Below are 56901 nucleotides of genomic sequence, written 5' to 3'. Positions count from 1 at the left end.
CGCTCGGTTGTGCCGCAGAGGCGATGTTGCCGCTGACCCACCGCGACCATTCCAGCGCGGTCAGCTTCGTCGCGGGCCAGTGCAAAGGTCTTAGCGAGCAGAACTGGGCCGGGCTTGCCGGCCAGGGCCGTACGCTGGTCATCTACATGGGCATCGCGTCCGCGACCGAGATCGCCGACAAACTGATGACCGATGGCGTCGCACCCGACATGCCCGTGGCGGTGCTGGAACGCGGGACGCTTCAGGGCAGCCGCGCGATCCGTACGCTGCTCGCCGATCTGGGCGCGATGGTCTTGCGCGAGGCGGTCAAGAGCCCGGCGATCATCGTCGTCGGCGAGGTCGTCGAACTGTCGGATGCCGAAGACAAACTCGCCCGCTGGGCTCGCGTAGCAGAGGACGCCGCCGCATGAAGCTGTTGACCGGAAACGATCTTCCCACCGGCGATGTCGTCTGGTGGACCGGCAACGGCTGGTCGCGCCACATCGAGGACGCGGTCGACGTCGGCGTTGCGGGTGAGTCCATCCTCCAGGCCGAGGAAGGCGCACGTCGCGTCAACGTGCCCTATCTGATCGAGGCGACGCAGACCGACGATGGTCCCCGCCCCGCCCACATCAAGGATCGTATCCGCGCCTTGGGCCCGACGATGCGACCCGACCTGACCCTCAAACCCGCCGACCCGAGTGCCGGCAGCTGGGTAATCTGACATGTATAAATACGACGAATACGACCAGGCGATCGTCGACAGCCGCGTCGACGAGTTTCGCGATCAGGTCCGCCGCCGCCTGTCGGGCGAGCTGACCGAGGACCAGTTCAAGCCGCTGCGGCTGATGAACGGGCTGTACCTTCAGCTGCATGCGTACATGCTGCGCGTCGCGGTGCCGTACGGGACGCTCGATGGGCGCCAGATGCGGATGCTCGGCCACATCGCGCGCAAGTATGACCGCGGCTACGGGCACTTCACCACGCGGCAGAACATCCAGTTCAACTGGATCCAGCTCGACCAGACTCCGGACATCCTCCAGGAGCTGGCGACGGTCGAAATGCATGCGATCCAGACCAGCGGCAACTGCATCCGCAACATCAGCTCCGACCAGTTCGCCGGCGCCGCCGCGGACGAGGTCGCCGATCCGCGCCCCTGGGCCGAGCTGATTCGCCAATGGTCGACGTTCCACCCGGAATTCACCTACCTCCCGCGGAAATTCAAGATCTGCGTGATCGCGGCGGACGAGGATCGCGCGGCGATGCGGCTGCACGATATCGGCATCGGGCTGCACGTCCGCGACGGCGAACTCGGCGCAAAGATCTTCGTCGGCGGCGGCATGGGGCGCACGCCGATGATCAGCCACGAGATTCGCGACTTCGTGCGCGCCGACGACCTGATGAGCTATCTCGAGGCGTGCCTGCGCGTCTACAATCGCTACGGCCGGCGCGACAACATCTACAAGGCGCGGATCAAGATCCTGCTCCACGAGATCGGGCCCGACGAATATCGCCGCCAGGTCGAGGAGGAATTCGCTGCAGTGAAGGGCCTCGGCCTCGATCCCCCGCGTGCGGAACTCGAGCGCATCACCAACTTCTTCGGCGCGCCCGATTTCGAAGCGGGCGCCTCGACCGACATCGACCGCAGCGACCCCGACTTCGCAGTCTGGCTCGACCAGAACGTGAAGGCGCACAAGCAGTCGGGTTATGCGATCGTCAACATCAGCCTGAAGCCGGTCGGCGGCATCCCCGGCGACGCGTCGGCGGACCAGATCGACGTGATGGCCGACCTCGGCACGCGCTACAGCTTCGACGAGCTTCGCGTCACACATGCGCAGAACATCGTCCTGCCGCACGTCCGCATCGCCGATCTGCACGCGGTGTGGTTGGCGCTAAACGAGGCGGGTCTCGCCGAGGCCAATCTCGACCTGATCAGCGACATCATCGCCTGCCCCGGTCTCGATTATTGCAGCCTCGCCAACGCGCGCTCGATCCCGCTCGCGCAGAAGATCGCGACGCGCTTCGGCAGCCTCGATCGCCAGCGTGATCTCGGCGAATTGAAGCTCAAGATCAGCGGCTGCATCAACGCGTGCGGGCACCACCATGCCGGCCACATCGGCATCCTCGGCGTCGACAAGAAGGGCACCGAGAATTACCAGCTCTCGCTCGGCGGCTCGGGCGCGGAGGACGTGAGCCTCGCGAAGATCACCGGGCCTGGTTTCTCCGAGGACGGCGTGGTCGACGCGATCGAGCGCGTCACCGACCGGTATCTGCAGGTCCGCGATCCCGGCGAACGCTTTCTCGACACCTACCGTCGCGTCGGCTTCGAGACGTTCAAGGAGGCGATCTATGGTTGAGTATCCGGACCAGACGCTGCTTCGCTTCCGCGACGACGAGCCGCATGACGAGCCGGCCGTGACGCTCGATTCGTTCATCGGCCAGAGCAACGCTGCCGCCGTGCGCCTGGAAGCCGGCGACGACGCGCGCGCGCTGTTGCCGCAGATCGACCAGCTTGCGCTGATCGAGGTGAGCTTTCCCGGCTACCGCGACGGGCGCGGATATTCGGCGGCGCGGATCCTTCGCGAGGCTGGTTATACCGGCGAACTGCGCGCGCAGGGCGACGTGCTGGTCGACCAGATCCCGCTGATGCGCCGCTGCGGGTTCGACAGCTTCGCCCCGCAGGCACCGATCGACATCGACGTGCTGCGCACGAGTCTCGAACGCTACGACACGCCCTACCAGAAAGCTGCCGACGGGGCCGTCCCCGTGTGGAAGCTGCGCCATGGGTGAGCCAGCCCGCAAGCTCGACATGATCGACCTGACTCCGGCATTCACGCGCGCCGATGCGCTGGCGATGCAGGACCGGTTCGACGGCGTCTCCGCGCAGGAGATGCTGTTCGAACTGCTGGTCGGCGAGTTGCGCGGGCGGATCGCTGCGGTGTCGTCGTTCGGGGCCGAGTCGGCGGTGTTGCTGCACATGGTCGCGCAGGTCGATGTCGACGTGCCGGTCGTGTTCACCAACACGCAGAAGATGTTCGGCGAGACGCTGGCGTATCGCGACGAGCTTTCCGAGAAGCTTGGATTGACCGACCTGCGTGTGTTTCGGCCCGATCCGCGGTTGCTCGCGATCAAGGACAAGACGGGGTTGCGCTGGTCCTACGATCCGGACGGGTGTTGCGATCTGCGCAAGGTCGAGCCGTTGCGGCGGGCGTTGGCGCCGTTCGATGCGTGGATTTCGGGGCGGAAGGGATTCCAGTCGGGGACCCGTACTGCGTTGCCGCGGTTCGAGGAGGATGAGGGGCGGTTGAAGATCAACCCGCTTGCCGATTGGGACAAGGCCAAGCTCGACGCGTATTTTGAAGAGCACGAACTGCCGCGGCATCCGCTGGAGGCGCAGGGGTATCTCTCGATCGGGTGCGCGCCCTGCACCACCAAGGTCGCGCCGGGCGAAGACCCGCGGGCGGGCCGGTGGCGGAGCTTCGACAAGGTCGAGTGCGGCATCCACGCCCCGACCGACTACGACCCTATGATTTGATCTCCTGTCCCTCGCCCCTTCGGGGAGAGGGAGGGAGGAGCCGTAGGCGACGGAAGGGTGAGGGGTAGTTGGGATGAACCGTCGCGAGCCTCATTCCCCTCTCCCTTCCCACCGCAAGTGCGGCGGGCCCCTTCCCTCTCCCCGGAGGGGAGAGGGAGTGGCGTCGGCGCTTCTACCGAAACGGTCCAATGATCCGACGTTTCGGTCCCTCGCCCTTCCGGGGAGAGGGAGGGAGGAGCCCGTGGGCGACGGAAGGGTGAGGGGCGGTTGGGATCCATGTCCCGAGCCTCACTCCCCTCTCCCTTCCCACCGCAAGTGCGGCGGGCTCCTTCCCTCTCCCCGGAGGGGAGAGGGAGACGATAGGATCAATAATCCGCTAGATCTGAGAACTTCGTGATCGTCGGATCGAACTTCATCCGGACCTTACCCGTCGCGCCGTGACGCTGCTTGGCGATGATCAGCTCCGCTAGGCCGTAGACCCGCTCCATCTCCGCCGCCCACGACGCGTGGTCCTCGAAAATTTTCGAGCTATCCCCTTCCGCCGGCCGCTTGGGCTCCTTCGACGCTACGTAATAATCCTCGCGGTAGACGAACCAGACCATGTCGGCGTCTTGCTCGATCGATCCCGACTCACGCAAATCCGACAGCATCGGCGTCTTGTCCTCGCGTGATTCCACCGCACGCGACAGCTGCGACAGCGCCAGCACCGGGACGTTCAGGTCCTTCGCCAGCGTCTTGAGCCCGCGCGAAATCTCGGAGATTTCCTGGACGCGGTTGCCGTCCTTGCTCTTGCCCGACCCCGACAGCAGCTGGAGGTAGTCGACCACCACCAACCCGATCTCGTTGTTATGCCGGCGCTGCAACCGGCGCACGCGCGTATGCAGCGCGCCGATCGACAGGCCGCCAGTGTCGTCGATGAACAGCGGCAAATTCTCCAGCTCGGCAGCCGCAGCCGCGAGCTGCGCGAATTCGGTGCGGCTGATCTTGCCCATGCGGAGCGATTCGGAACTGATCTGCGATTGCTCGGCGAGAATACGCGTCGCCAGCTGATCCGCGGACATTTCCAGCGAGAAGAACGCGACCTTCGCGCCGACCGAATCCTTCGGGGCGATCCCGTCGGCCATGTCGCGCATCCAGCGTCGCGCTGCGTTGAACGCGATGTTGGTCGCGAGCGACGTCTTGCCCATGCCCGGACGACCGGCGAGGATCATGAGATCGCTGTGGTGCATGCCGCCGATCTTCGCGTTGATCGAATCGATGCCGGTCGTGACACCCGACAGGTTGCCGCCCGAGTTCAGCGCGCGCTCGGCCATCTTGACCGCAGCGGTGGTCGCCTGCGCGAACGACTTCACCGTGTTCTCGGAGCCGCCATCCGCGGCAACCTTGAACAGCTCTTCCTCGGCCAGTTCGATCTGCGCGCGCGGATTGACCTCTTCCGAGGTGTCCATCGCGCGATCGACGAGCGTCCGCCCGACCGACACCAGCGCACGCAGCATGGCGAGGTCGTAGATCTGCTGCGCGAACTGGCGCGCGCCGATCAGCCCGGCACCGCTGCCGGTCAGCCCCGCCAGATACGCCGGCCCGCCGAGCTCGCGCATGCCCTCGTCCGCATCGAACATCGGCCGCAGCGTGACCGGCGTCACCAGCATGTCGTTGCCGCGCAGCGTCTTGATCGCGGCGAAGATGCGGCCGTGGACGGGTTCGAAGAAATGTCCGGGCTCGAGCTTGTCGACCAGATCGTCGGCCAGCCGGTTGTCGATCATCATCGCGCCGAGCATCGCGGCCTCGGCTTCGACGTTGCGGGGAAGCTGCTGCGGCTCGGCCGCGGCGGGTACGGGGAATGCGAGAGTTGCCATGCACCGCACCTACGCGATGCTGAGCGTCCGGTCCAAGCGGACTGCGACGGAATGTTGGGATAAGTCGTCTCTGCTTCTCCCCTCCCTGGAAGGGAGGGGTTGGGGGTGGGTCGGTCTCCGGATCACGGAACGGTTGCGGCAAAAGCCGGCCTACCCACCCCCAGCCCCTCCCTTTCAGGGAGGGGAGCGCGGTTCGCTGTTGGCTAGGGTGGCGTTCGTATCAGTGACAGGTCGAATGCGCCCCGCTATCGAACCTGGATGGCCGACCCGCGGATCATCGATGTGCAACTCGACGAGACCAGTCTCGGCTGGCGCTCGCCCGACGTCGAACAGGAGCGGCGGATCGCCATCTTCGACCTGATCGAGGGTAATCACTTCGCCCCGCAGCGCGCCTATGCCGATGGCTATGCCGGCCCCTACCGGGTCAAGCTCCAGTCGGAGGAAGGACGCCTCGGCATCCATATCCACCGCGAGGACGACACGCATCTCGAGACGCTCGTGCTTGCGCTGGGTCGCTTCCGCCGGCCGATCAAAGATTATTTCGCGATCTGCGACAGCTATTACCAGGCGATCCGGCAATCCTCGCCGGCGCAGATCGAGACGGTCGACATGGCGCGGCGCGGCATCCACAACGAAGCCGCCGAGCTGCTGAAAGAGCGCCTCGACGGCAAGATCGAGGTCGATTTCGACACCGCGCGGCGGCTGTTCACGCTGATCTGCGTTCTTCACATCCGCAACTAGAAGACACATGGCTCACGGACTTTTGAAATTCGCGGCCGCGCTGGCCGCGACCGGCTTCGTCGGCATCTGCGGCTGGACCGCCGCGACCGGCTGGCACCCCGACGTCAAGCAATACCCGTTGCAGGGCATCGACCTCGCCGAGAATGCCGGCCCGGTCGAATGGGGCACGGTGCGCGCAAGCGGCGCCGACTTCGCCTATATCGTCGCCACGTCGGGCACCGACCGCCGCGATCCGGGTTTCGAGGCGAACTGGGCGGCCTTGCCCGAGGCGGGGCTGCGACGCGGTGCGGTGCACGTCTATTCGCTGTGTCAGCGGGCCGACGAGCAGGCCAACGCCTTCAACACCTTCGTGCCGCGTGTCGCCGATTCGCTGCCGACTGCGGTCGATATCGACTTTCACGACGACTGCACCGCGCGCCCGGATCGCGCGACGCTGGTCGCCGACATCGGCACGTTCGTGACGATGGTCGAGACGCATACCGCGCAACCCGTGATGCTGCGGATCAGCAAGGCGGTCGACGCGAAATACACCCTGTCGGGCGCCGTACCGCGACCGTTATGGGCGGTGGCGAACGTCCTCAAGCCCGACTACACCGCGCGACCGTGGCGCATGTGGCGGGCGAGCGATTTCCGTCGCATCGATGGGATCGAAGGACCGGTGAACTGGGACGTAGTGGCATCATGACCGAACACGCACTCCACCTCGTCGCGGCCGCGCGCGATGCCGCGCGCAACGCGCACGCCCCCTATTCGCGGTTCGCGGTCGGTGCCGCGGTGTTGCTCGACGACGGCACGGTCATTACCGGCGCCAACTTCGAGAATGCGAGCTACGGCCTGTCGCTGTGCGCCGAAACGGTCGCGATCGCCACCGCCAGCGCAGCGGGCCGCCTGCGCGACATCGTCGCGATCGGCGTCATCGGCGGCGCGATGGATGCGGACGGTCTTGCGACCGGTACCTCCCCCGTCAGCCCGTGCGGCCGCTGCCGCCAGGTGATCAACGAGGCCGCACAAATGAGCCGTCGCGATCTCCCCGTGTATTGCGGCGCGGCGGAAGGCGACGCGGTCCGCACCTATACGGTGTCGGAGTTGCTACCCGATGCCTTCGGGCCGGCCGATCTCGGCATATCCTGAGCACGATATCGCGCTGGATCTGCCGATCGCTCTTCCGAGATCGATGACGGTGACCGCACCGTCCTAGTCGCGAGCCTCGGCGTGAGCCACGATCGCCTCGCAGAGCCGATGCGTTTCGAGGATGTCGTGCGCAGCGGTCGACCGGCCCTCCTTCACGCCCGCGAGGAAATCCGCGCACATGGCGTCGAACCCACGCTGCCGCGCAACGGGTGTCCAATCGCCGCGCCGATGCCGCGTCACCGCACCATCGTGATCGAAACGCTCCGCGAGGTCGACGACGGCGTGTTTGCGGCCTTCGCCGATCAGGTCGATCCGTTCTTCGTCCAGCCCCGAATTGCGCTGCATCGTCCCCACCGCCTGATGACCGCTGCCGCCCAACATCAGCGTCACGCCGGACAGCAGGCCGTTATCCATCAGCGTTTCGATCGTGACCCGCGTGCTGGGCGCCTTCGTCAGGAAAAGCAGCGTATCGACGACATGGATGAAATCGTCGAACACCACCCGTCGCGGCAGGTCCGGCTGGGCGCGGCGATGCTTCTGCATCAGGATGAAGGGGTAGTGTTCGGGACGTAGCGCGGCGTAGTCCGGCGCAAAGCGGCGATTGAAGCCGACCGTCAGCAAGCATGACCGGGCCTCCGCGAGCTGAACCAACCGCTCCGCCTCGCCCAAATTGTCCGCCAGCGGCTTGTCGACGAAGGTCGGAATGCGCCGATCGAGCAACCGCTCGACGATCTCGGGATGCGCCGTCGTCGCGCTGTGGACGAACGCCGCGTCGAACGTCGTCGTCGCGAGCGCGGCGTCGAGGCTAAAGTGGAGATGCTTCAGGCGATACGCGGCTCCCAGTTCCGCCAGGACTTCGGGGTTGCGCGTCGTCAGATGAAGCTCGAGTCCCGGCATGGTCGCCAGGACGGGCAGATACGCCTTGCGCGCGATATCGCCGAGGCCGCACATCAGAACCCGCATCGCCGCATCTCCCGCTCAGGCTACCCGCCCTCCAGCCCGACCCTCTAGCGCGAAAATGCAGGCTGTCGACGAATACGGCGTCATCGCCCTATTGCGGTCGCCAACCATCCGCGCGATGGCGCAGCGCAAAGGGGAATGCGTCTATGTCCGTCATGTCCGACCGCTGGATCCGCGAACGCGCGCTGGGTGATGCGATGATCGAGCCGTTTCACGAGGCGCAACGCCGCGACGGCTGCATCTCGTACGGGCTGTCGTCCTACGGCTACGACGCGCGCGTTGCCGACGAGTTCAAGATCTTCACCAACGTCGACAGTGCGATCGTCGATCCGAAGGATTTCGCGGCGAACAGCTTCGTCGACCGCAAGACCGACGTCTGCATCATTCCCCCCAACAGCTTCGCGCTTGCCCGCACCGTCGAGTATTTTCGCGTGCCGCGCGACGTGCTGGTCATCTGTCTCGGCAAGTCGACCTATGCGCGGTGCGGAATCATCGTCAACGTCACGCCGCTGGAGCCCGAATGGGAGGGGCATGTGACGCTGGAGTTCTCGAACACCACGCCGCTGCCGGCGAAGATCTACGCCAACGAGGGGGCGTGTCAGTTCCTGTTCCTCAAGGGGAACGAGCCGTGCGAGGTGAGTTACGCCGACCGCGCCGGCAAATATATGGGGCAGCGCGGGGTGACACTACCGCGGCTTTGATGCTGGCTTTGCCAGTTTGCAGAGCGAAGCGTCGGGAACGGTTCCTTAGTGGTGAAGTCTCTCATCATGGCAACCCAGCCATCCTGGCTTTGACTGCACCGATAGGGCATTACGAGGGTGGCATCCGAACCTGCACCGGTCTCCGCGCAGGCGCAGTACGGTCAGCGTAGGATCGGTCTAAGTTTGCACCTGCGTCAGACGACTTGCCCGCTAGCGATGTCGCCGAGGTGGGTGAGAGGCGCCCGATGGGACCAGACGTACTCGTGCCTCAAGGCCAACGTGACCGCTTAGGCGATGTCTGGATCATCTCCGTGCTTCAGGGATGAGAGGCGAGCCCAGCCTGTCTAGGCCCGCCCCGGTTGATCAGCGCGTCGCGATCTGTTGCGCGGACCGGGCCAGCCCGCGGCTCGCCAGATCGTGCGACGAACTCACCGCACCCGACGGCAGGTCCATCGCGATCGCCGGCCGCTCCAGCACCGCCGCATACAGCGCGCGCGCTTCCGACTCGCGGCCCGTGCGGCGATACACCGACGCCAGATTGAGCATCAATTCGGGACGCCGGGGAAAGATTTTCCGCTCGGCAACGATACGCTGCTCCGCCGCAGCCAGGTCACCAGCGGCGATCGAGGTATAGCCGGTACGATCGACGGGCCCGGACTGGTCTGCCAATGCGGGGGTCGCGGCACCCAGGGTTGCGAGCACGAACAGTAATGTCTTGCGCATCATCCATCTCCATGACCTTCCCGGATCGGAAGGTTTCATTTTTGTGACACCTGCGTGTCACTTCGATGACTGCCGCACAAGAACATTGATCAAGTTCGCCCCCACGCGTGCAGACCCTGCTGCAGTCGGACGATACGCGTCGTTCAGTCTCAAAACCCGCCCCCAACGAACCCACGGCGCACAACGAAAAAAGGGCGGCCCCGGAGGACCGCCCTTTGGCATCTCAGTAGTATTCGCTTCGATACCGTACGCAGCGCGACTTAGAAGTCGTTGCGGTACTGCTCGTTGCCGATGAAGCCGAGCTTGGTGATCGCCGACCGCTTGATCACGGCCAACGTGCGATCGACCACTTCATACCGCGCCTGCGGATCAGGCTGGAAGTGAAGTTCGGGCTCGGGCGTCATGCCGGCGGACTGATCCAGATACTGGCGCAGCGTGACTTCATCGACCGGCGAACCGTTCCACGAGGTAACACCGGCGGCATCGATCGAGATCTTGTTCTTCTCGGGATTGACCGGGTTCTGCGGCTGGTTCGGGCTGTTGACCGGAAGGTCGACCTTGACCGCGTGCGTCTGGATGGGGATCGTGATGATGAACATGATGAGGAGAACGAGCAGGACGTCGATCAACGGCGTCATGTTCATTTCCATCATCGGCGCGCCATCTTCTTTGCCGCCGCTCATTGCCATTCTATACTACTCCTAAATACGTCCGAGCGATCATCAGCGTTCAGTGGTGCCGCCGGGAGGCGGCTCGGAGATGAAGCCGACGCGGGCGAAGCCGGCGCGCTGCATCGTATAGATCGTGCCGCCGATGCACTTGTACGGTGCGTTCACGTCGCCGCGGATATGCGCCTCGGGCAATTCCAGGTCGGCAGCGTTCGCGCCACCCTGGCGATCGATCTCGGCCTTCAGCTTGACCACGGCCTTGTCGAGCAGCTCCGTCGAGGTGACCGGGCTCATGCCCCAGAACACCGCACAGCTGCCGTCGGGCTTGGTCGTCACCGACAGCGAGACGTTCTCGGGCTTGGTCATCGTCGGATCGAAGCGGACCTCCGGAAGCTTTAGCTGCACTGCCTGGACCGCGACGGTCGTCGTCACCAAGAAGATGATCAGGAGCACGAGCATGACGTCGACCAGCGGCGTCGTATTGATGTCCGATATCGAACTCTCGGTGGAATCGCCACCAACACTCATCGCCATGTGCGAACTATCCTATCCATATTATCGCCACCGGAACCGCCGGTGGAAAGGAAGCGGGGCGGCTGCCGACAGCAGCCCCGCCCTTTTCGCGTCTTAGTTGGCGCGCGGTACGCCACCGGTCTGACCGGCGGTCGTGGTCGTCGTGGCAGGCTTGGCCGGAACCGGCTTGGCGCCCGATGCGATCGACGGGCGCACGGCACCGTTCGAAGCAAGGAAGCCCAGCACGTCGTTCGAGAAGGCCGACAGGTCCTCAGCGATCGACTTGTTGCGGCGCTGCAGCCAGTTGTACGACAGCACGGCAGGAACCGCGACGACCAGACCCAGTGCGGTCATGATCAGTGCTTCACCGACCGGCCCTGCGACCTTGTCGATCGACGCCTGACCCGATGCACCGATCTTCACGAGTGCGCGGTAGATGCCGATAACGGTACCGAACAGACCGATGAACGGCGAAACCGAACCCACCGTCGCGAGGAAGGCGAGACCGCCACCCAGCTTCGAGTTGATCGCGGCTTCCGAGCGGGCCAGCGAACCGTGCAGCCAGTCATGCGCCTCGACCGGATCGGTCAGCTTCGAATGCTGCTCCTGAGCGGCCAAGCCGTCATCGACGATCTGCTTGTAGGCCGAGTTCTTCTCGAGCTTGGCCGAACCTTCGCGAAGGCTGTTCGACGACCAGAAGGCCTGACGGACGCGCTTGCCCTGGCCGATGATCTTCTGCTGCTCGAACAGCTTCGAGAACAGGATGTAGAACGACACGACCGACATCAGCACCAGGATGCCGAATACGGTCTGCGAGATCAGGCCGCCTTCGCGGAGTGCGGCTTCGAGGCCGTACGGGTTGGCGTCAGGTGCGGCGGCCCCGGCCGCAGCAAGAATGGTGGTGATCATGATCGGTTAGTCCTCTGACTATCTAGGTCTATGTCTGAAACGAAAACTGCAGCGCGGTGATGGCACCGATTACTGGGGCGGAATCTTCCACGTCACGCGACGCGACGAACTCGACCGGATCGGGTTGCCCGCCGTGTCCACTGCCGGCGAATACCGACCACGCCGTGTGATCGCGGCGCAAGCGGCCCGATCCAGCGCGGACGATCCGCTCGACGACGTCACGCGGCAATTTTCGACGCGACCCTGGGTGTTGATGTCCCACGCGATCCCGACCGTGCCTTCTTCCTCGGCGCGAAGCGAGCTCGGCGGATAATCGTCGGTCGACACCCACTGTGCGGGATCACCCTTTGCACCGGCCGCCTTGCTGACGACTGGTGGTGCCGGCGCAGCTGGCGGAGCCGGCGGCGCGGGAGGCGCTGGCGGAGCCGTCGGCTGGAACCGAGGGATGATGCTCGACGTGGTCAGCGCGGGCGCTGGCTGCGGCGTCACGATCACCGGCGGCGGCGTCACGACCGTGGTCGGTGGCGGCGGCAGGTTTGGCTGGTCGGGTGGCGGCGGCGGGGGCTCGTCGGGTGGAGGCGGCGGCGGTGGCGGCTCCACGTCGAACGTCGTCATCTTTTCCTGGGCCTTTTTCACGTACTGAAACGCGAGGCCCGTGACGAAAGCGTAGCCCAAGGCCGCATGAATCAGCGCGACGATCACAATCGCGACGATTTTGCCTCCGGACATCTTCTGGTCAGTATAGGCCATTCAGAAACGACACTCCCTTAATCTGCCTGCTCCGTACGCACATGTCCGCACTAAGTGCGCGACGCATACGTCTGCCGTTGGCCGGAATAACCACGGGGCAGTACCCGAGTCCTATCGCCACGTTCTTCGACACGCAAACGCTTTGTCGGACGCAACAAACGTACAACCTCAGCATGGCAGAATTATTTCTGTATCGTTCTGTTCGAATGGCGTAGCTCAAAACGATGAAAATTGTCCTTCACGTTACGGCTTCCGTCGCCATCATCGCTTTGGCGGCGGGACCTTCGACAGCGTCGCAAGCCGCAGTTTCCCCCGGTTATACGACAAATGACGCATCCGCCGCCGGCTCACCGCTGCGCTATTCGGACCTCGCCGATCTGGTCCTGTCCGCACCGGTCATTGCCGATGCGACCGTGCGATCGACGTCGAAGATAAAGCCGTCGGAAGCGCCGGGTCTCGTTTCGGGACAGGTGAGACTGTACGTCGAAGTCGACGTCATAACACTGATCCGGGGCGCAAACGGACTGCCGCCGCGAATCGGCTATCTGCTCGATGTCACCCCCGATGCGAAGGGCCGCATCCCGAAGTTGAAGAAGACCCGCGTGCTGTTGTTCGCCCGCCCGGTCGCCGGCGCCGTGAACCAGATCCAGCTTGTCGCGCCGGATGCGCAGATCGACTGGACACCGGCGGCGCAGGCCATGGTCCGCCAGATCGCGGCAGCGGCGCTCGCGGCCGATGCCCCGCCCGTCATCACCGGTGTCGGCAATGCGTTCCACGTCGCCGGCGCGCTTCCCGGCGAAGGCGAGACGCAGATCTTCCTGACGACGGCCGATCAACGCCCCGTGTCGCTGTCGATCCTGCGCAGGCCCGGCGAACAGCCACGCTGGGCGGTTGCGCTGAGCGAGATCGTCGACGAATCGGCTGCACCGCCCAAACCCGAGACGTTGTTGTGGTATCGCCTGACCTGCGCGTTGCCGGCGACGCTCCCGGATCGAAGCACAGCCTCCCTCGAGGCGGCCGATGCGGTCATCGCGCGCGAGGATTACGCGTTCGTCCTGAACGCACTGGGCCCCTGCGGCCGGACGCGGAAACTCTAGGTCCGCGTCACCGCGCGGACATCGATGATCTGACCGGTGGTCGATCGGGCCTGATCGAGAAAGTCCGCCGCGGCGTCGATGTCGGCCTGACGGGCGCCATCCTCGAAGAACACCGCGTTGACCCGGCAATGCGGCGCACGCTCGATGGCGAGTGGCCCGATCGCGGCGCGTGCGGACGCCGTCCACAACGCGCTTGTGGACGGGCTTGCAACGACGACGATCGAGTCGGCTTCAGCACCGCGGACGCGCGAAACGACGTCGCCATCGACCTCCAGCGTGAGCCGCATGACCCTGCCCGGCCGATCAGCGACGATGACGGACGAGCGTCATGCCGATCGATTCATCTGCCTCGGCGATCGCGAGCTTCACGATCTTCACCTGGACGCGCAGCACCCGTGCATCCTGCAGGAACAGCGTTTCGCAGATGTGATCCGCCACCCCTTCGATCAGCGTGAAGTGGACGCCGCTCGGCAGCGCCGTCGTCGCCGCGTTCTTCAGGTCGAGATAATTCTTCGACGCGGACAACGGCGTGTCGGGCGCGAACCGCTTGGGGCACACCATATCGACGGTGAGCGAAATCCGCAGCGGTTGCGGCAGGTGCGTCTCCTCCGAATAGATGCCGGTCAGGACCTGCACTTCGAGATCGTGGACTTCGAGTTGAAGACTGTCTTCCATCGCCGCGCCTCTAGCAGACGCACGCCGAGATGAAAGTCGGCTCTTCGCCACGGGCCCGGCAGTCCCCGGCAAAAGGCGACGCGACGTTCGGCCGGCCTAATTCTTCCCCGGTTATCCTTGCGTTCAGCACCGCCAAGGCTAAAGCGCGCTGCCCCATTGTCCACGCATCGACGTCACGCGCTGCGTTCGGGGCAGGAGATGCCGGTGATGACGCTCGTCCCCCTCGATGCCATCAATCCGACCGCGGTCGAGATGCTGCTCGATGCCGCCTTCGGTCCGGATCGGTTCACGCGGACCGCCTATCTGATTCGCGGCACCGGCAGGCCGATCGCCGCGCTCAGCTTTGCGGCGGTCGAGGACGGCACGCTGGTCGGCTCGATCCAGTGCTGGCCGGTCGCGCTGACCGACGACGAGGGGCAGCATCCGCTCGTCATGGTCGGCCCGGTCGCCGTCGCTCCGACGCGGCAGGGCGACGGCATCGGCCGCAGCCTGATCACGCAGGTGCTCGAGGCGGCCGCCGCGAGCGGGCTCGACGATGCCCTCATGCTGATCGGCGACCCCGACTATTATGGCCGCTTCTTCGACTTCTCGGCCGAGCGCACCGCCCGCTGGAACACCCCCGGCCCGGTCGAACGCCACCGCCTGCTCGCGCGTGGTGAGGCTGTGCCGGACATCGCCGGTATGCTGGGCCCGCTCATGCCCGAGACCATGCCGGTCGTCGCATCCGCGTAAGGCGCCGCTTTACCTCCGCCCCCTGCCCGCCTAGTCCGCCGCCATGCCCATGGATCCCATTCCCGATATCGCATCGCTGAGCCTCGCCGAGATCGCCAAGCTCGTCGAAGAGGCGAAATTGCCGCCGGTCGAAAAATGGAATCCGACGCATTGCGGCGACAGTGAAATGCGGATCGCGCGCGACGGCACCTGGTATCATCAGGGCTCGCCGATCGGGCGGCCGGCGATGGTCCGGTTATTCTCGACGATCCTGCGACGCGAGCCCGATGGCAGCCACGTCCTCGTCACCCCGGTCGAGAAGCTCGACATCGAGGTCGAGGACGCGCCGTTCGTCGCGGTCGAGATGAAAACCGAAGGGACTGGCCGCGATGCGAAACTCGCCTTCCGGCTCAACACCGGCGATCTCGTCACGGCGGGCTCCGACTTTCCGCTGCGGTTCGTAACCGACCCCACCAGCGAAGACGACGCCCCCCGCCCCTATCTGACGGTGCGCGGCGGCATGGAGGCGCTGGTCGCGCGTCCGGTCTATTACGACCTCGTCGAGCGCGCGATCGCGGGTGGCGATACGCCGCTCGGCATCTGGAGCGACGGCGCATTCTTCGCGTTGGAGCCGGCTTCGGAAATGCCCGCATGAGCTTGACGGAACGGCTGAGGGCGGCGCTGGCGACCGGCGCCGGGTCTCACCTGGTGCTGCTCACCGGCGACCAGCGCGACGGCGATCTTACGCCGGCCGAAACGCTGCTGCCGGCCGCCGTCCTGATCGCGGTGACCGAGCGCGCCGATCCCGGCGTGATCCTCACCCAACGCGCCGACACGCTGAGCCGTCACCCCGGCCAGATCGCATTTCCCGGCGGCCGGATCGATCCCGGCGAGGACGTCGTCACCGCGGCATTGCGCGAAGCGGAAGAAGAGATCGCGCTTCCCAGGAATCAGGTTACCGTGATCGGCGAGGCGGACAGCTATCGCACCGTGACGGGCTTCCAGGTGACGCCGGTGATCGGCATCATTCCCCCCGACCTCGTCTTCACGCCGAGCGAGGCGGAGGTCGCCCACGTCTTCGAAGTCCCCCTCGCCTTCCTGCTCGACGAGGCGAACCATGTCGAGGCGACGCTCGAATGGCAGGGTCACGACCGCCATTATTACGAGATCACCTGGAACGATCACCGCATCTGGGGCGCCACCGCGGCGATGATCGTCAACCTCGCGCGCCGACTCCGCTGGTCGTGAGCGGCGGCACCATGACGAGCGTGACGCTGCCGGATACCGCGTGGCGGCACGGCGAAGGCCTGGACGCGCTGACCCTTGCGCTGGGTGCAGGCGACGGCGACGGCGACTCGCGCTATGTCGGCGGCGCGGTCCGCGACAGCTTGCTGGGTATCGATGTCAGCGATGTCGACATCGCCACGCGCCTGCCCCCGCAGGAGGTGATCGCGCGGCTCCAGGATGCGCGGATCAAGGCTGTTCCCACCGGCCTCGCGCACGGTACCGTCACCGCCGTCATTCCGGCCGGCCCCGTCGAGGTCACGACGCTGCGCCGCGACGTGTCGACCGACGGTCGTCACGCGGTCGTCGCCTATACCGACGACTGGCGCGAAGACGCCGCCCGACGCGATTTCACGATCAACGCGCTGTACGCCGATCCGTCGACCGGCGAGATATTCGATTATTTCGGTGGTCTCGACGACCTTGCGGCGCGGCGTGTCCGCTTCATCGGCGACCCCCTGCAGCGCATCGCCGAGGATCACCTGCGTATCCTGCGCTTCTTCCGGTTTCACGCCAGGTTCGGTCCGAGCGACCAGAGCCTGATCAATGCCGAAGGGCTGGACGCCTGCACGGCGCGCGCCAACGACCTCATGGCATTGTCGCGCGAGCGGGTCGCCGTCGAAGTCCTGAAGCTGCTGGTCGCCGCGAACGCCGTTCCCGTCGTCGCGCTGATGGTCGAGCGCGGCCTGTTCCGTGCGGTGCTGCCCGAGATCGACGCGGGCGGCGCCGAACGCCTAGCCCTTCTTGCCGAACGCGAGATCGCAGCGGGTATCGCACCGGATGCGATCAGACGGCTCGCCGTGACGATCGCCCCTGCCGCGGCCGAAGCAGTCGGCGCCAGGCTTAAACTTTCCAACACCGATCGCAAACGGCTGATCGCGGCAACCGCCGGGCCGGGCAGCGAAGGACCGCAGGCGCTGGCCTATCGCGCCGGGCTTCCCGGCGCGATCGACCGACTTTTGGTCGCGGGCGAGGACGTTTCGGCGATACGCGACTGGTCGCCGCCTGCTTTCCCATTCTCCGGCGGGGCGCTCGTCGAACGCGGCCTGCGCAAGGGTCCGGACGTCGCGGCGATGCTGCGTCAGGTGGAAACGCGGTGGATAGTCGAGGGCTTCCCGAGCGCCGAGCGCATCGCATCGATCGCCGACGAACTGGTCGCCGAAGCAGCGGACTAAACCGGCGATACTGCGCTGCCGGACCGCAGACCCTGCGAACTCAGCCGAGGTCGGGCGATGCCGTCGTCGGAGCGATCATCGCATACGCCGCATCGGCCTCGAGTGGTCGCGCATAGAAATAGCCCTGACCGTAGGTGCATCCCAGCGCCGTCAACGTCTGCGAGAGTTCGAACGTCTCGACGCCCTCCGCCGTCGTCTTCATCCCCAGGGCCTGCGCCAAACTCAGGATGGCGCGGACGATCGAAACCTTGTCGCGGTCCGCCAGCATTCCCGTGACGAAGCTGCGATCGATCTTCAGGACGTCGATCGGCAGCTTCTGCAGATAGGCGAGGTTCGAATATCCCGTGCCGAAATCGTCCATCGCCAGCGTCGTACCGAGCGCCTTCAAGGCGTGCATCGTTTCGGCGATACGGTCGGGATCGGTGACGATCGCGCTTTCGGTCAACTCCAGCGTAAACCGGTCGCCGGCCAGACCGGTCGAGGCCAGTGCAGCCTCGACCACCGGTGCGATCGCGTCGCGCTGGAGCTGGATCGCGGACAGGTTCACCGCCAGCCTGACACCGCAATCCGAACCATGCCGCGCATCCCAGCCCGCCAGTGTCCGCGCCGCCTCGTCGATCGCCCATCGCCCCAGCGGAACGATCAGCCCGGACTCCTCGGCGACCGGGATGAACGTGGTCGGGCAATGGATCTGACCGCTCGCGTCGGTCCACCGCGCCAACGCCTCGAACGACACGATCCGGCCGGTGGAGAGATCACATATGGGCTGATACGCAAGCCGCAGCTCGCGGTTCTCGATCGCCCGCCGCAATGCCGTTTCCATGCTGAACTGCGCACGCGCGATCGCGAAATCCTGCGGCAGATAGCTTTCCGCCAGGCCGCTCGACTTGGCGCGTTTCACCGCGAACTGTGCGTGACGGATCAACTCGGCGACCTCGCTCGCCTCGTCGCCGCCATAGGCGATGCCGACCGAGCACTCGACGCTGATCTCATAGTCGGTCAGCCGGAATGGCGTCGTCAACGTACGCTGGATGCGGTCGGCAAGCGCATGGGCTTCCGCGCGATCGTCGTCGACCGTCATCAGGATCCCGAACTGGTCTCCGCCGATCCGCGCCAGCGTGTCCCGTCCGCGCAACGCACCCTTGATGCGGCGCGCGACCGTGATCAGCAACTCGTCGCCCGCCAGCGAGCCGAGGCATGAATTAAGCCGGCCGAACCGATCCAGGTCGATCGCCAGCACCGCGCTAGCGCTGCGATCGCCGACGGCCTCGATCAGTTCCTCGAAGCCCTCGCGATTGGGTAGCCCGGTCAGGCTGTCGGTCGTCATCTCGCGACGAAGGCTGCGTTCGGTCTGGATCTGCGAAGTCTGATCGATGAAACTGACCGTACACCGATCGTGCATCCACGAGAACGTCCGCGCCATCGTCACCCGGTAATAGCGACAATCGACCGCATCCCCCAACGTCCAGTCTGCGTCCGACCGCAGGTGCTGGCTTTCGAGAAACGCCAGGATGCGCGGCCCCAGGTCCGCGATCATCGGTGATCGTTCTGCGACGACACCCAGCCCGGCAAGCCGATACGCACGGTTCATCGCGAAGAGATCGAACTTGCCGTCGATGACGTGAATGTTGACGGCCGGGATCGGTATGAGTTCGAGCGCCCGCGAAACCAGGTCGGTCGCGGTCGTTGGTTGCGCAGTCGCATCCGGAGCTGTCGATGCCATGGCGGTTGCCTAGCCCAGCTTCGTTAAGACGAACTGAAGGAACCGGAACGGTTCATTCCGTAACAGCGCGTTAAGTCTTTGGTTTACGGCAAACTAGCCAAAGCGATTATCGCGCGGGAATCCGGTCGGCGGCATTCTGCCTGCCGCACCGCGCGCCGCGCGCCACGGCCCGAGGTCCGATTCGGTCCGCGTGCGCCCGGTACCGCCGCCCATCGCCCAACTCAGCCCCTCGGCGAAGACGAACGTGATCGCGTCGGCCAGCCCACCATCGCGGTAGCGTTGCAACTGGAGCCCCTGCCCACGAGTCATCTCGACCAGTTCGGCAAGCGGGAACACCAGCATCTTTCGATTGTCGCCGATCGCCGCGACGTAATCGTCGTTGGGCCCGATCGGCCGGACGATCTTCAACTGCGCACCCGGTCGCGGCGTCATCACGGTCTTGCCCTTGCGGGTCTCGGCAACGACTTCCGCCGAGTTCACCGAGAAACCGCGCCCGTCGGTCGCGACCACCAGCAGTTTCGGATGCTTGCTCGCCGGCAACAGCGCAATGATCCCGATGCTGCCGTCGAGATCGATCATCGCGCGCACCGGCTCGCCAAAGCCCCGCCCGCCCGGCAGCTTGTCCGCCGCCAGCGTGTAGAACCGCCCGTTCTCGGCCGCGAGCAACAGCTTGTCGGTCGTCTGCGCGTGGAACGCGAACGCCGGGCCGTCGCCCTCCTTGAACTTCAACGCCTCCGGGCTCGCCAGGTCGTTATGGCCGCGCATCGCCCGGATCCACCCGCGCTGCGACAGGATGACGGTGATCGGTTCGCGCTCGATCATCGCCTCCAGCGGGATGTCGCGGGTCGGCGCGTGCTCCTCGATCGTCGTGCGTCGTTTGCCGAGTGGAGTCTCCAGCCCATAGCGATCGCGGATCTTCGCCATGTCGCGCTTCATCCGCGTACGCTGCTTCTTCGGGTCGGCCAGGAGTGCGGCCAACGTCGCCTGCTCCTTGTCGAGCTTGTCGCGCTCGGTCTTGATCTCGAACTCTTCCAGGCGCCGCAACGAGCGCAGCCGCATGTTAAGGATCGCCTCGGCCTGGCGATCGGTCAGCGCGAATTCGGCGATCATCACCTTCTTCGGCTCGTCCTCGGTGCGGATGATCTCGATCACCCGGTCGAGGTTGAGATACGCGATGAGATAACCGTCGAGCAGTTCGACCCGGTCGGCGATCTTCGCCAGCCGGTGCTCGGTCCGCCGGCGCAACACGACGAACTGGTGGTCGACCCACGCCGCCAGTGCCTCGCGCAGGGACATCACCCGCGGCGTGCGATCCTTGTCGAGCACGTTGAGGTTGAGGCTGATCCGCGTCTCGAGATCGGTCAGCCGGAACAGCCCGTCCATCAGGATCTGCGGATCGACCGTGCGGCTGCGCGGTTCGAGCACGATGCGGATCTCGGTATCCGACTCGTCGCGGACGTCGGCCAGGATCGGCAGGCGCTTGGCGTTGATCAGATCGGCGATCTGCTCGATCAGCTTGCCTTTCTGGATGCCGTACGGGATCTCGGTAACGATCAGCTGCCAGCTGCCGCCCTTCTCCCGCTCCGTTTCCCAGCGCGCACGGACGCGAAACCCGCCGCGCCCGGTCGCATAGGATTCGCGGATCACCGCAGGCGGATCGACGACCAGCCCGCCGGTCGGGAAATCGGGACCCTTGACGTGCTCCAGGATCGCCGCGTCGTCTGCGTCCGGCGTGTCGATCAGGACGATCGCCGCCTCCAGCAACTCGGCCGCGTTGTGCGGCGGGATGCTCGTCGCCATGCCGACCGCTATCCCGCTCGCACCGTTCGCCAGCAGGTTCGGGAACAGCCCCGGGAACAGCTCGGGCTCGTGATCCTCGCCATTATAGGTCGGGCGATACGCGACCGCGTCCTCGTCGAGCCCATCCATCAGGTCGATCGCGACCTGCGTCAGCCGCGCCTCGGTGTAGCGATAGGCGGCGGCGTTATCGCCGTCGATGTTGCCGAAATTGCCCTGCCCGTCGACCAGCGGATACCGCATCGCGAACGACTGGGCGAGGCGCACCATCGCGTCGTAGACCGACTGGTCGCCATGCGGATGGTATTTGCCGATGACGTCGCCGACGACGCGCGCGCACTTCTTGTACCCTTGCGCCGGATCGAGCTTCAGCAGCCGCATCGCCCAGAGCAGACGCCGATGCACCGGCTTCATGCCGTCGCGCACGTCGGGAAGCGACCGCGCGGTGATCGTCGACAAGGCATAGACGAGGTACCGCTCGGACAGCGCGCTGTCGAAGGGGGCGTCGACGATGGAGTCGAACGGATCTTTGAAATCGGTGGCCATTGCACGCAGCGATAGCAGTCGGAACCGCAACGATCAAAGCATGAACGCACCAAGCCTTCCGCCTTGCCGATACGAGAGGTTTGCCGCACGGGAGGAGTATTGCGGAAAAACTTTAGAGACCGAAAGCCGGCGCTGCTTACACATACTGGCAACCGTTCGTCGTGCGCTGAGCACGCTTGACGGGAATTCCTAGCCCATCGATAGTGTATGGATCGGTTACGGGAGACTGGCCATGAAATGGGTTGTGAGTGGCGCCATCGCATTGTGCTTGGGCGGGTGCAGCAAGGCTCCCGAAAGTAGCGCCGGGGAACCTGATATCGCCGGCAGTTCGGTTGCCGGGGTGGCATTCAACTATAGCTATGACCTGGCACTTCCGTCGTCTCGGATCTCGGATCTTCAGGAGGAGCATGCCCGTTCCTGCGAACGGCTTGGTGCAACACGCTGCCGTATAACCGGATTGCGCTACACGGTCGGCCAACAAGGCAACGTCAGCGCAAGCCTGTCGGTAAAGATCGCCGCCCCGCTCGCGCGCGCCTTTGGCCGAGCCGGTGTCAAGCACGCGGAGAGCGTCGGCGCGACGTTGACGGGCGCAGATATCAACGGAACCGATGTCGCGACGGCCGCCGCGGCGACCGCAACCGAGCGGACCGACGTCGCGATCGAGCGCGCCCGGATCGACCGAGAATTGGCACGCGTCGATCTGTCCCCTCGCGAACGTGCCGAACTCCGCCAGCAACAGGCGGCCGCGCTGAGCCAAGCCACGGCCGCCGCCGGGGTCGCATCCGAACAGCGCGAAAGTCTCGCCAACACGCCTATGTCGTTCGACTATACGACCGGACGGGGGACCGGCCTGGTCGACCGCCTTCAAGACGCCGGCGACACCGCGATGGGCTCGATCGGCTTGACCGTCACGGCGCTGCTCTGGGTATTGGCGGCACTCGGTCCGCCGCTGTTGGCGATTTTGCTCGTTGTCATGGTTTGGCGGCGCTGGATCCAGCGTTGGTGGACCGAGCTGATGCTGCGCATCGATCGCCGGACCGCCCTATAGCTGGCGACTACCCAGGACACGTCGCCGCCATCCGAGCGACGACGTAGGGCAGTTTTCCAAGGGCAGCGGTGCGCCGCGATTGCACGCCCCGTACCCTTCGCCTATAGGCGCGGCCTATTCCGGCCTCGGCTTCGCGGTGCATATCGCGTAGGCTGGGGCCGCTCGATTTTCACCGCTTGATTTCCAGGGGACCGCGCATGGCTCGCCGCCGCCAGATCTACGAAGGCAAGGCCAAGATCCTCTACGAGGGTCCCGAGCCGGGCACGCTGATCCAGTATTTCAAGGACGACGCGACCGCGTTCAATGCCCAGAAAAAGGGCACGATCAACGGCAAGGGCGTGCTCAACAACCGGATTTCCGAGCACATCTTCACGCTGCTCGATCATATCGGCGTGCCGACGCACTTCATCCGCCGGCTTAACATGCGCGAGCAGCTGATCCGTCAGGTCGAGATCGTCCCGATCGAAGTCGTCGTGCGCAACGTCGCCGCGGGCTCGATCTCGACGCGCCTCGGGATCGAGGAGGGCACCAAGCTGCCCCGCACGATCATCGAATATTACTACAAGGACGATGCGCTCGGCGATCCGATGATCTCCGACGAACACATCGCCGCGTTCGGCTGGGCGAGCCAGGAGGAGATGCACGACATCGCCGACCTCGCGATCCGCGTGAACGATTTCCTGTGCGGTCTGTTCGCCGGCGTGGGCATCCGCCTGGTGGACTTCAAACTCGAATTCGGCCGCATCTTCGACAACGACTTCGGTCGCATCATCCTCGCCGACGAGATCAGCCCCGATGGCTGCCGTCTGTGGGACATGGAAACCAACGAGAAGATGGACAAGGATCGCTTCCGTCGCGATCTCGGTGGTGAAGTCGAAGCGTATCAAGAGGTTGCACGCCGTCTCGGCCTGCTGCCCGAGGGTGCCGACAACGCCGTCCTCGACCTCGAAAAGCATCGCAAGAACCGGGGCAAGTGAGATGAAACTCAAGGTTTTCGTGACATTGAAGCCGGGCGTGCTCGATCCGCAGGGCCGCGCGATCCATCACGCACTCGGCAGCCTCGGCTTCGACGGCGTGCAGGACGTGCGCCAGGGCAAGCTGATCGAGTTGGAAGTCGCCGACGGCACGGACGACGCGACCATCGACGGCATGTGCCGCAAGCTGCTCGCCAACACGGTGATCGAGAATTACCGGGTCGAGCGGGCATGAAGACCGCTGTCATCGTCTTTCCGGGCTCCAACTGCGACCGTGACATCGCTGTCGCGCTGGAGGCGGTGACCGGCGTCAAGCCGCTGATGGTCTGGCACGGCGATGCGGACCTGCCGACCGATATCGGCTTGGTCGCGGTGCCCGGCGGGTTTTCGTACGGCGACTACCTGCGCTCGGGTGCGATCGCGGCGCGGTCGCCGATCATGCGCGCGGTCGTCGAGCAGGCGGGCAAGGGCCTCCCCGTGCTCGGCATCTGCAACGGTTTTCAGGTGTTGACTGAAGCAGGGCTCCTCCCCGGTGCGTTGATGCGCAACGAAGGGCTGAACTTCGTCTGCCGCGATGTCGCACTGACCGTCGAGACGGCAAGCTCGACGTTTACGTCGGGCTATACCGCCGGTGAACGCGTATCCTTCCCGGTCGCGCATCACGACGGCAATTACTTCGCCGATACCGAGACGCTCGACCGTCTCGAAGGCGATGGCCGCGTGGCGTTCCGCTACGCCGAGAGCGTCAATGGTTCGGCCCGGAATATCGCTGGATTGCTGAACGACAAGGGCAACGTGCTTGGCATGATGCCACACCCGGAGCGCCGTATCGAAGCGGCACACGGTGGCACCGACGGACGGCGCTTGTTCGAGGGCCTGCTCGAAGCCGTCAGCGCCTAAACCACTCCATCACCACCCCCATCCGTTCGCCCTGAGCGAAGTCGAAGGGCCTGAGACTCAGGTGCTTCGACTTCGCTCAGCACGAACGGAGGGGGGGTGACGTAGAGACTTCGGACGCTCAAACCCGCGTGCGGAACGGCGAGAAATCCGTACCTCTGTCGTACACGTCCACGCCCTCACGGCGCTTGAGCCACCCGACCGCGACATAGGTCAGCGGCGTCAGCAACACCTCCCATGACACTTTCAGCAGAAACTGGCTGACCATCACCATCAGCATCGCGTTCACGGGCCAGTCCGGCGCACCGTAGAAGGCGAGCGGGTAGAAGATCAGGCTGTCGAACGCCTGCCCGACCACCGTGCTGCCGATCGTCCGCGTCCATAGCATGCGCCCACCCGTCCAGATCTTCATCCGCGCGAGCACGAAGCTGTTGGCGAACTCGCCCACCCAGAAGGCGCAGATCGACGCGAACACGATTCGCGGCACTTGTCCGAATACTGATTCATATGCCGCCTGCCCGGTCCACCCGGCGTCGGGCGGCAACGCGACGACGACCGCCGACATGAACACCATGAACAGCATCGCGCCGAACCCTGCCCAGATACAGCGTCGCGCGCGCGCGTAGCCATAGACTTCGGTGAGGACGTCGCCGATTACGTAGCTGACCGGGAAGAACAATATCCCCGCGCCGAACGGCCAAGCGCCGATGAACGGCAGGTCGATGACCGCACGCTTTCCCGCACCGATGACGTTCGACAGCAGCAATATCGTCACGAACGCCGCCATCACGAAATCATAATAGCGGAACTCCCCGCCCGACACGTCGCTTGCGACGACCGCCGTGGCGGCCGGCGCCGCCTCCCTGTCGTGATCGATATCCATGGAGCGCGTTATGATGACGGTTCCAAGCGCGCGCAATCCACGCTAATCGAGCCCCAGCGCGCGCCCGTAGCTCAGTTGGATAGAGCAAGGAGCTTCTACCTCCTCGGTCGGGGGTTCGACTCCCTCCGGGCGCGCCAATCATCGTCGCAGGTACGGGCAACCGTGAAGCATACGCGTCCCTAAGCCGTGGCAGGTCGTCGCGCGTATCAGGGCATCCGGCCCGCAAGCGCAGCGATGGTATCGTTACCGCTGCTTGCGATGTTTGGCCGCTGTCTGCCAGCCGGTAGCGCCGCCGCAGTCGCGCATATGCAAATAAGATTGCAAAAATCGCGGTTGCGCAGTCCAGGCGAGCGATTGCATAGGGTCGGACGCAAGTACCGGGGCTTGACGACCCTGCCGAGCAGCATACGGTAACGCTAACAATTCTGGAGGGGATGACATCGTGGACATCGCATTCGCATCAGCGCGGGCGTTGCCTGCCGACTGGGAACAGGCGGCTTTGCTGGGCCGGATCGATCTGGGCGAAGGACCGACACCGGTGATCGTCCGTGGCGGTCGCGTGTATGACATGTCGTATGTCGCGCCGACCGTGGCGGATCTGATCGAACGCGGTACGTTCGATACGGCCGCCGGCACCGATCTCGGCCATCTCGACGACCTGTCGCTGTCGGTCGATGCGGCCGCGACACCGCGACTGCTGAGCCCGATCGACCTGCACTGCGTCAAGGCCTCCGGCGTGACGTTCGCGGTCTCCGCCCTGGAGCGCGTCATCGAGGAGCGCGCACGCGGCGATGCCGCCGCAGCGGCGTCGGTCCGGACCCGTCTCGAAGAGCGCGTCGGCGGCAGCATCCGCTCGGTCGTCCCCGGATCGCCCGAAGCCGCGGCGCTGAAGGCGGCGCTGATCGAAGACGGCATGTGGTCGCAATATCTCGAGGTCGCGATCGGCCCGGATGCGGAGATCTTCACCAAGAGCCCGACCCTGTCCACGATCGGCTGGGGCGGCGAAGTCGGCATCCGCTCCGACTCGACCTGGAACAATCCCGAGCCCGAAGTCGTGCTGGTCGTCGACCGCAACGGCAAGACGATCGGGGCGACGCTCGGCAACGACGTCAACCTGCGCGATTTCGAAGGCCGCAGTGCGCTGCTGCTCGGCAAGGCCAAGGACAATAACGCGTCCTGCTCGCTCGGGCCGTTCATCCGCCTGTTCGACGACAGCTTCGGGATGGACGACGTGCGCGCGTCGGAGATCGCGCTGACGATCGACGGGGCCGACGGCTATCGCCTCGAAGGCAGCAGTTCGATGGATCAGATCAGCCGCGATCCCGAGGACCTCGTCCGCCAAGCGATGAGCGAGCACCAGTATCCCGACGGCTTCGTGCTGTTCCTCGGTACGTTGTTCGCGCCCACCCAGGACCGCGACGAGCCGGGCCGCGGCTTCACCCACGCGGTCGGCGACGTCGTCACGATCTCGAACCCGAAGCTCGGCGCGCTGGTCAATCCGGTGACGACGTCGAAGGACGCCGCGCCGTGGAACTACGGGATCGGCGACCTCATGCGCAATCTGGCGGGTCGTGGCCTGCTCGCGCAAACCAAGAACCAGGGAGCGTAACCCCGTGCTGCAAAAGACCAAAGCCGCCGACCAGACGGCGATCTATCCCAGCCTCAAGGGCAAACGCGTCCTGATCACCGGTGGCGCGTCGGGGATCGGCGCGGGGCTGGTCGAGGCGTTCGCGCGGCAGGGCGCGCATGTCGCGTTCGTCGACATGGCCAAGGATGCCGCGCAATCGCTGATCGAGACGCTGACGCCCGACGTGGCGGTCGCGCCGATCTTCGCATCGCTCGACCTGCGCGATATCGATGCGCTAAAGTCCGCGGTGGCGACGATCGAGAGCCAGCTCGGCGGGATCGACATCCTCATCAACAACGCCGCCAACGACGATCGCCACACGATCGACGAGATCACGCCCGAATATTGGGACGAACGCATGGCGACCAACCTGCGCCATCTGTTCTTCGCAGGCCAGGCGGTGGTGCCATCGATGAAGCGCGCGGGCGGCGGCGTCATCCTGAATTTTGGATCGATTTCCTGGCACCTCGCGCTGCCCGAACTGCTGATCTACCAGACCGCCAAGGCCGGTATCGAAGGCATGACGCGGGCGATGGCGCGCGATCTGGGTGGCGACGGCATCCGCGTGAACACGATCGTCCCCGGCAATGTCGAAACGCCGCGCCAGCTGAAATGGTACACGCCCGAGGGCGAGGCGGAGATCATCGCCGCACAGTGCCTGAAGACGCGCGTGCAGCCCGCGGATGTCGCCGCGCTGGTGCTGTTCCTGGCTTCCGACGATGCCCGGATGTGCACCGGTCACGACTATTTCGTCGACGCGGGTTGGCGCTGAGATGGCCAACGACACGATTGCCGACACAGTCACTGCGACGAGCGTCTGCGACGTCGGGGCGACGCTGGGCGAAGGCCCTATCTGGGTCGCTCGCGACAGCGCGCTGTGGTTCGTCGATATCAAGGCGCCGCGCATCCATCGCTTCGATCCCGAGACAGCATCGCTGGAATCATGGGATGCGCCCGATCAGGTCGGTTGGGTGATTCCGGAAGCCGGGGGCGGTTTCCTGGCCGGCGTCCGTGGCGGTCTGCACCGGTTCGACCCGGTGACGGGCGCGTTCGAGTTGCTTGCCCCGGTACACGTCGACACACCGGGCAACCGCCTCAACGACGCAGCGCGCGCACCCGATGGTCGTGTCTGGTTCGGCACCATGGACAATGCCGAGGCCGAAAAGTCGGGCCATGTCTATCATTGGCATGCCGGCACCGTCACCCAGACCGACATACCGCCCGTCGCGATCACCAACGGTCCGGCGATCTCGCCCGATGGCCGCACGCTCTACACGGTCGACACGCTCGGCAAGAGGATCGATGCGTGGTCGCTCGGTTCCGACGGCGCGCTCGACGGTCCGCGCCCCTTCCTCGTCGTGGACCCTGATGATGGCCATCCCGACGGCGCGATCTGCGATTCGGAAGGCGGCGTCTGGGTCGGCTTCTTCGGCGGCTGGGCCGCGCGCCGGTATTCACCCGAGGGTATCTGCACCGATATCGTCCGCTTCCCCGTCGCGAACATCACGAAGATCGCGCTCGGTGGCGCAGACGGCCGCACGGCCTATGCGACCACCGCCGCCAAGGGCCTCGATGCCGCCGCGCTTGCGGAACAACCGCTGGCTGGCAACCTGTTCACCTTCCGCGTCGCGATCCCTGGCGTGCCGGTGGAGCCGATCACCCTTTAATCCGGGGTCCGCGTCGTTCCGGCAGCTCGGAACGACGCGGACTCTCCCTCAATGATTATGCCGCGGCGTCCTCGCCGAAATACCACGATACTTGACTGCGAAGTCGAGCACGCCGCCCTCGGCGAGCTGCCCGGTCTTCTCGCGGTACAGTTCCTCCCACGGCGTATGGCTTTCCGGCACGGGTGGCAGGCTCTCGCCGCGGCGCCGTGCGATCTCGTCGGCCTCGACCAGCGCATCGCACGTACCGGCAACCAGATCGATCCGGATCACGTCCCCGGTGCGCAGCCACGACAGCCCGCCGCCGACCGCGCTCTCGGGCGACACGTTCAGGATCGACGGACTGTCCGACGTCCCCGACTGACGCCCGTCGCCGAGCGTCGGCAAGGCCAGCACGCCACGCTGGATCAGCGCGTCGGGCGGCTGCATGTTCACGACCTCCGCCGAGCCCGGCCAGCCGATCGGCCCCGCGCCGCGGATCACCAGGATGCAGCCCTCGTCGATCTCCAGCGCGGGATCGTTGATCCGGTGGTGGTAATCGTCCGATCCCTCGAACACGATCGCCCGCGCCTCGAACCGGTCTTCGGCGCCCGGCGTCGACAGATAGCGCGCGCGGAACGCGGGCGAGATCACCGATGTCTTCATGATGCCGAAATCAAACAGATTGCCCTTCAGCACCAGGAACCCTGCCCGCTCCATCATCGGCGCGTCGAACGGCTTGATCATCTCGCGGTCGCGCGTCTCGCGGCCGGCGATGTTCTCGCCGATCGATCGCCCCGTCACCGTCAGGCACGTCGTGTCGAACTTCCCGCCTGTAATCAGCTCGTGCAGCACCGCCGGTACGCCGCCGGCACGGTGGAAACGCTCGCCGAGATACTTGCCCGCCGGCTGCATGTTGACGAGCAACGGCAGGTCATAGCCATGATCCGACCAGTCCTCCGGGTACAGCGTGACGCCGGCATGCTGCGCCATCGCCATGATATGCGGCTGCGCATTGCTCGACCCGCCGATCGCGCTGACCACCCGGATCGCGTTGAGGAAACTGTCGCGCGTGAGAATTTTCGACGGGCGCAGATCCTCATACGCCATCTCGACGATGCGGCGGCCGGTCTCGTACGCCATCTGACCGCGCTCGCGATATGGCGCAGGGATCGCCGCGCAGCCGGTCAGCGACAAGCCCAGAGCCTCGGCGACCGCGTTCATCGTCGACGCGGTGCCCATCGTGTTGCAATGCCCCGCGGACGGCGCGCTGTCAGTGGCGCGATTGAGGAACTCCTCCTCGTCGATCTCGCCCGCGGCCAGCTTGCGCCGGCTGCGCCAGATGACCGTGCCCGAGCCGACCAGTTCGCCATCGTGCCAGCCGTCCAGCATCGGTCCGCCCGACAGCACGATCGCCGGGATATCCACGGTCGATGCGGCCATGATTCCCGATGGCGTCGTCTTGTCGCAACCGGTGGTCAGGACGACGGCATCGATCGGATAGCCGTACAGCGTCTCGACGAGGCCGAGATAGGCCAGATTGCGATCGAGCGCCGCGGTCGGCCGGCGGCAATTCTCGAAGATCGGATGAACCGGAAACTCCATCGCGATCCCGCCTGCGTCTCGGATGCCGTCGCGCGTCCGCTTGGCGAGTTCCAGATGGATGCGGTTGCACGGAGACAGGTCGCTGCCCGACTGCGCGATGCCGATGATCGGCCGACCCGACCGGAGCTCGGCCGGCGTCAGGCCGTAATTCATGAAGCGTTCGAGATAGAGTGCGGTCATGTCGGAGCGCGCGGGATCGGCGAACCAGTCGCGCGATCGGAACGGCCTTACCGGTACACGGTCCACTGCAAACTCTCCTGAACGCTGTTCTTCGATGGGAGCGCTACCGCGGCCGTCGCCATTCGGTCAAGCGCAGACGCATGCGGCAAGACACCGTCCTGGTGCCGCAACCGATTGATGGCATACCAGACTTTAGTCCGACATGACATCATGATGCGGACCGCCATCACGTAGGATCGTTCGAAAACGACGGTTCACCGCGGCGCGGCGTTTTGCTGTCGTCGATCGCCGGCTTGCCTCGGACCGCTGCGTTCGCGCCCCGCTCCCCGACTCAGTTCGTGACGAGCGGACGCGCCGGAACTCGGTATTCAAACACGGACCGAACGGTCGATCGCGACGGAGATTCGTCCGGCGTTCCGGATAACCCAGCGGCCCGTCGCTTGCGTGTTATCGCTCACACCCTTATTTCCCCCTCGACACCGAGCGATACCTACACGTCGCGACACCGCCCACGCACGTCGCGACCGACCTGGAGAATTGATATGGACGGCACCTTCCCGATCGGCGCCCGCGCCGTGAGCAGCGACGATACCTTCCTCGCAATCGATCCGTCGACCGATGCCAGGATCGAACCCGCCTTCGCGATCTCGAGCGAGGCGGATGTCGCCGAGGCCTGCAAGCTCGCCGAGGCCGCGTTCGATACGTTCCGCGAGACCGATCCGGAAGCGCGTGCGGTGTTCCTCGAGACGATCGCGGACGAGATCGAGGCGATCCACGAGCCGCTCGTCGCGCGTGCGATCCAGGAAAGCGGCCTGCCCCGGCCGCGTCTCGAGGGTGAGCGCGGTCGCACCACCGGCCAGCTTCGCCTGTTCGCCAAGCATCTGCGCGCCGGCACCTGGGCCTCGGTCGTGATCGACCAGGCGCAGCCCGATCGCAAGCCGATGCCACGCTCCGACCTGCGCCAGCGTCGCATCGCGGTCGGTCCGGTCGCGGTGTTCGGTGCGTCGAACTTCCCGCTCGCCTTCTCGGTCGCGGGCGGCGACACCGCGTCCGCTCTCGCTGCCGGTTGCCCGGTCGTCGTCAAGGGCCACCCCGCGCATCCCGGTACCTCGGTGATGGTCGGCAAGGCGATCCAGGCTGCGGTCGCCAAGTGCGGCCTGCCCGAGGGCGTGTTCTCGCTGGTCCAGAGTCCCGCGAACGAACTCGGCGCGGCGCTCGTGAAAGACGCGCGGATCAAGGCCGTCGGCTTCACCGGTTCGCGCGGCGGTGGCCTTGCGCTGGTGGCGCTCGCCGCAGCCCGTCCCGAGCCGATCCCGGTCTATGCCGAGATGAGCAGCATCAACCCGGTGATCCTGTTCCCAGCGGCACTCGCTGCACGCGGTGAAGCGCTCGGCAAGGCGTATGTCGGTTCGCTGACGATGGGTTCGGGGCAGTTCTGCACCAATCCCGGCATCGTCGTCGCGGTCGACGGTCCCGACCTCGACACCTTCGTCACCGCCGCCGCCGCTGCACTGGGCGAGGCGGCACCACAGGTGATGCTGACCCCCGGCATCCATGCCAGCTACGAGCAGGGTGTGTCCGCACTTGCCGGCCATGACGCGGTCGAGACGCTCGCGCGCGGCACCGATGCCGAGGGCGCGAACCGTGGTCGTGCGGCATTGTTCTCGACCACCGGCAAGGCGTTCGTCGCCGACCCCGCGCTGTCGCACGAAGTGTTCGGTGCGGCGTCGATCATCGTCCGTTGCACCGATCTCGCCGAGGTGCACAGCGTGCTCGAGAAGATCGAGGGTCAGCTGACGATTACGTTGCACATCGACGAAGGCGATCATGCCGACGCGGCGGCACTGCTGCCGGTGCTGGAGCGCAAGGCCGGTCGCATCCTGGCGAACGGCTGGCCGACCGGTGTCGAGGTCGCGCCGGCGATGGTCCATGGCGGCCCCTTCCCCGCCACGTCGGACCCGCGAACGACGTCGGTCGGCACGGCGGCAATCGAGCGCTTCCTGCGCCCGGTCTGCTATCAGGATCTGCCCGACGCGCTGCTGCCCAAGGCGGTCAAGCACGGCAACCCGCTGGGCCTTCCGCGCACCGAGGGCTGATGGGCCCGGGAGTTGCTTGACGGCAACTCCCTCTTCCTTGTTCTCCCGCGAAGGCGGGAGCCCAGTCTGGGTCCCCGCCTTCGCGGGGAAACACGATTCTATCTCACCCCAAGAGCCACCACCCCGGCGAAGGCCGGGGCCCAATTGGGGGACATCGCTAACGGAGCGCTGCCCTTCGTTATTGCCACCTTTCCAATTGGGCCCCGGCCTCCGCCGGGGTGGTACCTACGGCACGCACACTCCACCTTCGCTCGCCGCTAACCATGCGTAATCATTGACACGCGTGCGCCACAAACCCACTAGTCCGTCATGACAAACCCAGGCTCGTCGCCGCTTTCGTCGCGCACCATTTCCCTGCCATCCGACCTCGGCAGCTACATCGACGATCTCGCCGCCGCAGGGCATGGCGACGCCACCGCGATCGTCCGCACTGCGCTCGAACAGATGCGCGACCGTGACGCCCTGCAGAAGCCAACCGAAATCCTGATCGGCGGCGGCGAATGCGGCATGCTCGTCCGCCAGCGCGACTGGAGCGCGACTTCGCTCGGGCCAATCGACTCGTGGCCCGCCGAGCTGCGCATCACGCTCGCCAACATCCTCAACTCGCCCGTCGCCAAGGTCGTGATGTGGGGCCCCGAGCACGTCATGCTCTACAACGACAGCTACCGCGCAGTAGCAGGCGACCGCCACCCCGCCGCACTCGGCAGCCCGGCCGCGACCGCGTTCCCCGAAGTTTGGGACTGGAACCGCGCGGTCCTCGAAGCCGGCCTCCGCGGCGAGACCGTGGCCTATCGCGACCAGCCGATCCTGTTCCAGCGCCACGACGGTCCCGAGTTGCTGACGCTCGACCTGTTCTATACGCCGGTCTACTGCGCCGGTGGAACCGTCGGCGGTGTCCTGTGCACGATGGTGGACAATAGCGGTCGCGTCGAGGCCGAGCATCGCCTCGCCGACAGCGAAGCCGAACTGCGCCGCGTCACCGACGCCGTGCCGATGCTGATCTCGTACGTCGACCGCGATCACGTCTATCGCCTCGCCAACGCGCAGTATGAGGAGTGGCTCGGCGTCGCGCCCGAGGCGATGATCGGCAAGCCCGTCCGCGAAGTGCTGGGCGACACGGTCTATCAGGATCGCCGCCCTTCGTTCGACCGTGCGCTGGCGGGCGAAAGCTTCATCGCGCAGACCGTCTTCCCGCACCGCGACGGGCGTCCCCGCCGCGCCGAATTTCGCTACGTCCCGCACACCGCGGCGGACGGCTCGATTCCCGGCATCTACGTGCTCGGCATCGACGTCGAGGAGCGCGCCGAACGCGAGGCGACGATCGGCATCAGCAATGGCCGCTTCCGCACCGCGATGGACGCGGTCCACGGCGTGCTCTGGACCAACAGCCCGGACGGCCGGATGATCGGCGAACAGCCGGGCTGGGCGACGCTGACCGGTCAGGCGATCGACGAGTACCAGAATTTCGGCTGGGCCGACGCGATCCACCCTGACGACGTCGCCTCGACGATCAAGGCCTGGACCGCTGCCGTCCTCAGCAAGTCGATGTTCGTGTTCGAGCACCGCGTCCGCCGCCATTGCGGCACGTGGCGCACCTTTGCCGTCAGGGGCCTGCCGATCCTCGACGAGGCCGGCGAGGTTCGCGAATGGGTCGGCGTCCACACCGACATCACTCACCAGCGTGCGGCCGAAGCGGCCTTGCGCGAACAGGCCGAAGCGCTCGCCCGCCAGGTCCGCCACCGCGAGCGTGCCGAAGATCAACTCCGCCAGCTCAACGAAACGCTCGAAGCGCGCGTCATCCGCGAGATCGACGAGCGCCGCCAGGCCGAGGCCAAGCTCGCCCAGTCGCAGAAAATGGAGACGGTCGGCAAGCTCACCGGCGGCGTCGCACATGACTTCAACAACCTGCTCCAGGTCGTCTCGGGCAATCTCCAGCTGCTCGGCAAGAACCTCGAGGGCAACGAGCGCGCCGAACGCTGGGTCGCCAACGCGATGGCCGGCGTCACGCGCGGATCCAAGCTCGCCGCGCAACTGCTCGCATTCGGGCGTCGCCAGGCGCTCGAACCGAAGGTCGTCAACGTCACGCGGTTCGTGCGCGGGATGGACGACATGCTGCGCCGCGCGATCGGCGAAGGCGTCGAGATCGAGACGGTGGTCGGCGGTGGCCTGTGGAACACCTTCATCGACCCCGCGCAGATCGAGAACGCGCTCCTCAACCTCGCGATCAACGCCCGCGACGCGATGGAGGGCCAGGGCAAGCTGACGATCGAACTCGGCAACGCGCATCTCGACGACAGCTACGCACAGGGCCATGACGAGGTCGAGGCCGGGCAATATGTCATGCTCGCGGTGTCCGACACCGGCACCGGCATGAGCCCGGAGATCATCGAGAAGGTCTTCGAACCGTTCTTCTCGACCAAAAGCGAAGGCAAGGGCTCCGGCCTCGGCCTGTCGATGGTCTACGGCTTCGTCAAACAGTCCGGCGGCCATGTGAAGATCTACTCCGAGGTCGGCGAAGGCACCACGATCAAGCTCTATCTGCCGCGCGCGATAGAGAGCGAGGACGTCGAGGTCGTCGCCGATGCCAGCCCGATCTCCGGCGGCACCGAAACCGTGCTGGTCGTGGAGGACGATGACGAGGTCCGCGGTACCGTGGTCGAGCTGCTCACCGATCTAGGCTACAGCGTGCTGAAGGCGGTCGACGCGGCCAGCGCGCTGAACGTGGTCGAAAGCGGCGTGCCGATCGATATCCTGTTCACCGACGTCGTGATGCCCGGCACCTTGAAAAGCCCCGAACTCGCGCGGAAAGCCAAGGAGCGCCTGCCCGATCTCGCGGTGCTGTTCACGTCTGGCTATACCGAGAACTCGATCGTCCATGGCGGCAAGCTCGATGCGGGGCTCGACCTGCTGTCGAAGCCGTACACGCGTGAGGCGCTCGCGCGGAAATTCCGTCAGGTGCTCGCCAACCGCCAGCGCGCGGGCAGCCCTTCGGCAAAGGCCGCGCGCGACGCCCGGATCGACGCCGACCGCCGCCTCGACTCCCCCGCTCGCCGCACCGTGCTGCTGGTCGAGGACGACGCGATGATCCGCGCCAACACCGCCGAGATGTTGCAGGGCAGCGGCTTCGTCGTGGTCGACGCGGCGAGCGCGGAGGACGCGATGACCGCGCTCCAGACCGTCCCGATCGACGCGCTGGTGACCGACGTGAACCTGCCCGGCGTATCCGGACCGGACTTCGCACGGACGGCGCGGACGTTGCGGCCGGGAGTCGGCATCGTGTTCGCGACCGGGGATACCGCCTCGGTGGCGGACCAGACCGATGCGATCATGCTGGAGAAGCCGTACGGACTGGACGCGCTTGCGGCGGCCGTGCTGGCGTCACTGGGCGAGACGGGATTGGTGAACCACGTCACGGCACCAGCCTCCACTAACGGGGTGACCGAAACGGACTAACGCCCCTAAAGGAATAGCGACGTTGCTGTTCCCCCGCAAAAGCGGGGGCCCAGGGTTACTTAGCGAACCGCTTATGGCTCCTGGACTCCCGCGTACGCGGGAGAACAACGTTGAGCGTGTAACGTTCTTCACAACCCGACACGCGGCACGAACACGCAGCCGACACCAACACCCGCCGCCCGCACGTATTGCCCGCTAAAACCCTGTCAACAACCGTACACGACGATCAACGCAGCAGCGAAGGATCGCCCGTGACCTACCAGACCCACATCGCCCAGTTGACCAACCTCATCGCCGACCAGAACGGCACGTGGGACGCGATCTCGCCCGAGTCGGTCGCCCGCATGCGGCTGCAGAACCGCTTCGCCACCGGGCTCGACATCGCGCGCTACACTGCCGCGATCATGCGCAAGGACATGGCGGCCTATGACGCGGACCCGGCGAACTACACCCAGTCGCTCGGCTGCTGGCATGGGTTCATCGCGCAGCAGAAGATGATCAGCATCAAGAAGCATTTCGGCACCACCGACCGTCGGTATCTGTACCTTTCGGGCTGGATGGTCGCGGCGATGCGTAGCGAATTCGGCCCGCTACCTGACCAGTCGATGCACGAGAAGACCAGCGTCCCCGCGCTGATCGAGGAACTCTACACCTTTCTCCGGCAGGCCGATGCACGTGAACTCGGGATGATGTTTCGCGACGTCGACGCTGCGCGCGCATCCGGCAACGCGATCGAGGAACAGCGCCTGCTCAACGCGATCGAGAACCACCAGACGCACGTCGTGCCGATCATCGCCGACATCGACGCGGGCTTCGGTAATGCCGAGGCAACGTACCTGCTCGCGCGGAAAATGATCGAGGCGGGCGCCTGCGCGCTCCAGATCGAGAACCAGGTCAGCGACGAGAAGCAGTGCGGTCATCAGGACGGCAAGGTCACCGTCCCGCACGAGGACTTCCTCGCGAAGGTCCGCGCCTGCCGCTACGCGTTCCTCGAACTTGGCGTCGAGGACGGCATCATCGTCACGCGCACCGACTCGCTCGGCGCCGGCCTCACCAAGCAGATCGCGGTCAGCAAGGAAGCCGGCGACCTCGGCGACCAGTATAACTCATACCTCGACTGCGAGGAGATCGATCCTACGACTGCGCGCAACGGCGACGTCATCCTCAACCGCGACGGCAAGCTGCTCCGCCCGAAGCGCCTGCCCTCGAACCTGTTCCAGTTCCGCGCCGGCTCGGGGGAGGATCGCTGCGTGATGGACTGCATCGCCAGTTTGCAGAACGGCGCCGACCTGCTCTGGATCGAGACCGAGAAGCCGCATATCGAGCAGATCGCCAGCATGGTCGACCGCATCCGCGAGGTCGTGCCCAACGCCAAGCTCGTCTACAACAACTCGCCGAGCTTCAACTGGACGCTGAACTTCCGCCAGCAGGTGTTCGACGCCTGGGTCGCCGAGGGGAAGGACGTCTCCGCCTATGACCGTGCCCGCCTGATGAGCGTCGATTATGACGGCACGACGCTCGCCGACGAGGCCGACGAACGCATCCGCACCTTCCAGGCGGATTCGGCCAAGCGCGTGGGTATTTTCCATCACCTGATCACGCTGCCGACCTACCACACGGCCGCGTTAAGCACGGACAATCTCGCCAAGGAGTATTTCGGCGACGCCGGCATGCTCGGCTATGTGAAGGGCGTCCAGCGCAAGGAAATCCGCGAGGGCATCGCCTGCGTGAAACACCAGAACATGTCCGGCTCGGATCTCGGCGACGATCACAAGGAGTATTTTGCGGGCGAGGCGGCGCTGAAGGCCGGCGGCGCGCACAATACGATGAACCAATTCGCGGCGTGATGCCCAAGCCGGAGCGAAAGCTCCGGCGCGGACCCGGCATCACGCCCGGCCGGCGGGGCCAAAAGCCCCGTCCGACTTAGCCTGTCCTGAGCGCCTGCCTTCGCAGGCAGTCGAAGGGCGGCTTAGCCGCGGCGCGCTGTGGATTACCCTCCCCCCGTCACCCCGCAACCAACCAGCTGAGTTTCTTCAGACGGATGCCGACCTTACTCCCCTCCCTGGAAGGGAGGGGTTGGGGGTGGGTTGGTTCCTCGGGCCGCGGCAGCGGCCAAATCGGGCCGACCCACCCCCACCCCTCCCTTCCAGGGAGGGGCCTAAAGATCCAAAATGCGTCTGGCACCCCGCCCCCTCCATCGCTACGCACGCCGCCATGGACACCGATATCGCCATCGCCCGCAGCGTCGCGCTGCGCCCCATCGCCACCATCGCGGACGGTCTCGGCATCCCCGACGCAGCGATCGAGCCCTACGGCCGCTACAAGGCGAAGATCGCGCTCGACTGGCTCGAAACACGTAAATCGGGCCCGAAAGGCCGGCTGATCCTGGTCACCGCGATTAACCCGACGCCGGCGGGCGAAGGCAAGACCACCACCTCGATCGGCCTCGCCGACGCGCTGCGCCATACCGGCCGCAAAGCCGTCCTCGCGCTCCGTGAGCCGTCGCTCGGCCCCTGTTTCGGCACCAAGGGCGGCGCGACCGGTGGCGGCCGTGCGCAGGTCGCGCCGATGGAGGACATCAACCTCCATTTCACCGGCGATTTCCACGCCATCACGACCGCGCACAACCTGCTCGCCGCGATGATCGACAATCATATCCATTGGGGCAACGCGCTCCAGATCGACGTCCGCCGCGTGGTGTGGCGCCGGGTGCTCGACATGAACGACCGCGCATTGCGCGACATCGTCCAGTCGATCGGTGGCGTCGCCAACGGCTATCCGCGCGAGTCGGGCTTCGACATCACTGTCGCCTCTGAAGTCATGGCGATTCTGTGCCTCGCGAACGATCTAGCCGACATGGAGCGCCGGCTTGGCGATATCGTCGTGGCGTATACGCGCGACCGCAAGCCGATCACCGCCCGCGACCTGAAGGCTGACGGCGCGATGGCGGTGCTGCTGGCGGAGGCGATCAAGCCCAACCTCGTTCAGTCGCTCGAAGGCACCCCCGCGTTCCTCCACGGCGGGCCGTTCGCCAACATCGCGCACGGCTGCAACTCGGTGATCGCCACACGCGCCGCCCTGTCGCTCGGCGATTACGTCGTCACCGAAGCGGGCTTCGGCGCGGACTTGGGCGCGGAAAAGTTCTTCGACATCAAGTGCCGCCAGGCGGGGCTCGCCCCCGACGCGGTCGTGATCGTCGCCACCGCGCGCGCGCTGAAGATGAACGGCGGCGTAGCGAAGGCTGACCTCGCGCAAGAGAACGTCGAGGCAGTCCGCAAGGGGGCGGTCAACCTCGTCCGCCACATCGAGAACATCCGCCAGTTCGGCGTCCCCGCGATCGTCGCGATCAACCACTTCTACACCGACAGCGATGCCGAGATCGCGGCGATCGTCGACGCCGCGGCGCAACACGGCTCGCGCGCGATCCTGTGCCGGCATTGGGCGGATGGTGGCGCGGGCGCGGTCGAATTGGCTGATGCGGTCGCCGAGATCTGCGAGACGCATGGCGGCGGGTTCGCGCCGATCTATGGCGACGAACTGTCGCTGTTCGACAAGATCGACACCGTCGCCCGGCGCATCTACCGCGCCGAACATGCGGTCGCCGAGCCGAGCGTGCTGGCACAACTCAAGCGCTGGGAGGATGCGGGGTATGGCCACCTGCCCGTGTGCCTCGCCAAGACGCAATACAGCTTCTCGACCGACCCGGCGCTGCTCGGCGCACCGACAGGACACATCGTGCCGGTACGCGAAGTTCGCCTCGCGGCAGGCGCAGGGTTCGTCGTCGCGATCTGCGGCGAGATCATGACGATGCCGGGCCTGCCCCGCGTGCCGGCGGCGGAGGCGATCCACCTGAACGACCAAGGGCTGATCGAGGGGCTGTTCTGAGGCCTCAGATGCTACCTCACCTCCGTCATCCTGACGAAAGTCAGGATCCAGGGTAACCGTCGATGCCCTTAGTGGCTCTGGATCCTGACTTTCGTCAGGATGACGACGGGCGGGGTGTCAGTCTCGCGTGACGACCAGACCGTCTGGCCCGACCGCGACCGACAACCCGACATAATCGACCACCGTCGGATGCGACGTCGTGACCACATGCGAATGCGTGGCCGTAATCACGAGAACATCCGCCCCCGCCGCCTCACCTGCAGTGATCCCGGCAGGGGCATCCTCGAAGACCAGGCAATCGCTTGCCGCGACGCCGAGCCGTCCGGCGGCGACCAGGAAACAGTCCGGCGCGGGTTTGCCGGTCGGAATGTCATCGGCGGCGATCATCGTCGCGGGGATCGGCAGGCCGGCGGCTCTGAGGCGGACTTCGGCGAGCGCGCGGGGCGCCGAGGTTACGATCGTCCAACGCTCGGGCGGTAGGCTGGCGAGGAACGCGGCAGCGCCGGCGATCGGTTCGATGTCGCCGACATCCTCCATCTCGGCCGCGGTGATCGCGGCGGCTTCGGCGACCGGATCGACACCGGGGAGGTTCAGGCGTCGGACCGTCTCGACCGATTGCACGCCGTGGATCGTCGGCACGAACGTCGCGGCATCAAGGCCGTGCGCGATCGCCCACTTAGTCCAGGTGCGCTCGGCGGACGCGATCGAGGTGAGGATCGTGCCGTCCATGTCGAACAGGAACGCGGCGTAGGTGCGGGTCGGAAGGGTCATGCGGGTGCCTGTGATGGGGTTTAGTCGGATGGGCAACAAAGTTTGGTTTCGCTCTCTGCACCACCCCGGCGAAGGCCGGGGCCCAATTGGTATGGCCGCGGTAACTACAAGCGTCCCGTAATCAGGATCGTTCCGCAATTGGGCCCCGGCCTTCGCCGGGGTGGTGGGTGTGGAACCGGAGACGGCACGCAAAGAAAAGGCCGCCCCGGTTTCCCGAAGCGGCCTGTATTCTCACATCAAGCCGAAGCTTAGATGTCGTCGCCGAGCGCGCCCTTGACGCTGCCCTTGACGTTCTGCGCGGTGCCCTTGACCTGCTGCGCTTCGCCTTCGGCTACCAGCTTCTCATTGTCGGTCGCCTTGCCGACGGCTTCCTTGACGTTGCCTGCAACCTTGTTGCCTGCCGCTGCGACCTTGTCGGTGAACTCGCCCATCAGAGCCTCCACTTGCTTTTGCGGACCCGCCAACCGGGCCGCTTGAACTTGCGAAGGTATAACGGCCGTCTTTACCGTGGGTTCCGTGACGTTTGCGTCACGACCCGCGGAATCAAATAAGCCCCGCCAGCGGACTCGACGGATCGGCATAGCGGCGCTGCCCCATCCGTCCGGCGCGATAGGCGAGCCGCCCCGATTCGACCGCGGCCTTCATCGCCGCCGCCATCATCAGCGGATCCTTCGCCTCGGCGATCGCGGTGTTCATCAGCACGCCGTCGCAGCCGAGTTCCATCGCCACCGCCGCATCCGACGCGGTGCCGACGCCGGCGTCGACCAGCACGGGCACCCCTGCCCCCTCGACGATCAGCCGGATCGTCACGCGGTTCTGGATGCCGAGCCCCGAGCCAATCGGCGCCCCCAGCGGCATGATCGCGACCGCGCCCGCGTTCTCCAGGCGCTTCGTCGCGATCGGATCGTCGACGCAATAGACCATCGGCTTGAAGCCTTCGTTGGCGAGGATCTCGGTCGCGCGGAGCGTCTCGACCATGTCGGGATAGAGCGTCTTCGCTTCGCCGAGCACTTCGAGCTTCACCAGCTCCCATCCGCCCGCCTCGCGCGCCAGTCGCAGCGTGCGAATCGCCGACTCGGCATCGAAGCAGCCGGCGGTGTTGGGCAGGTAGGTGATCTTCTTCGGATCGATGAAGTCGGTCAGCATCGGTGCGTTGCGATCCGACACGTTGACTCGGCGGACGGCGACCGTGACGATCTCTGCGCCCGACGCCTCGACCGCCGCGGCGTTCTGCGCGAAGTCCTTGTACTTGCCGGTGCCGACGATCAGCCGCGACTTGAAGGTCTGGCCGGCGACGGTCCAGCTGTCCCCATGCCCACTATCCTCGTGGTCGCCGCCACCGACGAAATGCACGATCTCGAGGTCGTCGCCGTCCTCGACCATCACGTCCGCCAAGGTCGAGCGCGGCACGACCTCCATGTTGCGCTCGACCGCGATCTTCTCGGGCACGAGGCCGAGTTCGGTCGCGAGTTCGGCGAGGCTCAGCCCGGCGGTGACGCGCTTGTGCTCGCCGTTCACGGTAATGGAGACGGTGCCGTCGGAATGGGGCATGATGTATCGATCGCCTGCTGGGTGTCTCGACTTCGCGCGACACGAACGGGTATGAGGACGCGCATATAGGGTCCGCGGCGCCGTGGCCGCAACTGATCAAGACTGAAAGGCCGCCCTTGCCAGACACCATATTCGTCCTGAACGGCCCCAACCTCAACCTGCTGGGAACGCGCGAGCCGGAAATCTATGGCGACGAGACGCTCGACGACATCGCCGGGATGCTGGAGGATCGCGCCCGCGAGCTCGACCTGGAGATCGACATGCGCCAGTCGAATCACGAGGGCCACCTCGTCGACTGGATCCAGGAGGCGCAGGCGCGCGGCGCGAAGGCGGTGATCCTCAACGCCGGTGCGTTCACGCACACCTCGGTCGCGGTGCACGATGCGATCAAGGGCGTGAAGACTCCGGTGATCGAAGTGCATCTTTCCAATCCCCACGCACGTGAATCGTTCAGGCATGTGAGTCTGGTCGGGCAAGCGGCCAAGGGCACGATCGCGGGTTTCGGCGCGCTTTCGTATCTGCTCGCGCTTGAAGCCGTCGCACGGTTCTGACAGGAGGCCCCGCCATGAACGATACACCAGAAACAACAGGCGCCATGCAGGTCGACGTGACCCTGGTACGCCAGCTCGCCGAACTGCTCGACACCACGCAGCTGACCGAGATCGAGGTCGAGGACGGCTCGCGCCGCATCCGTGTCGCGCGCAAGGCCGCCCAGGCCGCGCCCGTCGCGCACTATGCGCAGGCCCCCGCACCGGTGTCCGCCCCTCTCTCGATCCCGCAGGCCGAGGTCGGCGCGTCCGCCCCCGCGATCAGCGCGAGCGCGGTCAAGTCGCCGATGGTCGGCACGGTCTATCTCGCCGCGAACCCCGAGGCGAAGCCGTTCTCGACCGTCGGCCAGAAGGTCAATGCCGGCGACACGCTGCTGATCATCGAGGCGATGAAGGTGATGAACACGATCGTCGCGCCGTCGGCGGGCACGGTGACCGCGATCCTGGTCGAGAACGGCCAGCCGGTCGAGTTCGATCAGCCGCTGGTCGTGGTGGAATAATGCCGCAAATCAAGAAGCTGCTTATCGCCAACCGCGGCGAGATCGCGCTGCGGATCCACCGTGCCTGCCATGAGATGGGCATCAAGACGGTGGCGGTGCACTCGACCGCCGATGCCGACGCGATGCACGTCCGGCTCGCGGACGAGGCGATCTGCATCGGACCGCCGTCCGCCGCGGACAGCTATCTGAACATCCCGAACATCATCTCGGCCGCCGAAATCAGCGGCGCGGACGCGATTCATCCGGGCTACGGCTTCCTCAGCGAGAACGCGCAGTTCGCCGAGATCGTCGAGCTCCACAATATTCTGTTCGTCGGGCCGAAGCCCGAGCACATCCGAACGATGGGCGACAAGGTTCAGGCCAAGCGCACCGCGGGCGCGCTCGGGCTTCCACTCGTCCCTGGCTCGGATGGCGCGATCAGCGACATCGCCGAGGCCAAGCGGATCGCCGAGGACATCGGCTATCCAGTGATCATCAAGGCCGCTAGCGGCGGCGGTGGTCGCGGAATGAAGGTCGTCAACGATGCCGACGATCTCGAAACGCAGATGCAGCAGGCCGGCAGCGAGGCGAAGGCCGCGTTCGGCGACGCCACCGTCTACATGGAAAAATACCTCGGCAATCCGCGGCATATCGAATTCCAGATCTTCGGCGACGGCAACGGCAACGCGATCCATCTCGGCGAGCGCGACTGTTCGTTGCAGCGCCGCCACCAGAAGGTGCTGGAAGAAGCCCCCTCGCCGATCATCACCGCCGAAGAGCGCGAGCGGATGGGCGGGATCGTCGCCAAGGCGATGGCCGACATGGGCTATCGCGGCGCAGGGACGATCGAGTTCCTGTGGGAAGCGGGCGAGTTCTACTTCATCGAGATGAACACCCGGCTCCAGGTCGAGCATCCGGTGACCGAGATGATCACCGGGCTGGACCTCGTGCGCGAGCAGATCCGGGTGGCAGAGGGTCATCCGCTGACGCTGCGCCAGGAAGACGTCCAGTTCCGCGGCCATGCGATCGAATGCCGGATCAACGCCGAGGACCCGCGCACGTTCGCGCCGTCGCCGGGGCTGGTGAAGGTGTATCACGCGCCGGGCGGGATGCACGTCCGCGTCGATAGCGGGCTGTATGCCGGCTATCGCGTGCCGCCTTACTACGACTCGATGATCGCCAAGCTGATCGTCTACGGGACGACCCGGCAGGGTGCGCTGCGCCGGTTACGCCGTGCGCTCGAGGAGATGGTGATCGAGGGCGTCACGACGACGATCCCGCTGCACCGTGCGCTGCTCGACGATCCTGAATTCCAGGAAGGCGCGTACACGATCAAGTGGCTGGAAGAGTGGTTGGCCAAACAAGGGGCGTAGGGACGATGTCGCGGTGGATGTTGCTTGCCGTTCCGGTCCTGCTGGCTGCGGGACCGACATCCCCCGATCCGGTCGAGGGATTGGCCGGGCGCTATTACGCCCAGTTTACCGACGGCACGGTGACCGGCGAAAAATACACCGGCGAGAATGTCGTCGAGATCGTGCCCGTAGCTGCGAACGCAGCCTATGTTCGCGCGCATCTCGATTTCTTCAACGGTCATCAGTGCGACATTGCCGGCATCGCGACTTCCCGCGGAGCGACACTCGTCTATCGCGACCTCGAAACGCCGTTACCCGGAGAACCGGCGTGCGTGCTCACCGTCTCGCATGCCGGGTCTTCGCTCAAGCTCGATGACGGCAATCGGGGGTGCAGCACCTATTGCGGCGCACGGGGAAGCCTGACGAACATGAGCGTGCCCTTCGCAAGCCGCCGCCCGATCCGGTACATGCCGCGTCTCAAGGCATCCGAGCAATATCGGCGGGCGATGACCGAATGGCGGACGGGGAAGCCGACATCGTGAAGGCGACGATCTACCACAACCCGCGCTGCTCGAAATCCCGCGAGGCGCTTGCTCTGCTGCAAGAAGCCGGGGCGGATGTCACGATCGTCGAATACCTCAAGAACCCTCCCTCCCGCGCGGAACTCGTTCGCCTGTACGACCGCGCGGGCTTGACGCCGCGCCAGGGCCTCCGCATGGCCGAGGACGGCGCGAAGGCGGTCAAGCATGGCGACGCCGAGGCTATCCTCGACGCGATGATGATCGATCCGCTGCTGATCGAGCGCCCGCTGGTCGAGACCGACAAGGGCGTCCGGCTCGGCCGTCCGATCGCGCGGCTGCGCGAAATCCTGTGATCGGCTCCCCTGCCCTTACATTGCGCACGCACCGCCCGGATGCCGCAATTTCGGGCAGTGAAATCAACCACATTCCACGGTTGCCCGAGGGCGCCGCGGCTGGCACGCTTGGTGCAAGGCGCCCGCGAGGGCGTAAACTGGACCCGCAAGGGCGTTCAGCTCGGCCGAAAGGGCGAGGGTTTCAACAATCGGGGGCGTACCTGTGAAAAAGATCGAAGCCATCATCAAGCCGTTCAAGCTGGATGAGGTGAAGGAAGCGCTGCACGAGATCGGCGTGAGCGGCATCACCGTGACCGAGGCCAAGGGTTTCGGCCGGCAGAAGGGCCACACCGAGCTGTATCGCGGCGCGGAATACGTCGTCGACTTCCTGCCCAAGGTGAAGCTCGAGGTCGTCGTCGAGGACGGCCTTGCGCAGCGCGTCGTCGAGGCGATCGCCGCAGCCGCGCAGACCGGCCGGATTGGCGACGGCAAGATTTTCGTCATCCCGGTCGAGAGCGCACTCCGCATCCGCACCGGCGAACGCGACGACGACGCAATCTAGTTCAGAACCACGCATGGGCGTTGACGGGCGGTGACGTTATCGTCATTTGACGCGGCGCAACATTGTGTGGAAATCGATAACCATACCGCAATTAGATTCCCCCGCATGACGCGGGCGATATCGCAAACGAAGGGCAAGCATCATGGCGAATTCGGCCTCCGACGTTCTCAATATGATCAAGGACCAGGAGATCGAGTGGGTCGATCTGCGGTTCACCGATCCCAAGGGCAAGTGGCAGCATCTGACGATGGTCGCCAGCCTGATCGGCGAAGACGAGCTGACCGACGGCCTGATGTTCGACGGCTCGTCGATCGAAGGCTGGAAGGCGATCAACGAGAGCGACATGACGCTCAAGCCCGATCTCGACGCGGTCTATGTCGATCCGTTCTCGGCGACGCCGATGATGATCCTGATCTGCGACATCGCCGATCCCTCGACCGGCGAGCTGTACGCGCGCGATCCCCGCTCGACCGCCAAGCGCGCCGAAGCGTATCTGCTGACCACCGGCGTCGGCGACACCGTGTATGTCGGCCCCGAAGCCGAATTCTTCATGTTCGACGACGTCCGCTTCGAGAACAGCTATTCGACCAGCTACTACAAGATCGACGATATCGAGCTGCCGGGCAATTCGGGTCGCGAATATGAGGGCGGCAACCTCGGCCATCGCCCGCGCGCCAAGGGCGGCTATTTCCCGGTCGCACCGGTCGACTCGGCCGTCGACATCCGCGGCGAGATGGTCTCGACGATGATCGAGATGGGCTTGCCCTGCGACAAGCATCACCACGAGGTTGCGGCCGCGCAGCATGAGCTGGGCCTGACCTTCGGCACGCTGACGCAGACCGCGGATCGCATGCAGATCTACAAGTACGTCGTCCACCAGGTCGCGCATGCGTACGGCAAGACGGCGACGTTCATGCCGAAGCCGATCAAGGAGGACAACGGCTCGGGAATGCACACGCATTTCTCGATCTGGGAAGGCAAGACCCCGCTGTTCGCCGGCAATGGCTATGCGGGCCTCAGCGACATGTGCCTGTATTTCATCGGTGGCATCATCAAGCACGCCAAGGCGGTCAACGCATTCACCAACCCGTCGACCAACAGCTACAAGCGCCTCGTCCCCGGTTACGAAGCGCCGGTGCTGCTCGCTTACTCGGCGCGCAACCGCTCGGCATCGTGCCGCATTCCGTACGGCACCGGTCCCAAGGCGAAGCGCGTCGAAGTGCGCTTCCCGGACGCACTGGCCAACCCGTATCTCGCCTACGCGGCGCTGATGATGGCCGGCATGGACGGCATCCTCAACAAGATCCATCCGGGCGAGGCGATGGACAAGAACCTGTACGACCTGCCGCCGGCAGAGCTCGCCCAGGTCCCGACCGTCGCGGGGTCGCTCCGCGAGGCACTCGACTGCCTGCTTGCCGATCACGACTTCCTGCTGAAGGGCGACGTGTTCTCGAAGGACCAGATCGAGAGCTATGTCGAGATCAAGCGCGCCGAGGTCGCGCGCTGGGAGATGACGCCTAGCCCGGTTGAATATGACATGTACTACAGCGGATAAGGCGCGACCACGCTCGCGCCGATCCGCGCAGCGGATATCCGCTGTCGGCCGGCGTCGAGCAACGACGACCGACGGCGTGGCTTTGCCACGTCGCTGAGTGAGATAAGGGCGCCCGGAGCAATCCGGGCGCCCTTTTTCTTTCAGGCCAAACGGGCCTCCTGCTCTTCGTCCCGGCGAGTTCGGATGGAAGAGATATGATAGCGGCCCCCCTTCCGTCATTCCCGCGGAGGCGGGAACCCATACTGGCTGACGGCACGATCGAAGCGCGAGCGGTCGAGTTTATGGATCCCCGCCTGCGCGGGGATGACGACGGGGTCGGGGATGATGAAAAGGTAGGTCCAAGTGCATCCGCGCCAACCATGTTTCCCCGCGAAGGCGGGGACCCAGACTGGGCTCCCGCCTTCGCGGGAGAACAAGAGGAGGTAGCCTCGGTTAACTTCGCGCGCGGGGTTCGATTGATCGACCGCTCCCGCCACCCATATCCCAATCGCAACGCACCGCCCCCCAAAACCCAAGGAACACCCGTGAGCGAAGACAGCGGCAACAGCGCCGGACGTGCGATCCCGAGCGGCCGCCTCGCCCGCCTCGGCGTCTTCGGCAAACTCGCCAGCGGCGTCGCCGGCGGAGTAGTAGCAGAAGGCGCCCGCCGTCTCGCAAACGGCGAACGCCCCAAGATCGGCGACCTGCTCCTCACCCCCGCCAACGCCACCCGTGTTGCCGACCAGCTCTCCCACCTCCGCGGCGCAGCGATGAAGCTGGGGCAAATGATCTCGATGGACGCGGGCGACATGCTCCCGCCCGAACTCGCGACCATCCTCGCCCGCCTGCGCAACAATGCAAACCACATGCCGCCGCAGCAACTCGACCGTGTCCTCGCGGCCGAATGGGGCAAGGACTGGCGCCGCCGCTTCGCGCATTTCCAGGCGCACCCCGTCGCCGCCGCCTCGATCGGCCAGGTCCACCGCGCCCGCCTGCCCGACGGCACCGAGCTGGCGATCAAGGTCCAGTATCCCGGCGTGAAGGAAAGTATCGACGCCGACGTCGACAACGTCGCGACGCTGTTGCGCGTGTCCGGAATGCTTCCGAAAAGCCTCGATATCGCGCCGCTGCTGACCGAGGCAAAGAAGCAACTCCACGAGGAGGCCGACTATCTCCGCGAGGCGCAGATGCTCGCGCGCTACGGCGACCTGCTCGCCGACCAGCCCGAGTTCGTAGTCCCCACGCTCTACCCCGATCTCACCACGCCACGCGTACTCGCGATGAGCTTCGTCACGGGCGTCCCGGTCGAAACGCTCGAGACCGCGCCGCAAGCCGTTCGCGACCGCGTGATGCACGACCTGATCTCGCTCGTTCTGCGCGAACTGTTCGACTGGCGGCTGATGCAGACCGACCCCAACTTCGCCAACTATCGCTGGCAGCCCGAAACCGAAAAACTCGTCCTGCTCGATTTCGGCGCGGCCCGCCCCCTCCCCGCCGAAACCGGCGAAGGCTATCGTCGCCTGCTCACCGCGGCGCTGGCAGGCGACCGTGACGGCGTGCGAGAATCCGCGATCGCCGCCGGGTTCCTCGGCGAAGCGGCCGTGCTCCAGCACCGCGAGCTGGTCGACCGGATGATCGACGTCATCCTCGCCGAACTTGCCAAGCCCGGTCCGTTCGACTTTGGCGACCGCGCATTCGTCGGCGTGCTCCGCGACCAAGGCACCGAGATCGCGCGCGACCGCGACACCTGGCACCTGCCGCCCATCGACATGCTGTTCGTCCAGCGCAAGATCAGCGGCACCGCCCTGCTCGCCGCCCGATTGAAGGCGCGGGTCGATGTTCGCGCGCTGATCGCCGGCATGTTCGCAGACGACTGAAGCGTCGGGCGAAGAATCGTCCCGGTAGGAAGCGGGGGACGAGGACGGCATGTATTCCCATGCTAGACAACCACATGCCTTCCTCTTCGCACGCACCCGCCCCGCTCAAGACCATCGTGATCGTCGGGGGCGGCACCGCCGGCTGGATCGCCGGGGCGATGCTGGCCCGGTTCGTTCCGCGCACCACGCGGATCCGACTGGTGGAGTCGGACGCGATCGGCACGGTCGGAGTCGGCGAGGCGACCATTCCTCAGATCCGGTTGTTCACGGCCGCGCTGGGAATAGACGAAAACGCGATGCTCGCCGCGACGTAGGGGACGTTCAAGCTCGGGATCGAATTCGTCGACTGGTCCGAACCGGGTAGCCCCTACATGCACGCATTCGGTACCGTGGGGCGCGGTCTGGGCGTCGTTCCGTTCCATCATCACTGGCTGCGCGCACGGGCAGACGGGATCGCCGCGCCGCTCGGTGACTATGTCGCGACCGCGCAGGCAGCGGCCTATGCACGGTTCGATCGTCATCCCGAGATCGCCTATGCCTATCACTTCGATGCGACGCTGCTCGCGCGCTGGCTGCGACGGATCGCCGAGGCGAACGGCGTCGACCGTATCGAGGGAACGATCGTCGCCGCGCATCGCGACGGTGAGAGCGGCGACCTCGCCAGCGTAACGCTGGACGACGGCACGGCGATCTCGGGCGATTTCTTCCTCGACTGCTCGGGCTTCCGCTCGTTGTTGCTCGGCGATGCGCTGGACGTCGGGTTCGAGGGCTGGTCGCACTGGCTACCCTGCGACCGCGCGATCGCGGTGGCATGCGAGGCGACCGCGCCGCTGCTCCCCTACACGCGTGCAACCGCGCGTCCGGTAGGCTGGCAATGGCGGATCCCGCTGCAGCATCGCACCGGCAACGGCCTCGTCTATGCCGCGGCGGATCTTTCCGACGACGACGCGGCGGCACGGCTGCTTGCGGCGCTCGACGGCGAGGCGATCGGCGATCCGCGTCCGCTGCGGTTTGCGACCGGCAAGCGCGCGCGCTTCTGGGAACGCAACGTCGTCGCGCTGGGCCTGGCCTCGGGGTTCATGGAGCCGCTCGAATCCACCAGCATCCACATGGTCCAGTCGGCGGTCGCGCGGCTGCTGTCGCTGTTCCCGTCGTCCGGCGACACCACCGCTGTGCGCGCCGCCTACAACCGACAAACGCATCTCGAATACGACACGGTACGCGACTTTCTCATCCTGCACTATCACGCGAACCGTCGTCAGGAGCCGTTCTGGCAGCGGTGCCGCGAGATGGCGCTGCCGGATTCGCTCGCGGACAAGATCGCGCAGTTCCGCGCCGGCGCGATTTTGACCCATGAAGTGACGGACCTGTTCACCGAACCGGCATGGGTACAGGTGATGATCGGCCAGGGGATCGATCCCGCCACATGGTCGCCGCTCGCCGAGGGGCTGTCGCGCGCTCAGCTGGCGGCATTCCTCGCCGATATCCGCAATCGCCATGCCGCTACCGTGCGGACGCTTCCTGCGCACGCCGACACGATCGCGCGGCAGTGCGCTGCGCCGTTCTGACACGGCGCAACGACCACCGACATTAAACGAACATTAAGAACGCCCTACACGCGTTTCTTAAATTCGTAATCGGCGCGCCACGACTGCCGCCTATCGCGCCCTTCAAGGCAAAGGTGTCTGAAAAGGGAAATCTAGATGTTGAATGCAGCAAGCCTGCGCGTGCGGTTGCTGACCGGCGCCGCGCTGACCATGGCGATTGCGTCGCCTGCTCTTGCACAGGCTGATCCGGCGGTTGCCCAGGATACGACGGCAGTCGCCCCCGCGCCGGCGACACCCACCGATCAGGCAGCAGCGCCCGCCGCCGCCCCCGCCGACCAGACCGGTCTCGGCGAGATCGTCGTCACCGCGACCAAGCGCGAGACGAACCTGCAGAAGACGCCGATCGCGATCAACGTGCTCAGCAGCCAGGCGTTGACCGACCGTCACGTCCAGAGCCTGTATGATCTCGCCGATGGCGCAGTTCCCTCGTTGCGCGTCGCGACGTTCGAGGCGCGCCAGTCCGCGCTGACGATCGGCATCCGCGGCATCGTGCCGCTCGACGCGAACCAGCCCGCGCGTGAGCAGGGTGTCGGCATCTACATCGACGGCGTGTATCTCGGTCGCCAGCACGGCCTGAACGCCGCGCTGTTCGACGTCGACCGGATCGAGGTCCTCAAGGGCCCACAGGGCACGCTGTTCGGCCGCAACACCGAAGGCGGCGCGCTCAGCATCGTCACCAAGGGCCCGAGCGGCAAATGGGGCGGCAGCGCGACCGCGGGCATCGCGAACTATGGCGGCTATAATGGCGCGCTGCGCCTGGACCTTCCCGAGGTCTACGGCGTGTCGCTGAAACTCGACGGCGTCGTCCAGTATCAGGGCGCGACGACCAAGAACCCGCTCGCCGGCCAGACCGGCTTCAACTATTATGATCGCCGAGGCTTCAAGGCGACCGCGCGTGTCCACCCGATCTCCGGCATGACCGCCGACTTCAGCTACGACAATGGCTACGACTCCAACAGTCCCTTCTACAGCCAGTTGCTGAACTACAATCCGAACAACTGCCAGGCGGGCGCGCAGGCCGCGTCGTCCGCCTGCTCGCTGCCGGGCACGAACTACACGACGCTGACCGGGACGGTGAAGCCCCTCCCGAGCCAGGTCGTCGTCAACGGCAGCAGCCGCGCGAAGGTCGCCGATATCGGCGTGCCGCAGCAGCCGAGCATCGACAAGACGCACGGCTTCACCTCGAACATCCGTTGGGATGTCGCACCGGAGATCGAACTGCGCTCGATCACCGCATGGCGCGGCGTCAGCGCATCGCAGTGGGACAATAGCGGCGGCTATCACCGCGTCCCGGTCGTCTCCGCCGGTTGCACGGGCAGCGCCTGCAACTTCAGCCGCTACAGCCTCGCGAACCTGCATCAGAACCAGTTCAGCCAGGAATTCCAGGCGGTCGGCACCGTCGGCCAGATCGACTACGTCGCCGGCCTGTATTACTTTAATGAACACATCAGCGACGACGCGGCGACGCCGAACTCGCTAGCGTTCAATTCGACGCTGTCGACGATCACGGTGCTCGACCCGTGCATCGGTTCGGGCGGGTTCGGCTCGCAGGAGGGGTGCCGCTCGATCGATCGTGCGTCGGAAGTCTTCTCCAAGAGCTATGCAGGCTACGGACAGGTAACCTGGAACGCGACCGACGCGATCCATCTGACCGCGGGCGGCCGCTACACGCACGACGAAAAACAGGGCGTGCTGCATTATTCGCGCAACCTGAACTACGACACGGCGACCACGGCCCAACTGACCGCGGCCGGTTACAAGCCGCTCGACGCCAGCTGGAACCGCTTCAATCCGATGGCGACGCTCGCCTATGACGCCAGCGATACGGTCCACCTCTATGCGAAATACGCAACCGGCTACCGCGCCGGCGGTGCCAGCTCGCGCACGTCGAACTATCAGACGTTCAACCCCGAGGACGTGAAGTCGTACGAGATCGGCGCGAAGACCGATTTCTGGGATCACCGCGCACGCCTGAACCTCGCCGGTTACATCATGGACCGCAAGAACAGCCAGGTCGACATCAGCTCGATCCAGACGACGGCGACCGGCAGCTTCAATAACCTCGTGACAATCAATGCGCCCGGCATCACGAAGATCCGCGGGATCGAGGCGGATTTGACGGTGCAGCCGGTCACCGGCCTGACGCTGACCGCGGGCTATGCGTACACCTACACCAAGATTCCGCCGGTGCTGATCGCGTCGACCGGTGTCTACCAGAACTTCTACATCGTCTTCACGCCGCGCAACGCCGCCAACGGCGCGATCGACTACACGATGCCGGTCGGCGATCTGGACGTGAAGTTCCATCTCGACGGCAACTATTCGCAGGCCACGCAGACCTTCGATCAGTTCGCGACCAAGAACGATCCGGCGTTCATCGCCAACGCCCGCCTGGCGCTGGCCAACATCCAGGTCGGCGGCAGCAACGCGCTGACGATTTCCGCCTGGGTCCGCAACCTGTTCGACAAGCAGTATGTGTTCCGCCGCGATCCGTCGAACAGCCTGCCTGGCTCACCGACAACGAGCACGACGTCGGGCAGCATCAGCAACGTGCTGGGCGACTACGGCAATTTCAATGCGCCGCGGACGTATGGCATGGAGGCTTCGGTCAAGTTCTGATCCCCGCCCCCCGGGGGAGACGAAGGACCCGGGCAGGCGCCAAGCCTGTCCGGGTTTCGTCGTTTCAGCTCCTGGGAATCGTGATGACCACGCGCAATCCGGGGGCTGCGTCTTCGAGGACGATCGTACCGCGGTGAAGCCGGACGATGGCGTCGATCAGGGGCAGGCCCAGGCCATGGCCTTCGTCGTGCCGGCTGGCGTCGAGCCGTCCGAACCGCCGCAACGCCAGCTTGCGCTGGTCCGCCGGAATGCCGGGGCCCGTATCGGCTACGGTGAGAACAGCATCGGTGCCGGTCATCGTGACGCCGATCTCGATGCGGGTACGCGGCGGCGTGTGACGAAGCGCGTTCTCGATAAGGTTCACGAGCATCTGGCCCAGCAAGTGGCGATCGCCGACGATCCCCGCCGGGTCCGCAGAATGAAGAACCAGCGTTCGGTCACCATCGGCCACCACCGGCTGCATCATCGTCGCGATCTCGTCCGCCACCGCCGCCAGATCGAGCGCTGCGAACGCCGCGCGACGGTCGCCGCCCTCGACCTCGGCGATCCGCAGCATCGCCGCGAACATCTCGAGCAACTCGTCGCTCATTGCGATGGCCGCTTCGAGATCGTCGCGCTGCGCCTGCGTCTGCGCCCGGCGCAATGCCAGCGCAAGTTGGCCCCGCAGCCTGGCCAGCGGCGTGCGCAGGTCGTGCGCGATGTCGTTGGAGACATTGCTGATGCTGGCCATCAAGTCCGAGATGCGGTCGAGCATGCGGTTGAACGCCATCGCCTGTTGCGCGAACTCGCCGCCGGACGGGTGGATCGGCACACGCCGTGCCATGTCGCCGTCAATGATCGCCTCGACCGTCCGCCGCGTCTCGCCGATCCGCCGCCGGATCGTGACGACGAAGAACAACAAGCCGCCGACCACGATCAGCACGATCGAACCGAACCCGAGGAAGTAGATGCGGACGCGGGCAGCATTGTAATCGTCGAACGGCTCGGTCTCGGCGATCGTCGCCAGCGTCATGCCGCGCCCGACATCGCGGACCAAGGCGCGTCCTGCCGATAGACCCTCGATCCGATCCTTCAGGGCGACCGTCGAAAAGCCGATCGGCAGACGGCGCTTGAGAGCAATGTTCCCGCCCAACCGACGTCCGTCCGTGTCGAGCAGCAACAAGCCGATATCGCCGGTATCGCGTTGGCCGGTCGCTGCGTTTATCCGGCGAACGATCTCCTCCGGGCTGCGATCGCCGGATGTTCCCGCGACCTCGTCACTGACTACCTCGATACGACGATCGACCAGGCGTTCGATCGTCTGCTGTGTTGCCGTGTGGATGGCGATCCCGGTGCCGATCGTCGCGATGAGGAAGGCGATGAGGAACGCCAGCGTCAACGCGCGCAACGACCGGAACGGCATCAGCCGCGCAACAGATAGCCGACGCCGCGGACCGTCAGGATCGGATCCTCGCCGCCCGCGGCCGTCAGCTTCACGCGCAGATGCCGGACATAGACGTCGACGATGTTGGTGGTCGGCGCGAAATCATACCCCCAGACGCGCTCGACGAGCATTGCCCGGGTCAGCACCGCATCGGCGTTGGCGACGAACTCGCTGAGCAGCTTGAATTCCAGCCGGCCGAGGTCGAGCGCGATGCCGTCGCGCCATGCGCGGAACTTGGTCGGGCTGACGGTGATGTCGCCGGCGCGGATCGTGTCGGCGCTGCCTCCGGTCCATCCGCGCCCGCGCACGACGGCGCCAAGCCGCGCGTCGAGTTCGGCCGCGTCGATCGGCTTGACGACGTAATCGTCCGCCCCCGCCTGCAATCCCTCGACCTTTTCAACCGAGCGGCCGAGCGCAGTGAGCATAATCACCGGCAACGTGATGTTGCCGCCGCGCAACCGTTCGAGCACCGATATGCCATCGACCTTGGGCAGCATCCGGTCGAGCACCACCGCGTCGAACGGTTCGCTGTCGACCGCCGCCAGCGCATCACGACCGTTCGGCGCCACGGTGATGCGGTGGCCGAAGCCGCGCAACTCCTCCGCCATGCCTCGTGCGAACACGGCATCGTCCTCGACCAGCAGCACGTTCAGGCTCATCGTCATCTCGCCGAAAAGGGTCTCTGCCGTACCGCGATTCGCCTGCCACGCAAAGTCGCCCGTCTATTCCGGCAGCAGCAGCGTGCTTCCCCAGGTGTCGCCGCTCTCGACCGCGCGGTGTGCGTCGGCAGCGTCTTCGAGGGCAAAGGTCTGCCCGATCTCAGGCATGATCGCGCCGCTGTCGAGCATCGCGAACAGCCGTGCGATACCGGCCTGCTTTTCTTCGGGCATAACGTAGTAATCGAACAGCGTCGGCCGCGTCACGAACAGCGAGCCTTTGCGCGCGAGAATGCCCAGGTTGACGCAGTCGACCACCCCGCCCGCATTGCCGTAGCTGACGATCAGACCGCGCCGCGCCGCACTGTCGAGCGATGCCGCCCACGTCGCGCCGCCGACGCCATCGAGGACCACGGGAACGCCCCTGCCGTCGGTGATCTCGCGAACCCGCGCGGCGATGTCCTCGGACGTGTGGACGATGACATGATCGGCGCCGGCCTTGCGCGTCCGCTCCGCCTTGTCCTGGCTGCCGACGCTGGCGATGACGGTCGCGCCGATCGCCTTCAGCCAGCCGACGAGAATGTGGCCGACGCCGCCCGCTGCCGCGTGGACGAGCACGGTCTGGCCAGCCTGCACCTTGGCGCAGCGCTCGATCAGGAACTCGGCGGTGCAGCCTTTGAGCAGCATCGCCGCCGCGGTGCGGTCGTCCAGTTTGTCCGGCAGCTTGAAGAGATCCTTGGCGGGGACGTTACGCTCGGTCGCATAGGCGCCACGCGACGGGCCGAAGGTGCCGACACGGTCGCCGGGCGCGAACCCGGTGACACCTTCGCCGACCGCCATCACAACGCCCGCGGCCTCGCTACCCAGTCCCGAGGGCAGGTCGACGGGGTACACGCCGCTGCGGTGATAGGTGTCGATGTAGTTCAGCCCGACCGCGGTGTTGCGCATCCAGACTTCGCCTTTGCCAGGCGGTGGCAGTTCGACGTCGTGCCACTGGATGACCTCGGGGCCGCCGGTCTTCTCGATGAATGCCACTCTCGCCATGCCGGCCTCCTGATGAATTTCGGGCCACCCTACCCGACGCGTTTCGGGTTGCAACCGATCGGCGGCGAGCCCATTCCTTCGCCCGATAAATCGTAGCAACACGATGGGGAGAGGCATGATGAAAAGCTATCTGAAGCAGTATATCGACGGCGCGTGGGTCGATAGCGAGGGCGGCACCGTCTATCAGGTGATCGACCCGTCGACCGAGCAACCCTGCACCGAGATCACGCTCGGCACCGCCGCCGACGTCGACAAGGCGG

54 protein-coding genes, 1 tRNA gene and 1 pseudogene (2 of these 56 cut by a window edge) are annotated in these 56901 nt (G+C 65.7%); 37 read left to right on the top strand and 19 right to left on the bottom strand.

The genetic code is table 11. From position 1 onward, the window contains the following. The 5 genes in view from cobA to U1707_RS16675 are tightly spaced (at most 1 nt apart) and all read left to right on the top strand, a layout consistent with a single transcriptional unit that may run on beyond the window. Window positions 1–410, top strand: partial view of a uroporphyrinogen-III C-methyltransferase gene (gene cobA / locus U1707_RS16695; RefSeq protein WP_332801181.1) — the 3' portion only. Its footprint begins 382 nt before the window's first position; 410 of the gene's 792 nt are visible here — the last part of the coding sequence; the start codon falls outside the window, past its left edge; the stop codon is at window positions 408–410. Further along, window positions 407–703, top strand: coding sequence for a DUF2849 domain-containing protein (locus U1707_RS16690; protein ID WP_332801180.1), 297 nt, complete (start codon window positions 407–409; stop codon window positions 701–703). The genes cobA and U1707_RS16690 overlap by 4 nt, the downstream gene beginning before the upstream one ends. 1 nt (window position 704) lies before the next feature. After that, window positions 705–2336 (top strand): nitrite/sulfite reductase, encoded by a 1632-nt coding sequence (locus tag U1707_RS16685; RefSeq protein ID WP_332801179.1) that lies wholly within the window; start codon window positions 705–707, stop codon window positions 2334–2336. Further along, window positions 2329–2769, top strand: a complete 441-nt coding sequence (locus tag U1707_RS16680; protein WP_332801178.1) for a DUF934 domain-containing protein — start codon at window positions 2329–2331, stop codon at window positions 2767–2769. Before U1707_RS16685 ends, U1707_RS16680 begins: the two co-directional genes overlap by 8 nt. Further along, entirely contained in the window at window positions 2762–3514 is a 753-nt protein-coding gene (locus tag U1707_RS16675) for a phosphoadenylyl-sulfate reductase (RefSeq protein WP_332801177.1), read from the top strand. Before U1707_RS16680 ends, U1707_RS16675 begins: the two co-directional genes overlap by 8 nt. A gap of 365 nt (window positions 3515–3879) precedes the next feature. On the opposite strand, the gene U1707_RS16670 is transcribed toward U1707_RS16675, so the two are convergent. Beyond that, window positions 3880–5370, bottom strand: coding sequence for a replicative DNA helicase (locus tag U1707_RS16670; protein ID WP_332801176.1), 1491 nt, complete (start codon window positions 5368–5370; stop codon window positions 3880–3882). A gap of 258 nt (window positions 5371–5628) precedes the next feature. On the opposite strand from U1707_RS16670, the gene U1707_RS16665 reads away from it, so the two are divergent. The 3 genes from U1707_RS16665 to cdd are packed head-to-tail and all read left to right on the top strand — an operon-like array spanning window position 5629 to window position 7242. Further along, entirely contained in the window at window positions 5629–6111 is a 483-nt protein-coding gene (locus U1707_RS16665; protein WP_332801175.1) for a UPF0262 family protein, read from the top strand. A gap of 7 nt (window positions 6112–6118) precedes the next feature. Then, window positions 6119–6796, top strand: coding sequence for a glycoside hydrolase family 25 protein (locus U1707_RS16660; protein WP_332801174.1), 678 nt, complete (start codon window positions 6119–6121; stop codon window positions 6794–6796). Further along, window positions 6793–7242, top strand: coding sequence for a cytidine deaminase (gene cdd, locus U1707_RS16655; RefSeq protein ID WP_332801173.1), 450 nt, complete (start codon window positions 6793–6795; stop codon window positions 7240–7242). Before U1707_RS16660 ends, cdd begins: the two co-directional genes overlap by 4 nt. 63 nt (window positions 7243–7305) lie before the next feature. Here the strand turns inward: cdd and U1707_RS16650 are convergent, their stop codons facing one another. Then, entirely contained in the window at window positions 7306–8205 is a 900-nt protein-coding gene (locus tag U1707_RS16650) for a Gfo/Idh/MocA family protein (RefSeq protein ID WP_332801172.1), read from the bottom strand. 143 nt (window positions 8206–8348) lie between these two features. Between U1707_RS16650 and dcd the strand changes: the two genes are divergently transcribed. After that, window positions 8349–8903, top strand: coding sequence for a dCTP deaminase (dcd, locus tag U1707_RS16645; protein ID WP_055878967.1), 555 nt, complete (start codon window positions 8349–8351; stop codon window positions 8901–8903). A gap of 363 nt (window positions 8904–9266) precedes the next feature. On the opposite strand, the gene U1707_RS16640 is transcribed toward dcd, so the two are convergent. From U1707_RS16640 to U1707_RS16620, 5 genes are all read right to left on the bottom strand, one after another. Next, window positions 9267–9626: a tetratricopeptide repeat protein gene (locus tag U1707_RS16640; protein ID WP_332801171.1), complete on the bottom strand. Its 360-nt coding sequence runs from the start codon at window positions 9624–9626 to the stop codon at window positions 9267–9269. A 260-nt stretch (window positions 9627–9886) separates the two neighbouring features. Next, the gene (locus U1707_RS16635) at window positions 9887–10315 is read right to left on the bottom strand and encodes an ExbD/TolR family protein (RefSeq protein WP_443025718.1); all 429 of its coding nucleotides are present in this window, start codon (window positions 10313–10315) and stop codon (window positions 9887–9889) included. 33 nt (window positions 10316–10348) lie between these two features. Continuing rightward, a complete protein-coding gene (locus tag U1707_RS16630) occupies window positions 10349–10828 on the bottom strand; it encodes an ExbD/TolR family protein (RefSeq protein WP_131582452.1) in 480 nt (159 codons plus the stop codon). 93 nt (window positions 10829–10921) lie between these two features. Further along, window positions 10922–11716, bottom strand: coding sequence for a MotA/TolQ/ExbB proton channel family protein (locus U1707_RS16625; RefSeq protein ID WP_332801169.1), 795 nt, complete (start codon window positions 11714–11716; stop codon window positions 10922–10924). A gap of 69 nt (window positions 11717–11785) precedes the next feature. Beyond that, window positions 11786–12466, bottom strand: a complete 681-nt coding sequence (locus U1707_RS16620; RefSeq protein ID WP_131582456.1) for an energy transducer TonB — start codon at window positions 12464–12466, stop codon at window positions 11786–11788. 224 nt (window positions 12467–12690) lie between these two features. On the opposite strand from U1707_RS16620, the gene U1707_RS16615 reads away from it, so the two are divergent. Next, entirely contained in the window at window positions 12691–13563 is an 873-nt protein-coding gene (locus U1707_RS16615; RefSeq protein ID WP_332801168.1) for a hypothetical protein, read from the top strand. Here the strand turns inward: U1707_RS16615 and U1707_RS16610 are convergent. Beyond that, entirely contained in the window at window positions 13560–13850 is a 291-nt protein-coding gene (locus tag U1707_RS16610) for a Rossmann fold domain-containing protein (RefSeq protein ID WP_332801167.1), read from the bottom strand. The genes U1707_RS16615 and U1707_RS16610 overlap by 4 nt on opposite strands. A 16-nt stretch (window positions 13851–13866) precedes the next feature. Next, the gene (locus tag U1707_RS16605; RefSeq protein WP_332801166.1) at window positions 13867–14238 is read right to left on the bottom strand and encodes a dihydroneopterin aldolase; all 372 of its coding nucleotides are present in this window, start codon (window positions 14236–14238) and stop codon (window positions 13867–13869) included. A 204-nt stretch (window positions 14239–14442) separates the two neighbouring features. Between U1707_RS16605 and U1707_RS16600 the strand changes: the two genes are divergently transcribed. Genes U1707_RS16600 through U1707_RS16585 form a run of 4 tightly spaced genes read left to right on the top strand, consistent with a single transcriptional unit; the run spans window position 14443 to window position 17408 of the window. After that, complete coding sequence (locus U1707_RS16600; RefSeq protein ID WP_332801165.1) at window positions 14443–14970, top strand: GNAT family N-acetyltransferase; 528 nt, start codon at window positions 14443–14445, stop codon at window positions 14968–14970. Between the two features lie 43 nt (window positions 14971–15013). Further along, the gene (locus U1707_RS16595; protein WP_332801164.1) at window positions 15014–15604 is read left to right on the top strand and encodes a DUF1285 domain-containing protein; all 591 of its coding nucleotides are present in this window, start codon (window positions 15014–15016) and stop codon (window positions 15602–15604) included. Further along, window positions 15601–16197, top strand: a complete 597-nt coding sequence (locus tag U1707_RS16590; protein WP_332801163.1) for a CoA pyrophosphatase — start codon at window positions 15601–15603, stop codon at window positions 16195–16197. Before U1707_RS16595 ends, U1707_RS16590 begins: the two co-directional genes overlap by 4 nt. A gap of 11 nt (window positions 16198–16208) precedes the next feature. Next, window positions 16209–17408 (top strand): CCA tRNA nucleotidyltransferase, encoded by a 1200-nt coding sequence (locus tag U1707_RS16585; protein ID WP_332801162.1) that lies wholly within the window; start codon window positions 16209–16211, stop codon window positions 17406–17408. 40 nt (window positions 17409–17448) lie between these two features. Here U1707_RS16585 and U1707_RS16580 read toward each other — a convergent pair whose 3' ends face one another. Continuing rightward, a complete protein-coding gene (locus tag U1707_RS16580; protein ID WP_332801161.1) occupies window positions 17449–19131 on the bottom strand; it encodes a putative bifunctional diguanylate cyclase/phosphodiesterase in 1683 nt (560 codons plus the stop codon). Window positions 19132–19224: 93 nt separating this feature from the next. Beyond that, the gene (gene parC, locus U1707_RS16575; RefSeq protein ID WP_332801160.1) at window positions 19225–21474 is read right to left on the bottom strand and encodes a DNA topoisomerase IV subunit A; all 2250 of its coding nucleotides are present in this window, start codon (window positions 21472–21474) and stop codon (window positions 19225–19227) included. A gap of 457 nt (window positions 21475–21931) precedes the next feature. On the opposite strand from parC, the gene U1707_RS16570 reads away from it, so the two are divergent. The 4 genes from U1707_RS16570 (at window position 21932) to purQ (ending at window position 24396) form a co-directional block, all read left to right on the top strand. Beyond that, window positions 21932–22522 carry a hypothetical protein gene (locus tag U1707_RS16570; protein ID WP_332801159.1) on the top strand — a complete coding sequence of 197 codons (591 nt, stop codon included), beginning with the start codon at window positions 21932–21934 and terminating at the stop codon, window positions 22520–22522. A gap of 197 nt (window positions 22523–22719) precedes the next feature. Beyond that, window positions 22720–23499 carry a phosphoribosylaminoimidazolesuccinocarboxamide synthase gene (purC, locus tag U1707_RS16565; protein WP_056050712.1) on the top strand — a complete coding sequence of 260 codons (780 nt, stop codon included), beginning with the start codon at window positions 22720–22722 and terminating at the stop codon, window positions 23497–23499. Window position 23500: 1 nt separating this feature from the next. Further along, complete coding sequence (purS, locus tag U1707_RS16560; protein WP_332801158.1) at window positions 23501–23731, top strand: phosphoribosylformylglycinamidine synthase subunit PurS; 231 nt, start codon at window positions 23501–23503, stop codon at window positions 23729–23731. After that, entirely contained in the window at window positions 23728–24396 is a 669-nt protein-coding gene (gene purQ, locus U1707_RS16555; protein ID WP_332801157.1) for a phosphoribosylformylglycinamidine synthase subunit PurQ, read from the top strand. The genes purS and purQ overlap by 4 nt, the downstream gene beginning before the upstream one ends. Before the next feature lie 118 nt (window positions 24397–24514). Here the strand turns inward: purQ and U1707_RS16550 are convergent, their stop codons facing one another. After that, on the bottom strand, window positions 24515–25276 hold the full coding sequence (locus U1707_RS16550) for a queuosine precursor transporter (protein WP_332801156.1): 762 nt from the start codon (window positions 25274–25276) through the stop codon (window positions 24515–24517). 60 nt (window positions 25277–25336) lie between these two features. Here U1707_RS16550 and U1707_RS16545 point away from each other — a divergent pair. From U1707_RS16545 to U1707_RS16530, 4 genes are all read left to right on the top strand, one after another. Continuing rightward, window positions 25337–25413, top strand: a tRNA-Arg gene (locus U1707_RS16545). Between the two features lie 305 nt (window positions 25414–25718). After that, the gene (locus U1707_RS16540) at window positions 25719–26885 is read left to right on the top strand and encodes a fumarylacetoacetate hydrolase family protein (protein WP_332801155.1); all 1167 of its coding nucleotides are present in this window, start codon (window positions 25719–25721) and stop codon (window positions 26883–26885) included. Between the two features lie 4 nt (window positions 26886–26889). After that, window positions 26890–27675 carry a D-xylose 1-dehydrogenase gene (gene xylB, locus U1707_RS16535; protein WP_332801154.1) on the top strand — a complete coding sequence of 262 codons (786 nt, stop codon included), beginning with the start codon at window positions 26890–26892 and terminating at the stop codon, window positions 27673–27675. A 1-nt stretch (window position 27676) separates the two neighbouring features. Further along, entirely contained in the window at window positions 27677–28570 is an 894-nt protein-coding gene (locus U1707_RS16530; RefSeq protein WP_332801153.1) for an SMP-30/gluconolactonase/LRE family protein, read from the top strand. A 48-nt stretch (window positions 28571–28618) separates the two neighbouring features. Here the strand turns inward: U1707_RS16530 and U1707_RS16525 are convergent, their stop codons facing one another. After that, window positions 28619–30397: an IlvD/Edd family dehydratase gene (locus U1707_RS16525; RefSeq protein ID WP_332801152.1), complete on the bottom strand. Its 1779-nt coding sequence runs from the start codon at window positions 30395–30397 to the stop codon at window positions 28619–28621. Between the two features lie 476 nt (window positions 30398–30873). Between U1707_RS16525 and U1707_RS16520 the strand changes: the two genes are divergently transcribed. From U1707_RS16520 to U1707_RS16505, 4 genes are all read left to right on the top strand, one after another. Next, complete coding sequence (locus tag U1707_RS16520; RefSeq protein WP_332801151.1) at window positions 30874–32427, top strand: aldehyde dehydrogenase (NADP(+)); 1554 nt, start codon at window positions 30874–30876, stop codon at window positions 32425–32427. Between the two features lie 309 nt (window positions 32428–32736). After that, window positions 32737–35880 (top strand): PAS domain-containing protein, encoded by a 3144-nt coding sequence (locus U1707_RS16515; protein WP_332801150.1) that lies wholly within the window; start codon window positions 32737–32739, stop codon window positions 35878–35880. Between the two features lie 251 nt (window positions 35881–36131). Beyond that, on the top strand, window positions 36132–37727 hold the full coding sequence (locus U1707_RS16510) for an isocitrate lyase (RefSeq protein ID WP_332801149.1): 1596 nt from the start codon (window positions 36132–36134) through the stop codon (window positions 37725–37727). 367 nt (window positions 37728–38094) lie between these two features. Further along, on the top strand, window positions 38095–39765 hold the full coding sequence (locus tag U1707_RS16505) for a formate--tetrahydrofolate ligase (protein ID WP_332801148.1): 1671 nt from the start codon (window positions 38095–38097) through the stop codon (window positions 39763–39765). A 117-nt stretch (window positions 39766–39882) separates the two neighbouring features. On the opposite strand, the gene U1707_RS16500 is transcribed toward U1707_RS16505, so the two are convergent. The 3 genes from U1707_RS16500 to thiS form a co-directional block, all read right to left on the bottom strand. Next, on the bottom strand, window positions 39883–40536 hold the full coding sequence (locus U1707_RS16500; protein ID WP_332801147.1) for an HAD-IA family hydrolase: 654 nt from the start codon (window positions 40534–40536) through the stop codon (window positions 39883–39885). 248 nt (window positions 40537–40784) lie between these two features. Further along, a complete protein-coding gene (locus U1707_RS16495; RefSeq protein WP_131582493.1) occupies window positions 40785–40967 on the bottom strand; it encodes a CsbD family protein in 183 nt (60 codons plus the stop codon). A gap of 112 nt (window positions 40968–41079) precedes the next feature. Then, window positions 41080–42087: a sulfur carrier protein ThiS gene (gene thiS, locus U1707_RS16490; RefSeq protein ID WP_332801146.1), complete on the bottom strand. Its 1008-nt coding sequence runs from the start codon at window positions 42085–42087 to the stop codon at window positions 41080–41082. 116 nt (window positions 42088–42203) lie between these two features. Between thiS and aroQ the strand changes: the two genes are divergently transcribed. From aroQ to U1707_RS16440, 10 genes and pseudogenes are all read left to right on the top strand, one after another. Beyond that, the gene (gene aroQ, locus U1707_RS16485) at window positions 42204–42638 is read left to right on the top strand and encodes a type II 3-dehydroquinate dehydratase (RefSeq protein ID WP_332801145.1); all 435 of its coding nucleotides are present in this window, start codon (window positions 42204–42206) and stop codon (window positions 42636–42638) included. 14 nt (window positions 42639–42652) lie between these two features. Then, complete coding sequence (gene accB / locus U1707_RS16480; protein ID WP_332801144.1) at window positions 42653–43135, top strand: acetyl-CoA carboxylase biotin carboxyl carrier protein; 483 nt, start codon at window positions 42653–42655, stop codon at window positions 43133–43135. Further along, a complete protein-coding gene (gene accC, locus U1707_RS16475; protein ID WP_253072259.1) occupies window positions 43135–44487 on the top strand; it encodes an acetyl-CoA carboxylase biotin carboxylase subunit in 1353 nt (450 codons plus the stop codon). Before accB ends, accC begins: the two co-directional genes overlap by 1 nt. A gap of 5 nt (window positions 44488–44492) precedes the next feature. Beyond that, a complete protein-coding gene (locus U1707_RS16470; protein WP_332801143.1) occupies window positions 44493–45008 on the top strand; it encodes a hypothetical protein in 516 nt (171 codons plus the stop codon). Next, window positions 45005–45340, top strand: coding sequence for an arsenate reductase family protein (locus tag U1707_RS16465; RefSeq protein WP_332801244.1), 336 nt, complete (start codon window positions 45005–45007; stop codon window positions 45338–45340). The genes U1707_RS16470 and U1707_RS16465 overlap by 4 nt, the downstream gene beginning before the upstream one ends. A gap of 202 nt (window positions 45341–45542) precedes the next feature. Continuing rightward, a complete protein-coding gene (locus U1707_RS16460; protein ID WP_055875939.1) occupies window positions 45543–45881 on the top strand; it encodes a P-II family nitrogen regulator in 339 nt (112 codons plus the stop codon). A gap of 142 nt (window positions 45882–46023) precedes the next feature. Continuing rightward, window positions 46024–47436, top strand: coding sequence for a type I glutamate--ammonia ligase (gene glnA / locus U1707_RS16455; RefSeq protein WP_176498911.1), 1413 nt, complete (start codon window positions 46024–46026; stop codon window positions 47434–47436). Window positions 47437–47960: 524 nt separating this feature from the next. After that, on the top strand, window positions 47961–49292 hold the full coding sequence (locus U1707_RS16450) for an ABC1 kinase family protein (protein WP_332801142.1): 1332 nt from the start codon (window positions 47961–47963) through the stop codon (window positions 49290–49292). A gap of 59 nt (window positions 49293–49351) precedes the next feature. Continuing rightward, window positions 49352–50860, top strand: a pseudogene (locus U1707_RS16445) (tryptophan halogenase family protein). Between the two features lie 135 nt (window positions 50861–50995). Continuing rightward, window positions 50996–53518: a TonB-dependent receptor gene (locus U1707_RS16440; RefSeq protein ID WP_332801141.1), complete on the top strand. Its 2523-nt coding sequence runs from the start codon at window positions 50996–50998 to the stop codon at window positions 53516–53518. Between the two features lie 64 nt (window positions 53519–53582). Here U1707_RS16440 and U1707_RS16435 read toward each other — a convergent pair whose 3' ends face one another. The 3 genes from U1707_RS16435 to U1707_RS16425 all read right to left on the bottom strand — a co-directional run bounded on the left by U1707_RS16435 (window position 53583) and on the right by U1707_RS16425 (window position 56641). Next, window positions 53583–54920 carry a sensor histidine kinase gene (locus U1707_RS16435; RefSeq protein ID WP_332801140.1) on the bottom strand — a complete coding sequence of 446 codons (1338 nt, stop codon included), beginning with the start codon at window positions 54918–54920 and terminating at the stop codon, window positions 53583–53585. Continuing rightward, window positions 54920–55600 (bottom strand): response regulator transcription factor, encoded by a 681-nt coding sequence (locus tag U1707_RS16430; RefSeq protein ID WP_332801139.1) that lies wholly within the window; start codon window positions 55598–55600, stop codon window positions 54920–54922. Before U1707_RS16430 ends, U1707_RS16435 begins: the two co-directional genes overlap by 1 nt. 63 nt (window positions 55601–55663) lie before the next feature. Beyond that, on the bottom strand, window positions 55664–56641 hold the full coding sequence (locus U1707_RS16425; RefSeq protein ID WP_332801138.1) for a quinone oxidoreductase family protein: 978 nt from the start codon (window positions 56639–56641) through the stop codon (window positions 55664–55666). A gap of 118 nt (window positions 56642–56759) precedes the next feature. Here U1707_RS16425 and U1707_RS16420 point away from each other — a divergent pair, with 118 nt between their 5' ends. Further along, on the top strand, window positions 56760–56901 hold the 5' portion of the coding sequence (locus tag U1707_RS16420; RefSeq protein ID WP_332801243.1) for an aldehyde dehydrogenase family protein. Its footprint extends 1319 nt past the window's final position; the window shows 142 of its 1461 coding nt (coding positions 1–142); its start codon is at window positions 56760–56762; its stop codon lies beyond the right edge, outside the window.

This window comes from Sphingomonas sandaracina (assembly GCF_036663695.1).
Lineage (GTDB): Bacteria > Pseudomonadota > Alphaproteobacteria > Sphingomonadales > Sphingomonadaceae > Sphingomonas.
This window is presented reverse-complemented; position numbering and strand designations above follow the sequence as displayed.

Excerpts from the sequence above, each read along its gene's own strand:
- U1707_RS16630 (WP_131582452.1), bottom strand. The coding sequence starts at position 10,828 with ATGGCGATGAGTGTTGGTGGCGATTCCACCGAGAGTTCGATATCGGAC.
- U1707_RS16590 (WP_332801163.1), top strand. The coding sequence starts at position 15,601 with ATGAGCTTGACGGAACGGCTGAGGGCGGCGCTGGCGACCGGCGCCGGG.
- U1707_RS16660 (WP_332801174.1), top strand. The coding sequence starts at position 6,119 with ATGGCTCACGGACTTTTGAAATTCGCGGCCGCGCTGGCCGCGACCGGC.
- cdd (WP_332801173.1), top strand. The coding sequence starts at position 6,793 with ATGACCGAACACGCACTCCACCTCGTCGCGGCCGCGCGCGATGCCGCG.
- U1707_RS16670 (WP_332801176.1), bottom strand. The coding sequence starts at position 5,370 with ATGGCAACTCTCGCATTCCCCGTACCCGCCGCGGCCGAGCCGCAGCAG.
- accB (WP_332801144.1), top strand. The coding sequence starts at position 42,653 with ATGAACGATACACCAGAAACAACAGGCGCCATGCAGGTCGACGTGACC.
- U1707_RS16650 (WP_332801172.1), bottom strand. The coding sequence starts at position 8,205 with ATGCGGGTTCTGATGTGCGGCCTCGGCGATATCGCGCGCAAGGCGTAT.
- U1707_RS16440 (WP_332801141.1), top strand. The coding sequence starts at position 50,996 with ATGTTGAATGCAGCAAGCCTGCGCGTGCGGTTGCTGACCGGCGCCGCG.
- U1707_RS16470 (WP_332801143.1), top strand. The coding sequence starts at position 44,493 with ATGTCGCGGTGGATGTTGCTTGCCGTTCCGGTCCTGCTGGCTGCGGGA.
- purC (WP_056050712.1), top strand. The coding sequence starts at position 22,720 with ATGGCTCGCCGCCGCCAGATCTACGAAGGCAAGGCCAAGATCCTCTAC.
- U1707_RS16665 (WP_332801175.1), top strand. The coding sequence starts at position 5,629 with ATGGCCGACCCGCGGATCATCGATGTGCAACTCGACGAGACCAGTCTC.
- thiS (WP_332801146.1), bottom strand. The coding sequence starts at position 42,087 with ATGCCCCATTCCGACGGCACCGTCTCCATTACCGTGAACGGCGAGCAC.
- U1707_RS16520 (WP_332801151.1), top strand. The coding sequence starts at position 30,874 with ATGGACGGCACCTTCCCGATCGGCGCCCGCGCCGTGAGCAGCGACGAT.
- U1707_RS16675 (WP_332801177.1), top strand. The coding sequence starts at position 2,762 with ATGGGTGAGCCAGCCCGCAAGCTCGACATGATCGACCTGACTCCGGCA.
- U1707_RS16615 (WP_332801168.1), top strand. The coding sequence starts at position 12,691 with ATGAAAATTGTCCTTCACGTTACGGCTTCCGTCGCCATCATCGCTTTG.
- glnA (WP_176498911.1), top strand. The coding sequence starts at position 46,024 with ATGGCGAATTCGGCCTCCGACGTTCTCAATATGATCAAGGACCAGGAG.
- purQ (WP_332801157.1), top strand. The coding sequence starts at position 23,728 with ATGAAGACCGCTGTCATCGTCTTTCCGGGCTCCAACTGCGACCGTGAC.
- U1707_RS16495 (WP_131582493.1), bottom strand. The coding sequence starts at position 40,967 with ATGGGCGAGTTCACCGACAAGGTCGCAGCGGCAGGCAACAAGGTTGCA.
- U1707_RS16625 (WP_332801169.1), bottom strand. The coding sequence starts at position 11,716 with ATGATCACCACCATTCTTGCTGCGGCCGGGGCCGCCGCACCTGACGCC.
- U1707_RS16585 (WP_332801162.1), top strand. The coding sequence starts at position 16,209 with ATGACGAGCGTGACGCTGCCGGATACCGCGTGGCGGCACGGCGAAGGC.
- U1707_RS16435 (WP_332801140.1), bottom strand. The coding sequence starts at position 54,920 with ATGCCGTTCCGGTCGTTGCGCGCGTTGACGCTGGCGTTCCTCATCGCC.
- U1707_RS16515 (WP_332801150.1), top strand. The coding sequence starts at position 32,737 with ATGACAAACCCAGGCTCGTCGCCGCTTTCGTCGCGCACCATTTCCCTG.
- U1707_RS16685 (WP_332801179.1), top strand. The coding sequence starts at position 705 with ATGTATAAATACGACGAATACGACCAGGCGATCGTCGACAGCCGCGTC.
- accC (WP_253072259.1), top strand. The coding sequence starts at position 43,135 with ATGCCGCAAATCAAGAAGCTGCTTATCGCCAACCGCGGCGAGATCGCG.
- U1707_RS16605 (WP_332801166.1), bottom strand. The coding sequence starts at position 14,238 with ATGGAAGACAGTCTTCAACTCGAAGTCCACGATCTCGAAGTGCAGGTC.
- U1707_RS16530 (WP_332801153.1), top strand. The coding sequence starts at position 27,677 with ATGGCCAACGACACGATTGCCGACACAGTCACTGCGACGAGCGTCTGC.
- dcd (WP_055878967.1), top strand. The coding sequence starts at position 8,349 with ATGTCCGTCATGTCCGACCGCTGGATCCGCGAACGCGCGCTGGGTGAT.
- U1707_RS16580 (WP_332801161.1), bottom strand. The coding sequence starts at position 19,131 with ATGGCATCGACAGCTCCGGATGCGACTGCGCAACCAACGACCGCGACC.
- U1707_RS16610 (WP_332801167.1), bottom strand. The coding sequence starts at position 13,850 with ATGCGGCTCACGCTGGAGGTCGATGGCGACGTCGTTTCGCGCGTCCGC.
- U1707_RS16620 (WP_131582456.1), bottom strand. The coding sequence starts at position 12,466 with ATGGCCTATACTGACCAGAAGATGTCCGGAGGCAAAATCGTCGCGATT.
- parC (WP_332801160.1), bottom strand. The coding sequence starts at position 21,474 with ATGGCCACCGATTTCAAAGATCCGTTCGACTCCATCGTCGACGCCCCC.
- U1707_RS16425 (WP_332801138.1), bottom strand. The coding sequence starts at position 56,641 with ATGGCGAGAGTGGCATTCATCGAGAAGACCGGCGGCCCCGAGGTCATC.
- U1707_RS16640 (WP_332801171.1), bottom strand. The coding sequence starts at position 9,626 with ATGCGCAAGACATTACTGTTCGTGCTCGCAACCCTGGGTGCCGCGACC.
- purS (WP_332801158.1), top strand. The coding sequence starts at position 23,501 with ATGAAACTCAAGGTTTTCGTGACATTGAAGCCGGGCGTGCTCGATCCG.
- U1707_RS16505 (WP_332801148.1), top strand. The coding sequence starts at position 38,095 with ATGGACACCGATATCGCCATCGCCCGCAGCGTCGCGCTGCGCCCCATC.
- U1707_RS16550 (WP_332801156.1), bottom strand. The coding sequence starts at position 25,276 with ATGGATATCGATCACGACAGGGAGGCGGCGCCGGCCGCCACGGCGGTC.
- U1707_RS16635 (WP_443025718.1), bottom strand. The coding sequence starts at position 10,315 with ATGGCAATGAGCGGCGGCAAAGAAGATGGCGCGCCGATGATGGAAATG.
- U1707_RS16680 (WP_332801178.1), top strand. The coding sequence starts at position 2,329 with ATGGTTGAGTATCCGGACCAGACGCTGCTTCGCTTCCGCGACGACGAG.
- U1707_RS16500 (WP_332801147.1), bottom strand. The coding sequence starts at position 40,536 with ATGACCCTTCCGACCCGCACCTACGCCGCGTTCCTGTTCGACATGGAC.
- U1707_RS16595 (WP_332801164.1), top strand. The coding sequence starts at position 15,014 with ATGCCCATGGATCCCATTCCCGATATCGCATCGCTGAGCCTCGCCGAG.
- U1707_RS16690 (WP_332801180.1), top strand. The coding sequence starts at position 407 with ATGAAGCTGTTGACCGGAAACGATCTTCCCACCGGCGATGTCGTCTGG.
- U1707_RS16430 (WP_332801139.1), bottom strand. The coding sequence starts at position 55,600 with ATGAGCCTGAACGTGCTGCTGGTCGAGGACGATGCCGTGTTCGCACGA.